This window comes from Pseudomonas sp. PB105, assembly GCF_009764655.1.
GTDB lineage: Bacteria > Pseudomonadota > Gammaproteobacteria > Pseudomonadales > Pseudomonadaceae > Aquipseudomonas > Aquipseudomonas cyclaminis.
The window spans coordinates 57672-113936 of the sequence record NZ_RWIO01000058.1 but is presented as its reverse complement, the minus strand read 5'-3'; the positions used below and the strand labels follow the sequence as shown (position 1 = coordinate 113936).

General features: G+C 59.9%; 58 protein-coding genes (2 of these 58 running past the window's edge). 23 read left to right on the top strand and 35 right to left on the bottom strand.

Translation table 11 applies throughout. The features are described from left to right. Positions 1 to 134 carry the beginning of an ATP-binding cassette domain-containing protein gene (locus EJD88_RS15640; RefSeq protein ID WP_003171811.1) on the bottom strand. Its footprint begins 676 nt before the window's first position, so only the first 134 of its 810 coding nucleotides appear in the window; the start codon lies at positions 132 to 134; its stop codon lies beyond the left edge, outside the window. Positions 135 to 445: 311 nt separating this feature from the next. Between EJD88_RS15640 and EJD88_RS15635 the strand changes: the two genes are divergently transcribed. The 10 genes from EJD88_RS15635 to EJD88_RS15590 all read left to right on the top strand — a co-directional run bounded on the left by EJD88_RS15635 (position 446) and on the right by EJD88_RS15590 (position 7469). Continuing rightward, entirely contained in the window at positions 446 to 1420 is a 975-nt protein-coding gene (locus tag EJD88_RS15635) for a KpsF/GutQ family sugar-phosphate isomerase (RefSeq protein ID WP_099587124.1), read from the top strand. Next, on the top strand, positions 1421 to 1945 hold the full coding sequence (locus EJD88_RS15630) for an HAD family hydrolase (protein ID WP_058414321.1): 525 nt from the start codon (positions 1421 to 1423) through the stop codon (positions 1943 to 1945). A gap of 8 nt (positions 1946 to 1953) precedes the next feature. Beyond that, positions 1954 to 2526, top strand: coding sequence for an LPS export ABC transporter periplasmic protein LptC (gene lptC, locus EJD88_RS15625; RefSeq protein ID WP_099587123.1), 573 nt, complete (start codon positions 1954 to 1956; stop codon positions 2524 to 2526). Next, a complete protein-coding gene (lptA, locus tag EJD88_RS15620) occupies positions 2513 to 3046 on the top strand; it encodes a lipopolysaccharide transport periplasmic protein LptA (RefSeq protein ID WP_027604809.1) in 534 nt (177 codons plus the stop codon). The genes lptC and lptA overlap by 14 nt, the downstream gene beginning before the upstream one ends. After that, on the top strand, positions 3046 to 3771 hold the full coding sequence (gene lptB / locus EJD88_RS15615) for an LPS export ABC transporter ATP-binding protein (protein WP_004372092.1): 726 nt from the start codon (positions 3046 to 3048) through the stop codon (positions 3769 to 3771). The genes lptA and lptB overlap by 1 nt, the downstream gene beginning before the upstream one ends. A gap of 197 nt (positions 3772 to 3968) precedes the next feature. Next, entirely contained in the window at positions 3969 to 5462 is a 1494-nt protein-coding gene (locus tag EJD88_RS15610; RefSeq protein ID WP_099587122.1) for an RNA polymerase factor sigma-54, read from the top strand. A 75-nt stretch (positions 5463 to 5537) separates the two neighbouring features. Then, positions 5538 to 5843 carry a ribosome hibernation-promoting factor, HPF/YfiA family gene (hpf, locus tag EJD88_RS15605; protein WP_099587121.1) on the top strand — a complete coding sequence of 102 codons (306 nt, stop codon included), beginning with the start codon at positions 5538 to 5540 and terminating at the stop codon, positions 5841 to 5843. A gap of 12 nt (positions 5844 to 5855) precedes the next feature. After that, positions 5856 to 6320 (top strand): PTS IIA-like nitrogen regulatory protein PtsN, encoded by a 465-nt coding sequence (gene ptsN, locus EJD88_RS15600; RefSeq protein WP_027604813.1) that lies wholly within the window; start codon positions 5856 to 5858, stop codon positions 6318 to 6320. A 2-nt stretch (positions 6321 to 6322) separates the two neighbouring features. After that, entirely contained in the window at positions 6323 to 7180 is an 858-nt protein-coding gene (gene rapZ, locus EJD88_RS15595) for an RNase adapter RapZ (protein ID WP_099587119.1), read from the top strand. Between the two features lie 16 nt (positions 7181 to 7196). Continuing rightward, positions 7197 to 7469, top strand: a complete 273-nt coding sequence (locus tag EJD88_RS15590; RefSeq protein WP_003216108.1) for an HPr family phosphocarrier protein — start codon at positions 7197 to 7199, stop codon at positions 7467 to 7469. Between the two features lie 21 nt (positions 7470 to 7490). Here EJD88_RS15590 and EJD88_RS15585 read toward each other — a convergent pair whose 3' ends face one another. The 6 genes from EJD88_RS15585 to pmbA form a co-directional block, all read right to left on the bottom strand. Continuing rightward, positions 7491 to 8384: a ZIP family metal transporter gene (locus tag EJD88_RS15585; protein WP_099587118.1), complete on the bottom strand. Its 894-nt coding sequence runs from the start codon at positions 8382 to 8384 to the stop codon at positions 7491 to 7493. 33 nt (positions 8385 to 8417) lie between these two features. Beyond that, a complete protein-coding gene (locus tag EJD88_RS15580; protein WP_112193483.1) occupies positions 8418 to 9029 on the bottom strand; it encodes a superoxide dismutase in 612 nt (203 codons plus the stop codon). A gap of 1 nt (position 9030) precedes the next feature. After that, positions 9031 to 9459 (bottom strand): hypothetical protein, encoded by a 429-nt coding sequence (locus tag EJD88_RS15575; RefSeq protein ID WP_099587116.1) that lies wholly within the window; start codon positions 9457 to 9459, stop codon positions 9031 to 9033. Between the two features lie 26 nt (positions 9460 to 9485). Beyond that, positions 9486 to 10868, bottom strand: a complete 1383-nt coding sequence (locus EJD88_RS15570) for an aspartate ammonia-lyase (RefSeq protein ID WP_158878408.1) — start codon at positions 10866 to 10868, stop codon at positions 9486 to 9488. Between the two features lie 183 nt (positions 10869 to 11051). Then, a complete protein-coding gene (locus EJD88_RS15565) occupies positions 11052 to 11447 on the bottom strand; it encodes a FagA protein (RefSeq protein WP_158878407.1) in 396 nt (131 codons plus the stop codon). 142 nt (positions 11448 to 11589) lie between these two features. Next, positions 11590 to 12936, bottom strand: coding sequence for a metalloprotease PmbA (gene pmbA, locus EJD88_RS15560; protein ID WP_099587113.1), 1347 nt, complete (start codon positions 12934 to 12936; stop codon positions 11590 to 11592). A 108-nt stretch (positions 12937 to 13044) separates the two neighbouring features. Between pmbA and yjgA the strand changes: the two genes are divergently transcribed. Beyond that, entirely contained in the window at positions 13045 to 13566 is a 522-nt protein-coding gene (gene yjgA, locus EJD88_RS15555; RefSeq protein WP_017138246.1) for a ribosome biogenesis factor YjgA, read from the top strand. 45 nt (positions 13567 to 13611) lie between these two features. Here yjgA and tldD read toward each other — a convergent pair whose 3' ends face one another. The 8 genes from tldD to mreB form a co-directional block, all read right to left on the bottom strand. Beyond that, on the bottom strand, positions 13612 to 15054 hold the full coding sequence (tldD, locus tag EJD88_RS15550) for a metalloprotease TldD (RefSeq protein ID WP_099587112.1): 1443 nt from the start codon (positions 15052 to 15054) through the stop codon (positions 13612 to 13614). A gap of 16 nt (positions 15055 to 15070) precedes the next feature. After that, positions 15071 to 15919, bottom strand: coding sequence for a carbon-nitrogen hydrolase family protein (locus EJD88_RS15545; RefSeq protein WP_158878406.1), 849 nt, complete (start codon positions 15917 to 15919; stop codon positions 15071 to 15073). Between the two features lie 63 nt (positions 15920 to 15982). After that, positions 15983 to 19798 (bottom strand): YhdP family protein, encoded by a 3816-nt coding sequence (locus tag EJD88_RS15540; RefSeq protein ID WP_158878405.1) that lies wholly within the window; start codon positions 19796 to 19798, stop codon positions 15983 to 15985. 76 nt (positions 19799 to 19874) lie between these two features. Next, on the bottom strand, positions 19875 to 21332 hold the full coding sequence (rng, locus tag EJD88_RS15535) for a ribonuclease G (RefSeq protein ID WP_099587109.1): 1458 nt from the start codon (positions 21330 to 21332) through the stop codon (positions 19875 to 19877). A gap of 70 nt (positions 21333 to 21402) precedes the next feature. Next, a complete protein-coding gene (locus EJD88_RS15530) occupies positions 21403 to 21999 on the bottom strand; it encodes a nucleoside triphosphate pyrophosphatase (RefSeq protein ID WP_158878404.1) in 597 nt (198 codons plus the stop codon). Positions 22000 to 22050: 51 nt separating this feature from the next. Then, positions 22051 to 22539: a rod shape-determining protein MreD gene (gene mreD, locus EJD88_RS15525; protein WP_099587107.1), complete on the bottom strand. Its 489-nt coding sequence runs from the start codon at positions 22537 to 22539 to the stop codon at positions 22051 to 22053. Then, the gene (gene mreC / locus EJD88_RS15520; protein ID WP_158878419.1) at positions 22539 to 23621 is read right to left on the bottom strand and encodes a rod shape-determining protein MreC; all 1083 of its coding nucleotides are present in this window, start codon (positions 23619 to 23621) and stop codon (positions 22539 to 22541) included. The genes mreD and mreC overlap by 1 nt, the downstream gene beginning before the upstream one ends. A 138-nt stretch (positions 23622 to 23759) precedes the next feature. Further along, positions 23760 to 24797 (bottom strand): rod shape-determining protein MreB, encoded by a 1038-nt coding sequence (gene mreB, locus EJD88_RS15515; protein WP_002555108.1) that lies wholly within the window; start codon positions 24795 to 24797, stop codon positions 23760 to 23762. Between the two features lie 210 nt (positions 24798 to 25007). Between mreB and gatC the strand changes: the two genes are divergently transcribed. The 6 genes from gatC to EJD88_RS15485 all read left to right on the top strand — a co-directional run bounded on the left by gatC (position 25008) and on the right by EJD88_RS15485 (position 30171). Then, positions 25008 to 25295, top strand: a complete 288-nt coding sequence (gatC, locus tag EJD88_RS15510; protein WP_003188556.1) for an Asp-tRNA(Asn)/Glu-tRNA(Gln) amidotransferase subunit GatC — start codon at positions 25008 to 25010, stop codon at positions 25293 to 25295. A gap of 16 nt (positions 25296 to 25311) precedes the next feature. Continuing rightward, a complete protein-coding gene (gene gatA / locus EJD88_RS15505; RefSeq protein WP_158878403.1) occupies positions 25312 to 26763 on the top strand; it encodes an Asp-tRNA(Asn)/Glu-tRNA(Gln) amidotransferase subunit GatA in 1452 nt (483 codons plus the stop codon). A gap of 10 nt (positions 26764 to 26773) precedes the next feature. After that, positions 26774 to 28219 carry an Asp-tRNA(Asn)/Glu-tRNA(Gln) amidotransferase subunit GatB gene (gatB, locus tag EJD88_RS15500; RefSeq protein WP_099587104.1) on the top strand — a complete coding sequence of 482 codons (1446 nt, stop codon included), beginning with the start codon at positions 26774 to 26776 and terminating at the stop codon, positions 28217 to 28219. A 97-nt stretch (positions 28220 to 28316) separates the two neighbouring features. Then, positions 28317 to 28688, top strand: coding sequence for a septal ring lytic transglycosylase RlpA family protein (locus tag EJD88_RS15495; protein ID WP_099587103.1), 372 nt, complete (start codon positions 28317 to 28319; stop codon positions 28686 to 28688). A gap of 59 nt (positions 28689 to 28747) precedes the next feature. Beyond that, positions 28748 to 29794 (top strand): calcium/sodium antiporter, encoded by a 1047-nt coding sequence (locus tag EJD88_RS15490; RefSeq protein WP_099587102.1) that lies wholly within the window; start codon positions 28748 to 28750, stop codon positions 29792 to 29794. Next, positions 29791 to 30171 (top strand): carboxymuconolactone decarboxylase family protein, encoded by a 381-nt coding sequence (locus tag EJD88_RS15485; RefSeq protein WP_099587101.1) that lies wholly within the window; start codon positions 29791 to 29793, stop codon positions 30169 to 30171. The genes EJD88_RS15490 and EJD88_RS15485 overlap by 4 nt, the downstream gene beginning before the upstream one ends. On the opposite strand, the gene EJD88_RS15480 is transcribed toward EJD88_RS15485, so the two are convergent. From EJD88_RS15480 to kdgD, 5 genes are all read right to left on the bottom strand, one after another. Further along, positions 30168 to 31109 (bottom strand): AEC family transporter, encoded by a 942-nt coding sequence (locus EJD88_RS15480; RefSeq protein WP_099587100.1) that lies wholly within the window; start codon positions 31107 to 31109, stop codon positions 30168 to 30170. The genes EJD88_RS15485 and EJD88_RS15480 overlap by 4 nt on opposite strands. 235 nt (positions 31110 to 31344) lie before the next feature. After that, positions 31345 to 32898: a galactarate dehydratase gene (garD, locus tag EJD88_RS15475; RefSeq protein ID WP_099587099.1), complete on the bottom strand. Its 1554-nt coding sequence runs from the start codon at positions 32896 to 32898 to the stop codon at positions 31345 to 31347. An 11-nt stretch (positions 32899 to 32909) separates the two neighbouring features. Beyond that, entirely contained in the window at positions 32910 to 34274 is a 1365-nt protein-coding gene (locus tag EJD88_RS15470) for an MFS transporter (protein ID WP_099587098.1), read from the bottom strand. Positions 34275 to 34371: 97 nt separating this feature from the next. Continuing rightward, positions 34372 to 35817 (bottom strand): aldehyde dehydrogenase family protein, encoded by a 1446-nt coding sequence (locus EJD88_RS15465; RefSeq protein WP_158878402.1) that lies wholly within the window; start codon positions 35815 to 35817, stop codon positions 34372 to 34374. 54 nt (positions 35818 to 35871) lie between these two features. Further along, the gene (gene kdgD / locus EJD88_RS15460; protein WP_032886251.1) at positions 35872 to 36783 is read right to left on the bottom strand and encodes a 5-dehydro-4-deoxyglucarate dehydratase; all 912 of its coding nucleotides are present in this window, start codon (positions 36781 to 36783) and stop codon (positions 35872 to 35874) included. Positions 36784 to 37017: 234 nt separating this feature from the next. Here kdgD and EJD88_RS15455 point away from each other — a divergent pair, with 234 nt between their 5' ends. Then, the gene (locus EJD88_RS15455; protein ID WP_158878401.1) at positions 37018 to 38172 is read left to right on the top strand and encodes a phospholipase; all 1155 of its coding nucleotides are present in this window, start codon (positions 37018 to 37020) and stop codon (positions 38170 to 38172) included. 114 nt (positions 38173 to 38286) lie between these two features. After that, positions 38287 to 38649, top strand: a complete 363-nt coding sequence (locus tag EJD88_RS15450; RefSeq protein ID WP_158878400.1) for a hypothetical protein — start codon at positions 38287 to 38289, stop codon at positions 38647 to 38649. A 6-nt stretch (positions 38650 to 38655) separates the two neighbouring features. Here the strand turns inward: EJD88_RS15450 and EJD88_RS15445 are convergent, their stop codons facing one another. The 8 genes from EJD88_RS15445 to rplM all read right to left on the bottom strand — a co-directional run bounded on the left by EJD88_RS15445 (position 38656) and on the right by rplM (position 44447). Next, on the bottom strand, positions 38656 to 39405 hold the full coding sequence (locus tag EJD88_RS15445; RefSeq protein ID WP_099587094.1) for a FadR/GntR family transcriptional regulator: 750 nt from the start codon (positions 39403 to 39405) through the stop codon (positions 38656 to 38658). 157 nt (positions 39406 to 39562) lie between these two features. After that, positions 39563 to 39982: a ClpXP protease specificity-enhancing factor gene (locus tag EJD88_RS15440; protein ID WP_099587093.1), complete on the bottom strand. Its 420-nt coding sequence runs from the start codon at positions 39980 to 39982 to the stop codon at positions 39563 to 39565. Between the two features lie 17 nt (positions 39983 to 39999). Further along, on the bottom strand, positions 40000 to 40617 hold the full coding sequence (locus EJD88_RS15435; RefSeq protein WP_099587092.1) for a glutathione S-transferase N-terminal domain-containing protein: 618 nt from the start codon (positions 40615 to 40617) through the stop codon (positions 40000 to 40002). Positions 40618 to 40764: 147 nt separating this feature from the next. Next, positions 40765 to 41541 carry a cytochrome c1 gene (locus EJD88_RS15430; protein ID WP_112193459.1) on the bottom strand — a complete coding sequence of 259 codons (777 nt, stop codon included), beginning with the start codon at positions 41539 to 41541 and terminating at the stop codon, positions 40765 to 40767. Continuing rightward, on the bottom strand, positions 41541 to 42752 hold the full coding sequence (locus tag EJD88_RS15425; protein WP_003188526.1) for a cytochrome bc complex cytochrome b subunit: 1212 nt from the start codon (positions 42750 to 42752) through the stop codon (positions 41541 to 41543). Before EJD88_RS15425 ends, EJD88_RS15430 begins: the two co-directional genes overlap by 1 nt. Next, positions 42752 to 43345 (bottom strand): ubiquinol-cytochrome c reductase iron-sulfur subunit, encoded by a 594-nt coding sequence (gene petA / locus EJD88_RS15420; RefSeq protein WP_099587089.1) that lies wholly within the window; start codon positions 43343 to 43345, stop codon positions 42752 to 42754. Before petA ends, EJD88_RS15425 begins: the two co-directional genes overlap by 1 nt. Positions 43346 to 43611: 266 nt before the next feature. After that, the gene (gene rpsI, locus EJD88_RS15415) at positions 43612 to 44004 is read right to left on the bottom strand and encodes a 30S ribosomal protein S9 (protein WP_003216038.1); all 393 of its coding nucleotides are present in this window, start codon (positions 44002 to 44004) and stop codon (positions 43612 to 43614) included. Between the two features lie 14 nt (positions 44005 to 44018). Then, on the bottom strand, positions 44019 to 44447 hold the full coding sequence (rplM, locus tag EJD88_RS15410) for a 50S ribosomal protein L13 (RefSeq protein ID WP_003171742.1): 429 nt from the start codon (positions 44445 to 44447) through the stop codon (positions 44019 to 44021). A 248-nt stretch (positions 44448 to 44695) separates the two neighbouring features. Between rplM and EJD88_RS15405 the strand changes: the two genes are divergently transcribed. Continuing rightward, entirely contained in the window at positions 44696 to 45736 is a 1041-nt protein-coding gene (locus tag EJD88_RS15405) for an NADP(H)-dependent aldo-keto reductase (RefSeq protein ID WP_064450694.1), read from the top strand. A 113-nt stretch (positions 45737 to 45849) separates the two neighbouring features. Here the strand turns inward: EJD88_RS15405 and EJD88_RS15400 are convergent, their stop codons facing one another. Continuing rightward, on the bottom strand, positions 45850 to 46986 hold the full coding sequence (locus EJD88_RS15400) for an acyl-CoA dehydrogenase family protein (protein ID WP_099587087.1): 1137 nt from the start codon (positions 46984 to 46986) through the stop codon (positions 45850 to 45852). Between the two features lie 220 nt (positions 46987 to 47206). Between EJD88_RS15400 and EJD88_RS15395 the strand changes: the two genes are divergently transcribed. After that, entirely contained in the window at positions 47207 to 48127 is a 921-nt protein-coding gene (locus EJD88_RS15395; protein WP_177411598.1) for a GlxA family transcriptional regulator, read from the top strand. Positions 48128 to 48248: 121 nt separating this feature from the next. On the opposite strand, the gene zapE is transcribed toward EJD88_RS15395, so the two are convergent. The 3 genes from zapE to EJD88_RS15380 all read right to left on the bottom strand — a co-directional run bounded on the left by zapE (position 48249) and on the right by EJD88_RS15380 (position 51432). Then, positions 48249 to 49343 (bottom strand): cell division protein ZapE, encoded by a 1095-nt coding sequence (gene zapE, locus EJD88_RS15390; RefSeq protein WP_099587085.1) that lies wholly within the window; start codon positions 49341 to 49343, stop codon positions 48249 to 48251. Positions 49344 to 49422: 79 nt separating this feature from the next. Further along, complete coding sequence (locus tag EJD88_RS15385) at positions 49423 to 50778, bottom strand: tryptophan--tRNA ligase (RefSeq protein ID WP_158878399.1); 1356 nt, start codon at positions 50776 to 50778, stop codon at positions 49423 to 49425. Positions 50779 to 50802: 24 nt separating this feature from the next. Beyond that, on the bottom strand, positions 50803 to 51432 hold the full coding sequence (locus EJD88_RS15380) for an alpha/beta hydrolase (RefSeq protein WP_112193453.1): 630 nt from the start codon (positions 51430 to 51432) through the stop codon (positions 50803 to 50805). A gap of 147 nt (positions 51433 to 51579) precedes the next feature. Between EJD88_RS15380 and EJD88_RS15375 the strand changes: the two genes are divergently transcribed. Next, positions 51580 to 52017: a YhcB family protein gene (locus tag EJD88_RS15375; protein ID WP_032886236.1), complete on the top strand. Its 438-nt coding sequence runs from the start codon at positions 51580 to 51582 to the stop codon at positions 52015 to 52017. A gap of 96 nt (positions 52018 to 52113) precedes the next feature. Here the strand turns inward: EJD88_RS15375 and EJD88_RS15370 are convergent, their stop codons facing one another. The 3 genes from EJD88_RS15370 to EJD88_RS15360 form a co-directional block, all read right to left on the bottom strand. Beyond that, the gene (locus tag EJD88_RS15370; protein WP_158878398.1) at positions 52114 to 53838 is read right to left on the bottom strand and encodes an ABC transporter ATP-binding protein/permease; all 1725 of its coding nucleotides are present in this window, start codon (positions 53836 to 53838) and stop codon (positions 52114 to 52116) included. 100 nt (positions 53839 to 53938) lie between these two features. Further along, a complete protein-coding gene (locus EJD88_RS15365; protein ID WP_003171731.1) occupies positions 53939 to 54499 on the bottom strand; it encodes a response regulator transcription factor in 561 nt (186 codons plus the stop codon). Further along, positions 54492 to 55754 carry an ATP-binding protein gene (locus EJD88_RS15360; RefSeq protein WP_099587081.1) on the bottom strand — a complete coding sequence of 421 codons (1263 nt, stop codon included), beginning with the start codon at positions 55752 to 55754 and terminating at the stop codon, positions 54492 to 54494. Before EJD88_RS15360 ends, EJD88_RS15365 begins: the two co-directional genes overlap by 8 nt. Before the next feature lie 204 nt (positions 55755 to 55958). On the opposite strand from EJD88_RS15360, the gene EJD88_RS15355 reads away from it, so the two are divergent. After that, positions 55959 to 56265 carry the beginning of an SIMPL domain-containing protein gene (locus tag EJD88_RS15355; RefSeq protein WP_099587080.1) on the top strand. 404 nt of this gene lie beyond the right edge of the window, so only the first 307 of its 711 coding nucleotides appear in the window; its start codon is at positions 55959 to 55961; the stop codon falls past the right edge of the window.

Sequence of the window (56265 nt, the reverse complement as noted above, 5' to 3'; positions counted from 1 at the left end):
CAACCGGACGGCCCCATGATGCCCGTGACCTTGCCACGGGGAATGCGAATATCGACGTTATTGAAGATGCTGCGCGTCCCGCGCTTGAAGGTCAGTCCCTTCAGCTCGACCGCGTAGGCGTTATCGGCACTCATCTAAACTCCTTGGGATGCAGCCTCTCACTCAGACACCACGCATGCGACAAACGTTTGCAACGGCGACGCATATAGATAGCCTCATGGGCTGGGCGGACCGAACTGGCGGCGAACTATATCACTGCTGGTACAACGCGCCCAAGGCCGGAACGGCGCTAGTTCAGTTTCAGGACAGGGAAAAAACGTTGCCGACTGTGTTACTGAGGATCGATCTCAGGAACCCAAAGAACAAAGCCTGACGAACTTGCGTGAGGGAATTGATCATTACCGCTATAATCGCCGACTTTTCGTCAGGCTATACGATTTCAGACATGAGCCAATCCAGCGACCTTATTCAATCCGCACAACGCACCATCCGCCTCGAAGTCGAAGCCGTAGAAGGCTTGCTGGCCCATATCGACGCGGATTTCGTACGCGCCTGCGAGATGATTCTGGCCAGCAAAGGCCGCGTTGTCGTGGTCGGCATGGGCAAATCGGGCCACGTCGGCAACAAGATCGCCGCCACCCTGGCCAGCACCGGGACCACCGCATTTTTTGTGCATCCCGCCGAGGCGAGCCACGGCGACATGGGCATGATCACCAAGGATGACGTCATCCTGGCACTGTCCAACTCTGGCACCACCAACGAAATCGTGACCCTGCTGCCGCTGATCAAGCGTCTGGGCATCCAGATGATCAGCGTCACTGGCAATCCAGAGTCGACGCTGGCCAAGGCGGCCGAAGTGAATCTGAATGTTCATGTGGCCCACGAAGCCTGCCCGCTGAATCTGGCGCCGACTTCCTCCACCACCGCAGCCCTGGTCATGGGCGACGCCCTGGCCGTTGCGCTGCTTGAAGCCCGGGGCTTCACCGCTGAAGACTTCGCATTTTCCCACCCTGGTGGCGCACTGGGCCGCCGTCTGCTGCTGAAAGTGGAAAACGTCATGCACTCGGGCGATGAATTGCCCCACGTCCAACGCGGCACGTTACTGAAGGACGCGCTGATGGAAATGACCCGCAAGGGCTTGGGCATGACCGTGATCCTGGAAGCTGACGGGCGCCTGGCCGGGGTATTCACTGACGGTGACTTGCGCCGTACCCTGGACCGCACCATCGATATCCATACGGCGACCATCGACGCCGTGATGACCCCGCACGGCAAGACCGCCCGCCCTGAAATGCTGGCAGCCGAAGCCTTGAAGATCATGGAAGACCACAAGATCGGCGCCCTGGTGGTGGTCGATAGCGACGACCACCCGGTCGGCGCCCTGAACATGCACGACTTGTTGCGTGCGGGAGTGATGTAAATGACCAGCGACCTGTTGCAACGCGGCAAGAACATCAAGCTGGCGATTTTCGACGTTGACGGCGTGCTGACCGATGGTCGCTTGTACTTCCTCGAAGATGGCAGTGAATTCAAGACATTCAACACCCTCGACGGCCAGGGCATCAAAATGCTGATGGCTGCGGGCGTGCAGACCGCGATTATCAGCGGCCGGAAAACCCCCGTTGTGGAACGCCGAGCACAAAATCTGGGGATTCCTCACCTGTATCAGGGCCGCGAGGATAAACTGGTGGTTCTGGACGAGCTTCTTGGCCAACTCAACCTAAGCTATGAGCAGGTCGCCTACTTGGGCGATGATCTGCCCGACCTGCCGGTCATTCGCCGAGTGGGCCTGGGCATGGCCGTCGCCAATGCGGCGGCGTTTGTTCGCGAGCACGCCCATGGCATCACCTCTGCCCGTGGCGGCGAAGGTGCGGCCCGCGAGTTCTGCGAACTGATCCTGCGAGCCCAGGGCAGCCTTGAAGCGGCACACGCCGCCTACCTATAGAGCGTTTTATGCTGAGTAAAAAGATTCGCAACTTCCTGCTATTCGGGGTCATCGCCGCGCTGCTGCTCGCGGTGGGCTACTGGAATATCAGCCCGGGGCGCTTCCTCGACCAGCCTGCTGCACAGGTCGACGGAGGGGCTATCGACTATTACGCCACCAACGCCTATAGCGTGCAGTTCCTGCCCGACGGCAAGTTGCAGTACGAAATGACCTCGGACAAAGTCGAACACTTGAAGGCCACCGAAGTCACCCTGCTGACCAACCCGGACCTGAACCTGTACCGCGGCACAGAATTTCCGTGGCATGTCACCAGCAAGCGTGGCGAGGTGAACCCTGACGGCACCGAGGTAGAGCTGATCGACTCGGTACGCGTTGCACGCACGGACGCAAAAGACCGCGACACGGTGATTACCAGCAGTCGCATGACCGTATTCCCGCAGAAGCAATATGCGCAGACCGAGCAAGACGTTAGAATCGACGGCGCTGGCGGTGTATCGACTGGCAAGGGAATGAAAGCGTATTTGAAAGAAAGCAGGATACACCTGCTATCGAACGTAAGAGGACAGTATGAGGCTCGTTAAAACTCTCCCTATTTTGCTCGGTTTGGGCGCAGCACTGGGAAGCGTGAGCGCCTGGGCTCTGCCGAACGATAGCCAGCAACCGATCCACATCTCGGCTGACGATGCGCAACTCGATGACAAGCAAGGTGTTGCCACCTATACCGGCGGTGTGATCATCACCCAAGGGTCGATGAAAATCACCGGCAATACCGTGACACTGACGCGCACCCAAGCCGGTGATATCGACGTCGTGACCTCGGTTGGCAACCTGGCTTACTTCGAACAGAAGCAGTCCGCGACCGACACCGGCCCGATGAAGGGCTACGGCAAGACCATCCAGTATCACGCGCAGCAGAATCGCATTGTGCTGATCGACCAGGCCAAGGTGCTCAGCCCCGATGGCAACTCCACGGAAGGTGAAAAGATCACCTATGACACCGTGAAACAGATCGCCAACGCCGGCCGCGCCAATGGCAGCAAGGTGACCGCACCGCGTCCGCGTATCGACATGGTTATCCAGCCGAAGAAGAAGGCCGAGTAATGGCAACCCTGAAAGCCCAGCATCTGGCCAAGGCCTATAAAAGCCGTCAGGTCGTGCGCGACGTCAGCCTGTCGATCGACAGCGGCCAGATCGTCGGCTTGCTCGGCCCCAACGGCGCAGGCAAGACCACATGCTTCTACATGATCGTCGGCCTGGTCCAGGCGGATCAGGGTCGCGTACTGATCGACGACCTGGATGTCAGCCACCAGCCAATGCACGGTCGTGCCCGCGCCGGTATCGGTTATCTTCCGCAAGAAGCGTCGATCTTCCGCAAACTGTCGGTTGCCGACAACATCATGGCCATCCTTGAAACCCGCAAGGAACTGGATCGTGACGGCCGCCGCCAGGAACTGGAAAGCCTGCTGCAGGAATTCCACATCAACCACATTCGCGACAACCTTGGCATGAGCCTGTCCGGTGGCGAGCGGCGTCGCGTGGAAATCGCCCGTGCCCTGGCCACTGCCCCCAAGTTCATCCTGCTGGACGAACCGTTTGCCGGCGTCGACCCTATCTCGGTTGGCGATATCAAGCAGATCATCCATCACCTCAAGGCCAAGGGCATCGGTGTACTGATCACCGACCACAACGTGCGTGAGACCCTCGATATCTGCGAAACCGCCTATATCGTCAACGATGGACAACTGATCGCCGAGGGCGACTCCGCTACCATCCTGGCCAATGAACTGGTCAAGGAAGTGTACCTGGGTCACGAGTTTCGCCTGTAAACCCGCCTGTAATAACAAGGCGGTGGCAGGTCGTTTGCCCGATGCGCGGGAGTCAATAAGAACCTCCGGTTTTTTATTGTTACCGCGCTCTAGGCAAAGCCCTCGATATCAGGCATATAATTTGCTTATGTTTGGCGCTCACGCGCCCTGTCGTGGATGGCGCATTGCGCCGGCGAATAAGGTGTTAAGCCCCTGCCATGAAACCATCGCTAGTCCTGAGAATGGGCCAGCAGCTGACGATGACACCGCAGCTGCAACAGGCCATCCGCCTGCTCCAATTGTCGACCCTGGACCTGCAACAGGAAATCCAGGAGGCCCTGGAGTCCAATCCGATGCTCGAACGCCAGGAAGAAGGCGACGACTTCGATAACGCAGACCCGTTGGCCGACAACATCGAGCAAAAACCCAACGCGGACGTGCAGGAACCGTCCTACCAGGAAACTGCCCCTACGGTGGACAACCTGGAGGAAGGCGATTGGAACGAACGCATCCCCAACGAGCTTCCAGTAGATACCGCCTGGGAAGACGTCTACCAGACCAGCGCCAGCAGCCTGCCCAGCAACGACGATGACGAGTGGGACTTCACCACCCGCACCTCCGCCGGTGAAAGCCTGCAGAGCCATCTGCTGTGGCAACTGAACCTCGCACCGATGTCTGATACCGATCGACTGATCGCCGTCACACTGATCGACTGCATCAACAACCAGGGTTACCTGGACGAGACGCTCGAAGAAATTCTTGAGGCTTTCGACCCGGAACTGGACATTGAGCTGGACGAAATTGAAGCGGTGCTGCACCGCATCCAGCAGTTCGAGCCGGCCGGCATCGGCGCCCGTACCCTGAGCGAATGCTTGCTGTTGCAACTGCGCCAGCTGCCCGCCAAGACGCCATGGCTCGCTGAGGCCCAGCGCCTGGTTACCGACTACATCGACCTGCTGGGCAGCCGCGACTACAGCCAACTGATGCGTCGCATGAAGCTCAAGGAAGACGACCTCCGCCAGGTCATCGAACTGGTGCAAAGCCTGAACCCGCGTCCGGGCTCGCAGATCGAGTCGAGCGAAGCCGAGTACGTGGTGCCCGATGTAATCGTGCGCAAAGACAACGAGCGCTGGCTGGTTGAGCTGAACCAGGAGTCTGTGCCGCGCCTGCGGGTCAACCCGCAATATGCCGGCTTTGTACGCCGGGCCGACACGAGTGCCGACAACACCTTCATGCGCAACCAGCTGCAGGAAGCCCGCTGGTTCATCAAGAGCCTGCAGAGCCGCAACGAAACCTTGATGAAAGTGGCCACCCAGATCGTCGAGCATCAGCGCGGCTTCCTGGAATACGGCGACGAAGCAATGAAGCCTCTGGTCCTGCACGACATCGCCGAGGCGGTAGGCATGCACGAATCGACAATTTCACGCGTGACCACGCAAAAATTCATGCATACCCCACGGGGTATTTATGAGTTGAAATATTTTTTCTCCAGCCATGTAAGCACCTCCGAAGGCGGCGAATGCTCGTCAACGGCGATCCGCGCGATCATCAAAAAACTGGTTGCTGCGGAAAATCAGAAAAAGCCGTTGAGTGACAGCAAGATCGCTGGTTTACTGGAGGCACAAGGCATTCAGGTCGCCCGTCGAACCGTCGCCAAGTACCGCGAATCCCTTGGGATCGCGCCTTCCAGCGAGCGCAAGCGTTTGATGTGACGGGCGGGCCACAGCGTTCCAGTGACGGGTATTCCTACCCGTCGCTTTATGCACTGGCAACGAAGGAGAAGCTGTATGCAAGTCAACATCAGTGGACACCATGTAGAAGTCACCCCTCCCCTGCGCGAGTATGTCGAGCTGAAGCTGAAACGCCTGGAGGGGCATTTTGACAAAATCACCAACGTGCAAGTCATCATGAAGGTCGACAAGCTTCAGCAGAAAGTTGAGGCGACCCTGCAGATTCCCGGTGGCGAAGTAGTCGCCAATGCCGAGCATGAGGACATGTATGCATCAATTGATGCCTTGACTGACAAGCTTGACCGCCAACTTAAAAAGCATAAGGAAAAGCAGCAGAGCCTTCTTAATGGCACTGGCCGCTAACACCCCCAACCCATGATCCGACTTGAAACCATCCTGACCCCCGGCCGTTCCCTCGTGAACGTGCCGGGCGGCAGCAAGAAGAAAGCCCTCGAACAAATTGCCAACCTGATCAGCAGCCAAGTGCCTGAGCTGGAGATGCAAGATGTCTTCGAGGCTCTGATTGCCCGTGAAAAACTCGGCTCGACCGGTTTTGGCAACGGCATCGCCATTCCTCACTGTCGCCTCAAAGGCTGCGAAACACCTGTCAGCGCCCTGCTGCACCTGGACGCCCCTATCGATTTCGACGCCATCGACGGTGCCCCGGTCGACCTGCTGTTTGTTCTGCTGGTCCCGCAGGCCGCCACCGATGCGCACCTGGAACTGCTTCGGCAGATCGCCAGCATGCTTGACCGCAAGGAAGTACGCGACAAACTGCGCAGTGCCAGCAGCAACGAGGCGCTGTACCAAGTTGTCCTGGATGAGCAAAACGGGCAGTAACCATGCGTTTGATCATCGTCAGCGGCCGCTCCGGCTCGGGTAAAAGCACCGCCCTCAACGTTCTTGAGGACAATGGCTTCTATTGCATCGACAACCTGCCTGCCGGCCTGCTGCCGGAGCTGGCGGAACGTGCTCTGATCCACACCGAGCTGGCGCAACCCCTGGTTGCCGTTTCGATCGACGCCCGCAACCTGCCGAGCCACCTCTCGCGATTCCCGGAATTGCTGGAAGAAGTGCGCGCCAAGCACATCCATTGTGATGTGCTGTACCTCGATGCCGACGAAGAGACGCTGTTAAAGCGCTTCTCCGAAACCCGACGGCGCCACCCGCTCAGCAGCCCCCACCGCTCCCTGGCCGAAGCCATCGAGGACGAAACCAAGTTGTTGGGGCCGATCATTGACCTCGCCGACCTCAAGATCAACACCACCAGCCTTAACCTGTATCAACTGCGCGATGCCATCAAGCTGCGCCTGCTGAATCAGCCGGAGCCTGGCACGGCGTTTCTTGTCGAGTCCTTTGGGTTCAAACGCGGCATGCCAGTGGATGCGGACCTCGTGTTTGACGTGCGCTGCCTGCCCAACCCTTATTGGAAACCGGAATTGCGTGACCAGTCAGGGCTGGATCTACCCGTAGCCGAGTACCTGGCCGCGCAGCCGGATGTGGAGGAGATGTTTCAGGACATCTCCAGTTACCTGCTCAAATGGCTGCCGCGCTTTGCTGCCAGCAACCGGGCCTATGTCACCATTGCCATTGGCTGCACCGGTGGTCACCACCGCTCCGTATACCTGACCGAGCGCCTGGGCCAGGTACTGCAACAAACCCTCAAGAACGTCCAGGTTCGCCACCGCGACCTCAGCTGAAAGGAACACCTTCGCGATGCCCGCTCTGGAAATTGAAATCATCAACAAGCTGGGCCTGCACGCCCGCGCCTCAGCCAAATTTGTCGGCGTTGCCGGGCAGTTTCCCTGCCAGATCAGGGCAGGGCGTACACCGGAAAGCATGGTCGATGGCAAAAGCATTATGGCAATGATGATGCTGGCGGCCGGTAAGGGCACCAAGATTCACTTGAAAACGGAAGGCGAACAGGAACAGGAAGCGATGGATGCCCTGGTGGCACTGATCAATAACTTCTTTGATGAGGGTGAGTAAACTCACCCTACAGGAGCGGGGTTAACCTAGCGCCGTATCCATCACCATCATCAAACAAAACCCGATACACAATCCCAGACTGGCGAGTTTTTCATGGCCATTGCGCCGTGACTCAGGGATGACCTCATGGGTCACCACCAACAACATCGCCCCAGCGGCCAATGCCAAACCCAACGGCAACAGCACTTCAGCCAGGCTCACCAACCAGGCGCAGAGCACGGCAAACACCGGCTCCACCAAGCCTGACGCAGCGCCAATCAGAAACGCCTTGGCCCGCGACATGCCTGCCCCGGCCAACACCAACGCAATCACAAGACCTTCGGGCACATCCTGCAAGGCAATGCCCATGGCCAGGCTATCGGCATCCGGCATGCCACCGCCCGCCGAGACGCCAACCGCCATGCCTTCGGGGATGTTGTGGGCAATGATGGCGAACACGAACAGCCAGATTCGCGGCGGGATCACCGGTTTATCCGGCGTGCCCACCAACATTTCCGGACTGGCGCCGGAGACCTTGCGGTCAACCAGATACAGTCCGAATGCCCCTGACATGATGCCGAAACTAATCAACCCGCCCGCCCCCCAGGGCGTAAGCCCCAGGCTTTCGGCAGCGGCGATGCCTGGCACCACCAGCGAAAAGGCGGTGGCGGCCAACATCACGCCCGCCCCAAAGCCCAGCAAGGTATCGCTCACGGCCACCGGCATCCGCCGAATCACCAATACAGGAACCGCGCCCAGCGCGGTGCCGAGCGCGCAGATCGCACCGCCCTGCAAGGCGCGCAAGATACGCGGTTGCAGGTCCAGCCAGGCCAGCCCGTGGGCCACCAGCAATGCAGTACCTGCCAGTAGCAGCAGCGAGCCCAGCGCGTAACGAAACATCCGCACGCTGCCGATCGCCAGTGTTTCAGTGCCCATAGTCGGCCTTAGATCTTGTTATGGAGGTCAATGTCAGGCCAAAGCAGCCTGATAGCGTGCGGCAACTTCTGGCCAGTTGATAACACTGTAGAAGGCATTGATGTATTCCGGGCGGCGGTTCTGGTAGCGCAGGTAGTAAGCGTGCTCCCACACGTCGAGGCCGAGGATCGGCGTGTTGCCGTTCATCAACGGGCTGTCCTGGTTACCGCTGCTTTCCACGACCAGGGTCTTTTGCGGGGTAACGCTCAGCCAGGCCCAACCGCTGCCGAAGCGGGTCAACGCAGCTTTGGTGAAAGCCTCCTTGAAGCTTTCAAAACCACCGACTTGCTCGTCAATTGCCTTGCCCAGCGCGCCTTCAGGCTTACCGCCCCCCTGAGGTGACATCACCGCCCAGAACAGCGAGTGGTTAGCGTGGCCGCCACCTTGATTGATCACCGCTGCGCGCAGTTTTTCCGGCAGTTGCTGCACGCTGGACACCAGTTTTTCTACCGGCCAGTCGGCGAACTCGGTGCCCTCGACCGCGGCGTTAAGATTGTTGATGTAGGTCTGGTGATGCTTGGTGTAGTGAATTTCCATGGTTTGCGCATCGATATGCGGTTCCAGGGCATCGTAGGCATAAGGCAAGGCAGGCAAGGTGTAAGTCATATCAATGTACTCCGTATTGAGGCGTGGTCGGTTGCGCCGCAGTACCGCCCAGCAAGCGATGGGTGCGCGGGTATTCGCCGTGATCGCTGATGAAATTCAACAGTTCGACGTAAGTCTTGCTGCTCTGGCGCAGGGCCGCTTCCCGCAGTTGCGGGCTCAAGCGCGCGTCCTGCATGGTCTGCAGCAAGCGCTGGTGAATGGCGCAGAGGTACTCGGCGCTTTCCTCAGGCTGATTCAGGCGCAAGTGCAGATCCGCCAGGTTGTGATGTGAAATGACGCAGGCCGCCACTGCTTCGTCGGCATCTGCCCAGCGTTCGAACAACACTTGAGCCAGGGCCAGGGCTTGCAAATAGGCCTCGCGAGCGTCGACCAGTTCGCCCTGCATAAAGCAGCGATTAGCCCGTTCGATCGTGCGTTTCCAGTGCTCCATATGAGCCTCCAAAGCAGAGTCGGTGATTACACGCCGCCGGCCGTAAGCTTTTCCGGATCCAACAGGATTTCCAGTTGGCTACGGGACAAGTCGGTGTGCTCAAGGGCGACATCAATCACTGGACGGCCTTGCTGATAGGCCTTCTTGGCGATTTCAGCAGCCTTTTGGTAACCAATGATCGGGTTGAGCGCGGTGACCAGAATCGGGTTGCGCGACAGCGCTTCCTTGAGCTTGGCCTCATTGACCTTGAAGCTGGCGATGGCTTTGTCCGCCAGCAGGCGACTGGCGTTGGCCAGCAGTTCGAGGCTGCTGAGCAGGTTCTGGGCGATGATCGGCAGCATCACGTTCAGCTCGAAGTTGCCGGATTGGCCGGCAACGGTGATCACCGTGTCATTGCCGATGACTTGGGCAGCCACCATGGCAGTCGCTTCCGGGATGACCGGGTTGACCTTGCCGGGCATGATCGAAGAACCCGGTTGCAGGCCTTCCAGCTCGATTTCACCCAGGCCGGCGAGTGGGCCGGAGTTCATCCAGCGCAGGTCATTGGCGATTTTCATCAACGATACGGCGGTGGCTTTCAGTTGGCCGGAAACAGTCACGGCCGTGTCCTGGGAGCCAATCAGCGCAAACAGGTTTTTGCCCGGGGTGAATTTCACATCCGTCAGGCTGCTGAGCTGTTGACTGAAACGCGCCGCGAATTCCGGGTGCGCGTTGATCCCCGTGCCCACCGCAGTGCCGCCTTGCGCGAGGGCCTGCAGGCTTGGCAGCAGGTCTTGCAGATGACCGATATTGGCCTTGAGTTGCTGCGCCCAACCATTGAGTACCTGACTCATACGCACTGGCATGGCGTCCATCAAATGCGTGCGGCCGGTCTTGATGAACGGGTGGACTTCTTCAGCCTTATGCTCGATCACCTGCACCAGGTGCAACAGCGCCGGCAGTGTTTGCTCGTGCAATACCAGCGCCGCACTGACGTGGATGGTTGTAGGAATGATGTCGTTGCTGCTTTGGCCGCAGTTGACGTGATCGTTCGGGTTGACCGCCTCGCCGAGCAGACGGCTGGCGAGGGTCGCAATCACTTCGTTGGCGTTCATGTTGGAACTGGTGCCGGAACCGGTCTGGAAGATATCCACCGGGAAGTGCTGCATGAAGTCGCCTTCCAGCAGACCTTGGGCAGCATCGACGATGGCCTTGCCCTGCCCTTCGCTGATTTGCTTGAGGTCGATATTAACCTTGGCGGCAGCAACCTTTGCCAGGATCAGTGCGCGAATGAACTGCGCCGGCATGCGTTGGTGGCTGATCGGAAAGTTATTCACCGCGCGCTGGGTCTGTGCGCCATACAGGGCCTCGGCAGGCACTTGCAGTTCGCCCATGCTGTCGCGTTCGATACGGGTGTTAGGGTCTGCCATCACTTATTTCCTGTGTCGCGTTGAGGTCTGAAAGCGGGCCAGGCAAGGCGCAGTCCGCTGGTAATGGTTGTTCCCTTGCCAAGGACTGCAACGCAGCCTGGCCCGCTTTCAGACACAACCCGAAGGGCCGGGCCTGCAATCGCGCAGGCCCGGCGCGGCACAGGAAATAAGTGATGGCAGACCCTAATCATCGGAGGATCCTTGCACCAGGTCAGAAACAGAAAGGGAAGGCAGCAATTGGCAGGTCGCCAATTGCCAGGCAAAGGTCTGCCAGCGCTTGAGGCGACAGGCACAGTGGGAGAGTTTTTCCAGATCGCGCAGCGGGCGCCAAGCCTGGTCCAGGCAGGTGGATCGCCAATGCCACGGCAAGGCGATATCACCGGCGGTGTCGATCAACAGGCGGAATGACGTTTCGGCAATCGTCCACGGATGGGTTGCGGTGCAACACGCCAGATATCGACCCTCATTGAGGTAATGTTCGATCAGGCGAGGTTCATTGGGATCGAGGCCGCAGCGAATCTGACGACTCATCCAGCGCCAGCTTTCCAGATACGGATCCTCATGCAGGACAGAACTCATGATCCACACTCATTCGGTAATGATATTTATTATTAAATGATATTGAGAATCAAAGCAACGCTGACACAGTAATCCGTTTTCGAGAAGGCATAAAAAAAGCGCGCTATCGACGAGATAGCACGCTTTTTTTGTAACGCGTAGATCAGCTGCCGGCGACAGTCATCCGCTCGATCAATACCGAGCCTGTGCGGATATTACTGCGCAGTTCCAAGTCATTACCCACCGCAACAATCTGCTTGAACATATCGCGCATATTGCCAGCAATGGTCACTTCCTGGACGGCGAACTGGATCTCGCCGTTTTCCACCCAGAAGCCCGCCGCGCCACGGGAATAATCCCCGGTGACCATATTCAGGCCGTGGCCCATCAACTCGGTCACCAGCAGGCCACGTCCCATCCGCCGCAACAGCGCCGCCTGGTCTTCGTCGCCATGGGTCACGAACAGGTTATGCACGCCGCCCGAATTGGCCGTGCTTGGCAGGCCGAGCTTGCGGCCTGAGTAGGTGCCCAACACGTAGGAAACCAGCTCACCGTTTTCGACGAACGGCTTGGCATACGTGGCCAGGCCATCGCCATCGAACGCCGAGCTGCCCATGGCGCGCATCAAGTGTGGGCGCTCATCGATGGTCAGCCACTCGGGAAACAGCTTCTGGCCGATTGCACCTTCCAGGAACGACGACTTGCGGTACAGATTGCCGCCGGAGATCGCCCCCAGAAAACTGCCAAACAAACCGCCCGCCAACTCCGCCGAAAACAGCACCGGTACTTCGCAGGTAGGCACCGGGCGTGCACCCAGGCGGCTCGCGGCACGCTGTGCAGCGCGCTGGCCAATGCTGACCGGGTCGGCAAGCAATTCACCCTGGCGGCTCACGTCATACCAGTAATCACGCTGCATCTGGCCATTGGCCTCGGCAATCATCACGCAGCTGAGGCTGTGGCGAGTGGACGCATATCCGCCGATAAACCCGTGGCTGTTGCCGTATACGCGACAACCCTGGTGCGTGTTCAATGTGGTGCCATCGGCGTTCTTGATGCGGGCATCAGCGTCGAACGCGGCGGCTTCACAGGTCAGAGCCAGCTCAATAGCCTGCTCAGGCGTGATGTCCCAGGCGTGGAACAGATCGAAGTCCTTCAAGTCCTTGGCCATCAGCGCTTTGTCTGCCAGACCTGAGCTCTCATCTTCAGAGGTGTGCTTGGCAATCGCCAACGCGGCTGCAACCGTCTCGCGGATCGCTTCCGGGCCACTGGCAGAGGTACTGGCCGAGCCTTTGCGCTGCCCCGAGTACAAGGTGATACCAAAGCCTTGGTCGCGGTTGAATTCGACGGTTTCCACTTCCCGCTGACGCACCGACGTCGACAACCCTTGCTCCAGCGACACCGCGACTTCACAGGCGCTGGCCCCCTGGCGCTTGGCCTCGGCAAGGATCTGCTCGACTTGTTCCTGAAGTGCCGGTAACGCTTGCGGACCGACGCTTTGGGCTGCACTCATGGTTTTCTCCACTCAAATTCTGCTTTCGGTTAAGGCCATCGAGCGACCGGGCCGGACAAGCGGCCCCCGACTGGTTATCATGGCGGCGTTTCTTTGCGGACTGCCACCATGGTTGATTCTTACGACGACTCCCTCGATGGGGAGAAAAGCAAAACCCAGGTCAAACGTGAGCTGCATGCTCTGGTTGACCTTGGCGAGCGCCTTACAACGCTCAAGAAAGACTTGATTGCAAAACTGCCATTGACCGACGAAATGCGCCGGGCGCTTGCAGACGCACCCAAGCACACCGCGAATATCGCGCGTAAACGGCACATCATGTTTATCGGCAAGCTCATGCGCGATCAGGACACTGACGCCATTCTGGCCTTGCTCGATCAAACCGATGCCTCCACTCGCCAGTACAACGAACGTTTCCATAACCTGGAACGTTGGCGTGACCGCCTGATCTCGGGCGATGACGCCGTGCTGGAGAAATTCGTGTTGGACTACCCGGATGCGGACCGCCAGCAACTGCGCTCCCTGATCCGTCAAGCCCAGCACGAGCAGGCGCATAACAAGGCGCCAGCCACCAGCCGTAAAATCTTCAAATACATCCGTGAGCTGGACGAGACTCAACGCGGACTGCGTTGATGCCCTTCCCCGGGTGGCGATCTTCGCCACCCGAAGCTCCACCCCTTACGACCCCGTGCCACCCACGGTGATCGCATCAATTTTCAGCGTTGGCTGGCCCACACCGACCGGCACCGACTGACCATCTTTCCCGCACATACCCACGCCGCTGTCCAGCGCCAGGTCGTTGCCGACCATCGATACCTTGCTCATGGCTTCCGGCCCGTTACCAATCAATGTCGCCCCTTTGACCGGCGCGGTAATCTTGCCGTCTTCGATCAGGTACGCCTCGCTGGTGGAGAACACGAACTTGCCGCTGGTGATATCCACCTGGCCGCCGCCGAGGTTGGCGCAGTAGATACCGCGTTTTACCGAGGCGATGATTTCCGCCGGGTCGCTTTCGCCACCGAGCATGTAGGTGTTGGTCATGCGCGGCATCGGCAGGTGCGCGTAGGACTCACGGCGACCGTTACCGGTGCGCGCCACACCCATCAGGCGGGCATTGAGCTTGTCCTGCATGTAGCCCTTGAGCACACCGTTTTCAATCAAGGTGGTGCATTCAGTAGGTGTGCCTTCGTCATCGACGCTCAACGAGCCACGACGACCGGCCAAAGTGCCGTCATCGACAATGGTGCAGAGCTTGGACGCAACCATCTCGCCCATGCGCCCGCTGTAGGCAGAACTGCCCTTGCGGTTGAAGTCACCTTCCAGGCCGTGGCCCACGGCTTCGTGGAGCAACACCCCGGACCAGCCCGAACCCAGTACCACCGGAAGCGTACCCGCCGGGGCCGGAATGGCTTCCAGGTTCACCAGCGCCTGGCGCAGTGCTTCGCGGGCATAGCCCATCGCACGGTCTTCGGTGAGGAAATAACGGTAGTCCGTTCGCCCGCCGCCGCCATGCCCGCCGCGTTCGCGGCGACCGTTCTGCTCGACGATCACGCTGACGTTGAAGCGCACCAACGGCCGCACATCCGCCGCCAGGCCGCCGTCAGTGGACGCGACAAGGATTCGCTCCCACACACCGGCCATGCTCACGGTGACCTGTTGGATACGTGGGTCCAGGGCACGGGTGGCTGCGTCGATACGCTTGAGCAGATCGACTTTTTCCGCCCGGCTGATCACCTCAAGTGGGTTATCCGGCGCGTATAACTGGGCCACGTCCTGGGTGCTGAACGCCTGCACCGTGCCATTCTGGCCGGCGCGGGAGATCGAACGCGCCGCACGGGCGGCGAGGCCAAGCGCCTCCAGGGTGATTGCATTGCTGTAGGCAAAACCGGTCTTTTCACCGGATTGCGCCCGCACGCCGACACCCTGGTCGAGGTTGAAACTGCCTTCCTTGACGATGCCGTCTTCGAGGGCCCAGGACTCGGAAATCTGTCCCTGGAAATACAGGTCGGCGGCGTCAATGCCAGGCCCGGCGAGATCGCCCAGCACGGTTTGCAAGCTTTCGATGGTCACGCCACCGGGTGCCAGGAGGTGTTCACTGACTGAGGACAACAACTCGCTCATAGGTTTGGCCTTAAATTCATCGTTCTGAGGCAGGTCGCTGTGCGCCCTGCGAGAAAAAGCGCCGGTGGTTGACCACCGGCATGCGCGCCCGTATCGACGCCTGTTCACTGCTATCGCGCTCGGCCAGCAACACCGCTTCGCCTTGATCCTGTTGTGTCAGCACACGCCCCCACGGGTCGACAATCGCGGCATGACCATGGGTTTCCCTTGGCCCCGGATGCACACCGCCTTGGGCGGCCGCCAGCACATAGCACTGGGTTTCAATGGCTCGCGCACGTATCAGCACATCCCAGTGCGCAGCACCGGTCACTGCGGTAAAGGCCGAGGGTGCGGTAATCAATTCAGCTCCCGCCGCACGCAGCTCGCTGTACAGCTCGGGAAAGCGCAGGTCGTAACACACCGTCAGGCCCAAACGGCCGACCGGTGTGTCCGCCACGACCACATTGCTCCCGAAAGCATAGTCGTCGGACTCCCGATAGCGACCCCGGGCATCCGCCACATCCACATCAAATAAATGCAGCTTGTCGTAACGGGCGACGATTTCGCCGCGATCGTCGATCAGCAGTGAGCAGGCATTGGATTTGGCGTGGGGTTGACCGTCAGGCGGCAACGGCAATGTGCCAGCCACTATCCATAAGGTGAGGTCGCGGGCGGCCTGTTTCAACCATGGCAGGATCGGACCTTCGCCCAGAACCTCGGCGCGACCGATGTCCGCCACGTCGCGGCGACCCATGGCGGCAAAGTTTTCCGGCAGCACCGCCAGCTTGGCCCCGCCCTCGGCGGCTTGTTCCAACAAGCGCCGAGCCTGGGCCAGATTGGCCAGCACGTCGCTCTGGCTGACCATTTGAATTACCGCGAAGGACATGGGCCGACACTCCGTATGGACATTCACCAAAAAAAAGAGAGCCCCATGCTACTCCGCAGGCTCTCAGTTTGGTTTTTCAAATGGCTTGTCGAAGGTGATTTTTGGATCCTTCCACGGCCCTTCCACCTTGTATTGGACGCTGGCAAAACGCGAGACACGGTCACCGATCAGCTTGTCGATCAGGAACAACGCCCCGCCAATGGCGGGCGCGCCGACGATCAGCGCTGCGATCGGCAGGTTGTTGGTCACCGGCAATGTCACCAACAGCTTGGCATCGACGCGATCAGCCACCAGGTCCAAAGTACCGTTGAGTTCCAGGTTGCTCGACGGCCCGGTCAGCGTGATCGGCTCACGAGTGACGAACACACCATCGCTCGCTGCCAGCAGGCCTTTGACCCGGTCGTAACTCAACCCCTTGCCGAGCAGATCGGAGAAATCCAACCGCAGGCGGCGCCCGATGGAGTTGAAGTTGAGCAGGCCGAACACGCGCAGCGCCCGGGCACCCCCTTCCACTTCAACAAACTGGCCTTTGCGAAACGCTGCATCCAGGCTACCGGAAAAGCGCTTCGGCCCGACCCAAGCCGGCGAACCCGGCCAACGTCCGTCCACATCCAGATGGAAGTCTTCGCTGGTGACCGTGGGCGCATATCCCCAGCCCTTGAGCACATCGGCGATGTTCTTGCCGTCCAGACGGCCTTTGTACCAACTGCTGCTGGTCCCCGCAGCGCCTTCCCATCCGCCGGCGCCCTTGAGCTGCATGCCCTTCAGGCCCAGGTCCAGATCGCTGAAAGCCAGGCCTTTGGTGGTTGGACGGATTTTCAGCGACCATGCACCCACCAGATCGGGCCCCTGGAACAGTTGCGCAATGGCGATATCCAGCGCCGGAATGTCTTTTGGATCAACGCTGGCCAACGGGTCCGGCGCGTTTTCATCAGCCTGCACCGTCGGGTCCACCGCGGGTAATTTTACGTATTGCAGGTTGACTGCAATCGGCGCGCCCTTGGCATCCGGCAAGCTGACGCTGCCCTTGGCCTGCTGGCTGTCGAACTGCATGCCCCAGGCGGCGGGTTTTCGGTCCAACTGCAGACTGACCTGATCGAACTGAGTGCCCAAACCGGTGAGTTTGCCTATCTTGAAGTCGGCACCGCTGAGCAGTTGCTTTGCACTGCCACCCGGGTCGTTGCCGGCATACCGGTTGACCAGTTTTTTCCATGGGTCGATGTCCAGCTCCGAGAGCACCCCACGAATACGCAAGCCCTTGGCGGCGGGCAGCACGGCGTCGCCATCGCCGAGGAACAACTCGCCACGGCCATCATTGAATTTGTCCGGCGGCGCGGCAAAGGTGAAATTGGCCAGCTCGCCGTAATCAAACCAGTAGCGGCGCTCGGCGCCCTGCAAGGTCATGCGGAACACGCTGTCACGCCCCTGGCTGGCTGGCATGCCGAACGGCGCCGGCAGGTCCACTGCAACGCCCTTGAGGTTGGAGCTGACCATTAGTTGGCTGTCGGCACCGTCCAGGTTGAGTTGCAACTGGTACGGGATATCGCCGGACACCGGCAACGGCTGGCTGATTTTCAACCAATCCGTCAACCGCTTGACCGTCACCTGCCCCCTGGCGGCGACACGGGTGCTGATATTGCCCGGTTTGCCGTCGGCAAAAATCTGCGCAGTGATCGGCCGATCAAACGCCTGGGCCGTGATTTTCTCGCCACTCAGGCCCTTGGCACTGTCGAAGCGGAAGTTGCCCTTGAGCTGGGTCAGGTCAAGGGTCGGCTCAGCCAGTTGCAGGCGCGCATTGTCGGTCTGGAAATCCACCACGATCTTGGGCTCGATGCCTTTGGCCAGCGGAACGTCCAAGTCCAATTTGCCTTGCAGGTCACCTTCGCCTTTCCAGCCCGCGAAGGTGGAACCAGTGCCAATCGGCGCTTCCTGGAGAATCTTCAGCCCATCACCCAAGCCGCCGGCAAAACCACCCGTGAGCAGCAGATGGCTTTCCTTGCCGGACGGTGCGTGGGGAATATTGACGTAGATGTCATTGACTTTGGTATCCAGCAACTGACCCTTGCTGGCCAGGATGCGCACGCCGGTCTCTTCGACAAACACCTCACCCTTGACCTTGCTCACATGGGGCCAGCCTGGCTGGAACGCCAATTCGGCGTCATGCACCTTGAAGAACAGGCTGATGTTGCGCGCAGCCGGCAACGCGTCGTGGTTCAGCGAACCCTGGTACTGGAAGAAACCTTGATCCACCGCGCCCTTGAGAATCGCCGTGCGCAACCACTCATCCAGGGCTGGGCTCAACACCGCTGGCAGGTACTTGGCAGTGAAACGCCCATCGCCGTCGACCATGCCAACCCGCAGGTCCATATAGTCTTCCTGGCTGTGGTCGAAATGCAGGCGGATCAGGAAGTCCGCAGCGATCTTGCCCTCTTCTCCCAGCACCTTGATGTACGGGGCGATCAGGGTGAAGCCTTCTTTGTCCAGCTTCCAGGTCAGGCGCGCATTGGCCTGAAGGTACTGCCAGGGCTTGGCGAAGATTGGATCGAGGTGCAGGGAAAAATCCTTGCTGTCCATGCGCAACTCGCCACCGCCAAGGTCCCCGCTGATGCTGCCGGACACGTTTCGCGCCGCCGGTGCGCCGAAATAGGCGTCGAAGCCGACCCGCTCAAGGTTGGCGGCAAAACTGACTTTTTGATCGGTGGTGTCCTCAGGGCGAAAATCCACCAGCACATTACGTAGCAGGCCGGTGGCCTTCAGATGTTCGAGGGTCTTGGCGAAACCTTCGGGCAGCGGCGCCAGGGCGTTGAGCAACGGCGTGATCGGGGTCAGGTCGAGGCGGTCCGCCTGCAGCTTCCAGACTTCCTGCGCCTTGTCGGTGGCCAGGGTCTGCTGCAATTGCAGGCGCGACTCCCAACGGGTTTCGCCCAGGCTCATCGCCAGCGAATCAAACAGCACCTTAAGGCCGGTATCACTGCGTTGCAGGTAAGCCGTGAGGGCAAGGTTTTCGATGTGCACCGGCTTGCGCTCGGCGTAGCGGCCCTTCAGCTGTGGCGAGTTGAGACGTACCACCGCATTTTGCACAGTGCCTTTGCTCCAGTTCAGCCAGAACTCACCGCCGGCCTTGAACTGCGAAAGTGTCCACTGCTGGGTCAGCCTGGCCGGGATCCACTTGGCCCAGTCGCTCTGCGGCAGGCTGAGGTAGGCCTGAATCTCAGCGTCCTTCCATTGACTGGCACGAATGCGGCTGCGCAGGCTGAGCGCCAGGGGCTGGCCGTCCGGCAAGGTCAGGCGTGCGTCCAGGCGTTGACGGGTGATGCCGGTGTGCAAGCTCAGGCCCACGTAGGTCAATGTGACCGGTGCCTGATCGAACGGTTGCAAGGTGACCTGGCTGTCGAGCAAGGACACGCGCTTGACCATCTGCATGCGCTTGAGTAACTGCTGCGGATCCAGCGGCTGATCGTCCTGCACCGGCAGGCCCTGAAGCACCCAATGGCCGTCCTTGTCTTCCTTGGCGCTCAGTTGCAGGCCACTGACCTGCAGGTGCGAAAGACGCACCTCACGCGCCATCAGGCTGTCCCAGATAGCCGGCACCACCTCGACCTGATCCAGGCGCAAGGCACTGCTGCCCTCGCCGACCATCACATCATGGGCCAGCAGCACCGGTGCGAAACCGCTCCAGCGCCCTTCAAGGCTGCCGATGTGCAGTGGCATGCCCACCGCCGCCTGGGCCTTGGCTTCGACTTCGGCGCGGTATTCAGCCACCAGCGGGGTCAATTCACGACCCAGGCTCACATACACCGCAGCCAATACCAGCAGCAAGGCACAGAGGCCCAGGCCCCAACGGGTCAAAGCGGCAAAAAAGCGTATCAGACGCTCCATGTCAGGCGACCCTCAAGGCAGTAGGCGGACGGCAGATCAAGGTCTGCCCGTCTCGAAGAAAGAAAGCGAATGGGGATCAGAGCAGCACCACGTCGTATTGTTCCTGGGAATACATGGTTTCAACCTGGAAACGGATCGTGCGGCCGATAAACCCCTCCAGCTCGGCAACGTTACCGGACTCTTCGTCCAGCAGGCGATCGACCACTTTCTGGTTGGCGAGGACTCTATAACCTTCAGCCTGATAAGCCCGTGCCTCCCGTAAGATTTCCCGGAAAATCTCGTAGCAAACCGTTTCGGGGGTCTTCAACTTACCGCGACCCTGGCAACTGCTGCACGGCTCGCACAGCACCTGCTCCAGGCTTTCGCGGGTGCGCTTGCGGGTCATCTGCACCAGGCCCAGCTCGGTTATACCGATGATGTTGGTCTTGGCGTGATCGCGCTCCAGTTGTTTTTCCAGGGTGCGCAGCACCTGGCGCTGGTGATCTTCGTCTTCCATATCGATGAAGTCGATGATGATGATGCCGCCCAGGTTGCGCAGGCGCAGTTGGCGCGCAATCGCGGTGGCCGCTTCGAGGTTGGTCTTGAAGATTGTCTCTTCGAGGTTGCGATGACCAACGAAAGCGCCCGTGTTGACGTCGATGGTGGTCATGGCTTCCGCCGGGTCTACCACCAGATAGCCGCCGGACTTGAGCGGCACCTTGCGTTCCAGGGCTTTCTGGATTTCGTCTTCGACGCCATACAGGTCGAAGATCGGCCGCTCGCCGGGGTAGTGTTCCAGGCGGTCGGCAATTTCCGGCATCAGCTCGGCCACAAATTGCGTGGTTCGCTGGAAGGTTTCCCGCGAGTCGATGCGGATTTTCTCGATCTTGGGGCTGACCAGATCGCGCAATGTGCGCAGGGCCAGGCCCAGGTCCTCATAGATGACACTTGGCGCGCCGATGGTCTTGATCTGCGCGCCGATCTGGTCCCACAGGCGCCGCAGGTAACGGATGTCCATCAGGATTTCATCAGCACCCGCGCCTTCAGCGGCAGTACGCAGGATGAAACCGCCGGCCTCCTTGATGCCTTCGGCGGCCACGCAGTCGCTGACCACCTTTTTCAGACGTTCGCGTTCCGCTTCATCTTCGATTTTCAGGGAAATGCCGACGTGGGCGGTACGCGGCATATACACCAGGTAACGCGACGGAATCGACAACTGGGTGGTCAGGCGTGCGCCTTTGGAACCGATGGGGTCCTTGGTGACTTGCACCACCAGGCTCTGCCCTTCATGCACCAGGGCGCTGATGCTTTCTACCGTCGGCCCTTCGCGCAGGGAAATTTCCGAAGCATGGATAAACGCAGCGCGGTCCAGGCCGATGTCGACGAATGCCGCCTGCATCCCCGGCAATACCCGCACGACTTTGCCTTTATAGATATTGCCCACGATCCCGCGCTTTTGGGTGCGCTCGACGTGCACTTCTTGCAGAACACCGTTCTCTACCACCGCCACGCGCGATTCCATCGGCGTGATATTGATCAGAATCTCTTCACTCATGGCTGGGTCTCGTTCAGGCGTTTTCACAATAGTGGCCGGTCGCTTAAGGCTGGGCGCTGGTGCAAGGCGTTTAGCGCACGGTAAGGTTTTGCCAACAGGGTATGCCGAATCGGGCAAGCAGTTGCGCGGTTTCGCACACCGGCAGCCCTACAACGGCGGAATAGCTGCCATTGAGACCGGCGACAAACACCGAGCCAAGCCCTTGAATAGCATAGCCGCCCGCCTTGTCCCGGGGTTCGCCGCTGTGCCAGTAGGTTGTCGCTTCTTCGACAGAAATCGCGCGAAAACGTACACGACTGCTTACACATTGGGTTTCACAGCGCTGGCCGTCGGTAAGGGCAATAGCGGTGAGCACTTCATGCTCACGTTTCGCCAAGGCCATCAACATCGCCAGGGCATCGGCCTGGTCAACCGGCTTGCCGAGGATCTGACCGTCCACGATCACTGCCGTGTCAGCGCCCAACACACAAGCGCCCGGCGAATGCTCAAGCGCAGAAAATCCCGCCGCCGCCTTGCCGCGCGCAAGACGCTCGACGTAGGCAACAGCCGATTCATTGGTAAGAGGAGTTTCATCGATAGCCGCGCTGACCACGGTAAAGGGCACACCGATCTGGGTCAGCAGTTCACGCCGTCTTGGGGAGCCCGAGGCCAGATAAAGCGAATTCATTGCAGTCTCTCCCTGTGGGGTTCGATAACCAGGCAGAGCCTCGCAATCCATTCAATTGATTTTATAGCGCCGACTCAACCCACGCAGACCGAAGCTGATCCAGGGCCACAAGAGCGCACTGACCAGGGCTGGTAATACCAGCGCCAGGGTTGGCTGACGGTTACCGGTCAAGGCGCTGAGCCACAGTTGCACCAACTGCGCCAGGCCGAAGATTACCAGGATCACCAGGCACTGCTGCCACATCGGGAACATGCGCAAACGCTGCTGCAACGACAGCACCAGGAAGGTGATCAGGGTCAGGATCAACGCGTTCTGGCCCAGCAAGGTGCCATACAGCACATCTTCCGCCAACCCCAGGAACATGGCCGTGACCATACCCACTTTATGCGGCAGGTTCAGCGACCAGAAGGCCAGCAGCAAGGCCAGCCAGAGCGGTCGCAGGATTTCCATGAATTGGGGCAGCGGGGAAACGCTGAGCAGCAGTCCGACAGCGAATGTCAGCCAGACGATCCAGCCATTGCTCGAATGAGTACCGGCCATTATTCCTCCCTCTGCCGCGTGGTGGCCGGGGCTGCGGCCGCAGGCCTCACAGCAGGCGTCGTGGTGGCGGGTGGTTTCGCCGCTGTCGGCTTCACCGGCGTTGCACTATGGGCCGCTGGTTTGGCCGGAGTGACCACCGGAGCAACAGGAGTCGCTACTGCGGGCTTGGGTACGGTCGCAGGAATCACCGGCGCAGTGCCGTTCTTCTTGTCTTCCGCTTCCTGAGCCTGGGCGGCGTCGTTGGCACGCTCTTCCGGCGTGCGGTTGTCGCTGAACACCAGCAGTAGATAGCGGCTGCGGTTCAGGGCGGCAGTGGGCACGGCGCGCACAATGGCGAAAGGCTGGCCGGAATCGTGGATCACTTCCTTGACCGTCGCCACCGGGTAACCCGCCGGGAACCGCTGACCCAGGCCGGAGCTGACCAGCAGGTCACCTTCCTTGATGTCGGCCGTGTCGGCGACGTGACGCAATTCCAGGCGCTCAGGGTTGCCGGTGCCGCTGGCAATCGCACGCAAGCCGTTACGGTTGACCTGCACCGGAATGCTGTGGGTCGTGTCCGTCAGCAGCAGCACCCGCGAGGTGTAGGGCATCAGCTCGACTACCTGCCCCATCAGGCCACGGGCATCCAGTACCGGCTGACCGAGGACCACACCGTCGCGCTCACCCTTGTTGATGATGATGCGGTGGGTAAAGGGATTCGGGTCCATGCCGATCAACTCGGCCACTTCGACCTTTTCGTTGACCAGTGCCGAAGAGTTGAGCAGCTCGCGCAGCCGAACGTTCTGCTCGGTGAGGGCCGCGAGCTTTTGCATGCGCCCCTGCAACAGCAGGTTTTCGGTCTTGAGTTTTTCGTTTTCGGCGACGAGTTCGGTGCGGCTGCCGAATTGGCTGGCCACCCCCTGGTAGAGCCGTTGCGGCAGATCGGTGACCCAGTATGTCTGCATCAACACCAGCGACATCTGGCTACGCACCGGCTTGAGCAGTGAGAAGCGGGCGTCGACCACCATCAACGCGACCGAAAGCACGACCAGCACCAGTAAGCGCACGCCCAATGAGGGGCCTTTGGCGAAAAGCGGTTTAATAAGCCGCTCCTCCCAGGCAAATGTTCTCTTTATTCATACGGCATCTAACCGGCCTGGATGCAGATTGAAGAAGATAAACGCCAACAGGCAGCACTGCAAAGTGCTGCCTGCGGGCGAAACATGGAGTAACCAACGATCTTATTCGCTGGAAAGCAGGTCCATGGTGTGTTTATCCATCATTTCCAGTGCACGACCACCGCCACGCGCAACGCAGGTCAGCGGGTCTTCGGCGACGATCACCGGCAGGCCGGTTTCCTGGGCCAGCAACTTGTCGAGGTCGCGCAGCAAGGCGCCACCACCGGTCAGTACCAGGCCACGCTCGGCGATATCGGAAGCCAGCTCCGGCGGCGATTGCTCCAGGGCGCTCTTCACAGCCTGAACGATGGTGGCCAGGGACTCTTGCAGAGCCTCCAGCACTTCATTGGAGTTCAGGGTGAAGGCACGTGGAACGCCTTCGGCCAGGTTGCGACCGCGAACATCGACTTCGCGCACTTCGCCGCCTGGGTAAGCGGTACCGATTTCCTGCTTGATGCGTTCGGCGGTGGATTCGCCGATCAGGCTGCCGTAGTTACGACGCACATACGTGATGATCGCTTCGTCGAAGCGGTCGCCGCCCACGCGCACGGATTCTGCGTACACCACACCGTTCAGGGAAATCAGGGCGATCTCGGTAGTACCACCACCGATATCCACCACCATCGAACCGCGGGCTTCTTCAACCGGCAGGCCGGCACCGATCGCAGCAGCCATTGGCTCTTCGATCAGGAACACTTCACGGGCACCGGCGCCAAGGGCCGATTCACGGATGGCACGACGCTCAACCTGGGTGGACTTGCATGGAACGCAGATCAGCACACGAGGGCTGGGCTGCAGGAAACTGTTTTCGTGAACCTTGTTGATGAAGTACTGCAGCATCTTCTCGCAGACACTGAAGTCGGCAATCACGCCGTCCTTCATCGGACGAATGGCGGCAATATTGCCTGGTGTACGGCCGAGCATGCGCTTGGCCTCGGTGCCGACGGCAACGACACTTTTCTGATTACCATGGGTCCGAATGGCCACAACCGATGGCTCATTCAGAACGATACCGCGCTCGCGCACGTAAATAAGGGTGTTGGCAGTGCCCAGGTCAATGGAAAGATCGCTGGAAAACATGCCACGCAGTTTCTTGAACATGGGGAAAGGACCCTAGGCAACGCGTGGGTAAAAAAGTGCGGCAAACTCTAACAACGACAGGGATTTTGGGCAAGGCGCCAATGTGCTAAATTGGCCGACTTTCTGTGCACCAACCCCCACAATCGCGGCCATATGACCGTAGAAATGCGGTAGTGTTCCGACAATCTAACACACGGACAGCCTCCGTTCTGTTTTCCACTGGAGATTCCCATGGCGCTTGAACGCTCCGACGTGGAAAAAATCGCGCATCTGGCCTCGCTTGGCCTCAATGACGCCGATCTTCCACAGACCACCGCAGCCCTGAACAGCATTCTCGGGCTGGTTGACCAAATGCAGGCCGTGAACACCGACGGCATCGAGCCCCTGGCTCACCCGCTGGAAGCCAGCCAGCGCCTGCGCGCAGACGTCGTGACCGAGCGCAATAATCGCGAGGCCTACCAGTCCATCGCACCAGCGGTCGAAAACGGCCTGTACCTGGTTCCGAAAGTCATCGACTAAAGGGAAAGAGCCTTTCATGCATCACATGACTCTGGCCGAGATCGCCCGCGGTCTCGCCGACAAAACGTTTTCCTCCGAAGAGCTGACCAAGACCCTGCTGGCGCGTATTACTGCGCTGGATCCCAAGGTCAACAGCTTCATCAGCCTCACCGAAGAACTGGCCCTGAGCCAGGCCAAGGCCGCCGACGTACGTCGCGCCAACGGTGAAAACGGCGCACTGCTGGGCGCTCCAATCGCCCACAAAGACCTGTTCTGCACCCTGGGCATACGCACCAGCTGCGGCTCGAAGATGCTCGACAACTTTAAAGCGCCCTACGACGCCACCGTGGTGTCCAAGCTGGCTGCCGCCGGGGCCGTGACCCTGGGCAAGACCAACATGGACGAATTCGCCATGGGTTCGGCCAACGAGTCGAGCTACTACGGCGCGGTAAAAAACCCGTGGAACCTGGAACACGTGCCAGGCGGTTCGTCCGGCGGTTCGGCTGCTGCCGTCGCCGCGCGCTTCCTGCCGGCCGCCACGGCCACCGACACCGGCGGCTCCATTCGCCAACCGGCTGCCTTCACCAACCTCACCGGGTTGAAGCCGACCTACGGTCGCGTTTCCCGCTGGGGCATGATCGCCTACGCATCCAGCCTCGATCAGGGCGGCCCGCTGGCCCGCACCGCTGAAGACTGCGCAATATTGTTACAAGGCATGGCTGGCTTTGATCCACAGGACTCAACCAGCATCGATGAGCCCGTGCCGGACTACAGCGCCAGCCTGAACACCTCGCTCAAAGGCCTGCGCATCGGCGTGCCGAAGGAATACTTCAGCGCCGGTCTCGACCCGCGCATCGCCGAGTTGGTGCACAACAGCATCAAGACGCTGGAAGGCCTGGGCGCCGTGATCAAGGAAATCAGCCTGCCGAACAACCAGCACGCGATTCCTGCCTACTACGTGATCGCGCCGGCAGAAGCCTCCTCCAACCTGTCGCGTTTCGACGGCGTGCGTTTTGGCTACCGCTGCGAAAACCCGAAAGACCTCACCGACCTCTACAAACGCTCCCGTGGCGAAGGCTTCGGTGCCGAAGTACAACGCCGGATCATGGTCGGTGCCTACGCCTTGTCGGCGGGTTATTACGACGCGTACTACCTCAAGGCGCAAAAGATCCGTCGCCTGATCAAGAACGACTTCATGGCGGCCTTTGAAGAAGTCGACGTGATCCTCGGTCCAACCACGCCGAACCCGGCCTGGAAGATCGGCGCCAAGACCGGCGACCCGATTGCCGAGTACCTGGAAGACCTCTACACCATCACCGCCAACCTCGCGGGCTTGCCGGGCTTGTCCATGCCGGCCGGTTTCGTCGATGGCCTGCCGGTGGGCGTGCAATTGCTCGCACCGTATTTCCAGGAAGGCCGCCTGCTCAATGTGGCGCACCAGTACCAGTTGAACACCGACTGGCACACTCGCACCCCTACCGGCTTCTGAGGAGAACACTATGCAATGGGAAGTTGTGATCGGGCTGGAGATTCATACCCAGCTCGCCACCCAATCGAAGATTTTCTCCGGTAGCGCCACCACGTTCGGCTCCGAGCCCAACACCCAGGCCAGCCTGGTCGACCTGGGCATGCCCGGCGTTTTGCCGGTGCTGAACCAGGAAGCGGTGCGCATGGCGGTGATGTTCGGCCTGGCGATTGACGCCGAGATCGGCCAGCACAACGTGTTTGCGCGCAAGAACTACTTCTACCCGGACCTGCCCAAGGGCTACCAGATCAGCCAGATGGAATTGCCGATCGTTGGCAAGGGCTACCTGGACATCCCGCTGGAAGACGGCACCATCAAACGTGTCGGCGTCACCCGCGCCCACCTGGAAGAAGACGCCGGCAAAAGCCTGCATGAAGAGTTCAACGGTGCCACCGGCATCGACCTGAACCGCGCCGGCACGCCGCTGCTGGAGATCGTGTCCGAGCCGGACATGCGCAGTGCCAAGGAAGCCGTGGCCTACGTCAAGACCATCCACGCACTGGTGCGCTACCTGGGCATCTGCGACGGCAACATGGCCGAAGGCTCGCTGCGTTGCGACTGCAACGTGTCGGTGCGGCCAAAAGGCCAGGCCGAGTACGGTACCCGCTGCGAGATCAAGAACGTCAACTCGTTCCGTTTCATCGAGAAGGCGATCAACACCGAAGTGCGTCGCCAGATCGAACTGATCGAAGACGGCGGCAAGGTGATCCAGCAGACCCGCCTCTACGACCCGAACAAAGACGAAACCCGCGCCATGCGCAGCAAGGAGGAAGCCAACGACTACCGTTACTTCCCCGACCCGGACCTGTTGCCGGTGGTCATCGAGGACTCGTTCCTGGATGACATCCGCGCCACCCTGCCGGAATTGCCGCCGCAAAAACGCGAGCGCTTCCAAGAGCAGTTCGGCCTATCGGTCTACGACGCCAGCGTATTGGCATCCAGCCGCGAGCAAGCCGACTACTTCGAAAAAGTCGTGAGCATTGCCGGCGACGCCAAGCTGGCGGCCAACTGGGTCATGGTTGAACTGGGCAGCCTGCTGAACAAGCAGGGCCTGGAAATCGACGAAGCCCCAGTGACCGCCGAACAGCTGGGCGGCATGCTGCTGCGCATCAAGGACAACACCATCTCCGGCAAGATTGCGAAGACTGTGTTTGAAGCGATGGCCGCGGGCGAAGGCAATGCTGACGAGATCATCGAGAAACGCGGTCTCAAGCAGGTCACCGACAGCGGCGCCATCTCGGCGGTACTGGATGAGATGCTGGCGGCCAACGCCGAGCAGGTCGAACAATACCGCGCGGCAGACGAAGCCAAGCGCGGCAAAATGTTCGGCTTCTTTGTCGGCCAGGCCATGAAAGCCTCCAAAGGCAAGGCCAACCCCCAACAGGTGAACGAACTGCTGAAAAGCAAGCTCGAAGGCTGACAGCGGTGAAGGGGCCAAGCCAGATTTCATGCTCGGCTCGGACCTCCTGTGGGAGGGGGCAAGCCCCCTCCCACATTTGATAATGGGGATACCTTGAATGACCCGTTTACTTGGCCTTTTAGCCCTGTTCTCCCTGTTGACCGGTTGCGCCAGCGGCCTCATCAATCCCAACGGCTACGACGAAACCGGCACCGCTTCCTATTACGGCGCCCGGCACCATGGCAAGAAAACCGCCAGCGGTGAACCTTTCAACCAGAACGCCCTGACCGCCGCCCACCGGCAACTGCCGTTCGGCACCCGAGTCAAGGTCACCAATCTCGACAACGACAACTCCGTCGTGGTCCGCATCAATGATCGCGGCCCGCATACCCGTGGGCGCCTGATCGATCTTTCCCGCGAAGCCGCCGAGCAACTCGGCATGCTGCGCAGCGGTACTGCGCGGGTTCGCGTGCAGGCCATGAGCAACTAACCAGGAGGGCTCTGACCATTTTTGGATTATCCACCCTGTCGCCCTGGAGCCTGCTCGAACTGGTCAGCGGCCTTGTGCTGCTGATCGTCGGCGCCGAAATTTTGGTGCGCGCGGCGGTGCGCCTTGCGGCCAGTCTCAAGGTACGGCCATTGATCATCGGCCTGACCATCGTGGCCTTCGGCAGCAGCGCGCCACAGATGACCGTCAGCCTGCAGGCGACCCTGGCCGGCAATACCGATATCGCCGTGGGCAGCGTCATCGGCAGCAGCATCTTCAACATCCTGGTGACCCTCGGCCTGTCGGCGCTGATCATCCCTTTGCGGGTCTCGCGCCAGTTGGTGCGCCTGGATATCCCGGTGATGATTCTCGCCGGCCTGTTGGTGTTTACCCTGGCGGCCAATGAAGAACTGACGCCGGTCGATGGCCTGCTACTGCTGATCGCCCTGATCGCCTATCTTGGCGTGCTGCACTACCAGACCCGCCACTCGCGTCGCCCGCGCACGCTGGACACGGTGGCCCGAGCGCCCTGGCTGAGCAGCGTATTGCTGATGCTCGGCGGCTTTCTGATCCTGGTGCTGGCCGGCCACCTGTTGCTCGGCGCGGCGGTGGACGTGGCCAGCGACCTGGGCCTGTCGGAACGCATCATTGGCCTGACGCTGATCGGCGTCGGCACCTCGCTGCCGTGCCTGGCCACTTCGCTGATTGCCGCCCTGCGCGGCGAGCGGGAAATTGCCGTGGGCAACGTGATCGGCAGCAACCTGTTCAACCTGCTGGGCGTGCTGGGGCTGACGGCACTGCTGGCGCCATCGCCGCTGTCGGTGTCGCCCAACGCCCTGGATTTCGACCTGCCGGTGATGCTCGGCGTGGTGGCGCTGTGCCTGCCGGTGTTCTATACCGGTTACCGCGTGACCCGCGCCGAAGGCCTGGTGTTACTGGGGTTGTACCTGGCGTATGGGCTGCATGTGATGGCGTTCACCACCGGCATGCCCCTGGCCACCAAACTCGAACAATTGATGCTGCATTACATCCTGCCAGCGCTGGTGGTGTTCCTGGTGCTCACCTCGCTGCGCGCCTGGCGCCGCCAACACAAGAGGGAATCGCAATGACCGATCAGAAAAAACCCGGGGTTGAGATGCGTCGCCAGGTCATGGGCGATGTATTCGTCGACCGCGCATTGGGCAATGCCACCGAGTTCAGCCAGCCGCTGCAGGATTTCGTCAATGAACATGCCTGGGGCAGTGTGTGGAACCGCGAAGGGTTGCCGCTGAAGACGCGCAGCCTGATCACCCTGGCGGCGCTGACTGCGCTCAAATGCCCACAAGAGCTGAAGGGGCACGTACGCGGTGCACTGAACAATGGCTGCACCGTGGAAGAGATTCGCGAAGCGTTGCTGCACTGTGCGGTGTACGCAGGGGTGCCGGCGGCGATCGATGCGTTTCGTGCTGCCCAGGAAGTGATCGATACCTACCAGAAAGAAGCTTAGATCCAGCCACCCGCCTGCAACACAAAAATACCGATATTCGTGGTCACCGCCGCCATCAAGGTGGTGATCACAATAATCGCCGCCGCCAGCTCGTGATTACCTTCGGCCGCCCTGGCCATCACGAAACTGGCGGCGGCCGTCGGCGCGCCGAAGTACAGGAACAGAATCCCCAATTCCGGCCCGCGAAAGCCCAGCAGCCAGGCGCCCAGGGTGGCGACCACCGGCAACCAGACCATCTTCATCAGGCTCGCGCTCAGCGCCATGTTGCCGCTTTTGCGCAACGCTGCCAGGGACAAGGTGCCGCCAATGCAGATCAAGGCCAGCGGCAAGGTGGTGTCCGCCAGGTATTGCATGGATTTTTCCAGCCAGCCAGGCAGGCCAATCTGAAAATACGCAAACGGCGCCGCCACGATCACGCTGATGATCAGCGGGTTGGCCACCACACTCTTGAAGATGCTCCAGGGGTCGGACTTGATCACCGGGCTGTACACCGCCAGCACAATGGTCGATAGGGTGTTGTAGAACAGGATCACCAGCGCCGCGAGGATTGCACCGAGAGAGATGCCGTAGTCGCCGTACATGCTGGCGGCCAAGGCCAGGCCGATCACCCCGTTATTGCCGCGAAACGCGCCTTGGGTATAGATGCCCCGGTCTTCGCGCTTGCAGCGAAAAATCGCCCAGCCCCAGGCCAACGCAAAGCTCGCCAGCGTGGCGACGGCGAAATAGATCAGCAGACCCGGCTTGAGCGCCGAGTGCAGGTCGGCATGCAGGATGCCCAGGAACAGCAGCGCCGGCATGGTGACGTTGAACACCAGGGACGAAGCCGTGTGGATAAAGTTGTCGTTGATCCAATTGATGCGCTTGAGCAGCACACCCAGAAACAGCATGGCGAATACCGGCGCGGTGATGGTGAGGGTGGTGAGGAAGATAGCCAGCATGCCGGGGAGAACCTTGGTGAGCGTCGTTAGGTGGCTAATGATAAGCCATACAAACGCGCAGTGCCCGATAGACCACTATCGGGGGCAAGCCCCTCCCACATTCGACCACATTTCAAATGTTAGAACTCGGTCAAGGTGGGAGAGGGCTTGCCCCCTGCCACATTCGACCACATTTCAAATGTTAGAACTCGGTCAAGGTGGGAGGGGGCTTGCCCCCGATGCAGGCGACTCGGTCTCAGGTAATCGGCGCCGGGTTGAACAACGTGATGTCATTGTGCAGCTTGTGATGCTCCGCCCAGGTCTGCTTCTTGCCGCTGGCCACGTCCAGGTAGAAGTGGAACAACTCCCAGCCCAACTCCTCGATGCTCGCCCGCCCAGTGGCAATGCGCCCAGCGTCGATATCGATGAGGTCCGGCCAACGCTGCGCCAATTCCGTACGGGTCGACACTTTCACCACTGGCGCCATCGCCAGCCCATAAGGCGTGCCACGGCCGGTGGTAAACACGTGCAGGTTCATCCCCGCCGCCAATTGCAGCGTACCGCAGACAAAATCACTGGCCGGCGTCGCGCAGAAGATCAGGCCCTTGCTCTTGAACCGCTCGCCAGGGCCCAGCACGCCGTTGATCGCGCTGCTGCCGGACTTGACGATCGAGCCCAAGGACTTCTCGACAATGTTCGACAACCCGCCCTTCTTGTTGCCCGGCGTGGTATTGGCGCTGCGATCTGCTTCGCCCTTGGCCAGGTAACGGTCGTACCAGTCCATTTCCCTGACCAGTTCCTCGGCCACTTCCTTCGTCTGCGCCCGAGATGTCAGCAAGTAGATGGCATCGCGTACTTCAGTGACTTCGGAAAACATCACCGTCGCCCCGGCTCGCAGCAACAAGTCCGAGGCGTAACCCAGCGCGGGGTTGGCGGTGATGCCGGAAAACGCATCACTGCCGCCGCACTGCATGCCCAGGATCAGTTCGGACGCCGGCACGGTTTCGCGGCGGCGCTGGTCGAGTTTCTTCAGGCGGATTTCGGCCAGTTCCATGATCTGCTCGATCATCTCGGTAAAGCCGTGGCTGGAATCCTGCAGCTTGTACAACCACGGCTCGCTCAGGTCGACCGAGCTGTCGTTGTCGTGCATCACCTGCCCGGCCTGCAATTTCTCGCAGCCCAGGCCGATCACCAAGGCTTCGCCCCCCAGGTTTGGGTTGCGCGCCAGGTTGCGCACGGTTCGGATCGGGATATAGGCATCCGTCGCGGTAATTGCCACGCCACAGCCGTAGCTGTGGGTCAGCGCCACCACGTCATCGACATTCGGGTACTTGGGCAGCAATTCGTCCTTGATGCGCTTGACCGCATGGTCCAGCACCCCGGTCACGCACTGCACCGTGGTGGTGATGCCAAGGATATTGCGCGTGCCCACGGTCCCGTCGGCGTTGCGATAACCCTCGAACGTAAACCCTTCCAGCGGCGCCTGGGTTTGCGGCACATCGGTGGACAACGGCAAGCTGTCCAGCGGCGGCGCGGTAGGCATGCGCAGTTGATCTTCCTGGACCCAACTGCCGCGTGGAATCGGCGCCAAGGCATAACCGATGGTCTGGCCGTAGCGAATAATCTGACCGCCTTCGGGGATATCTTCCAGGGTCACTTTATGGCTCTGGGGGATGAACTCCACGGTCACCAGGCCGTCCGGGAACTCGGTCCCGGCCGGTACGCCCTGGTCATTGACCACGATCACTACGTTGTCACGCTCGTGCAAACGAATCGAGCGCGGCGAGTCGGCATGTTCAATCAACTGCATCACGGTGCCTCTCAGGAATGCGCTTCGGTTAGGTTGGTCAACTCTGGCCCCTTGCTTGGCGGCTCTTTGAGTACTACACGCTTGATCGGGCCGACGATAACCAGGTAGCTGAACACCGCCACCAGCGCGTTGGCGCCGACGAACACCAGGGCCCATTTGAAGGAACCGGTGGTGCTGATGATGTAGCCGATCACGATGGGCGTGGTGATCGAAGCCAGGTTACCAAAGGTGTTGAACAAGCCGCCGCTGAGGCCGGCGATCTGTTTCGGCGAAGTGTCGGACACCACCGCCCAACCCAGTGCGCCAACGCCTTTGCCGAAGAAAGCCAGGGCCATAAAGCCCACCACCATCCATTCAACGTCGACGTAATTACACGCGATGATGCTGCTGGAGACCAGCAGGCCAGCGATGATCGGCGCCTTGCGGGCGAAGGTCAGGGAGTGGCCCTTGCGCAGCAGGTAGTCGGAAATCACACCGCCGAGCACACCGCCGATAAACCCGCAGATCGCCGGTAACGAGGCAATGAAACCGGCCTTGAGGATGGTCATGCCACGGTCCTGTACCAGGTACACCGGGAACCAGGTCAGGAAGAAGTATGTGATGCCGTTGATGCAGTACTGGCCCAGGTACACGCCGAGCATCATGCGATTGGTCAGCAACTGCCGGATGTAATCCCACTTCGGCCCGTCAGTTTTCTTACCTTTGCCTTTGTCCTGGTCCATATCGACCATCGCACCATTGGCGGCGATGTGATTGAACTCGGCTTCGTTGATCATCGGATGCTGGCGCGGGCTGTGGATAACTTTCAGCCAGATCAGCGAGAACACGATGCCGATCACGCCCATCACGATAAACACGTGCTGCCAGCCGAAGCGGTAGACGATCCAGCCCATCAATGGCGCGAACAACACCGTGGCGAAGTACTGCGCCGAGTTGAAGATCGCCGACGCCGTGCCGCGTTCAGCGGTCGGGAACCAAGCCGCGACAATACGCGCGTTACCGGGGAAGGACGGCGCTTCGGCCAGGCCCACCATGAAGCGCAGCATGAACAGCGCAACAACCGCAGTGGAGACGCCAAACTCACCGACGTAGCCTTGCAGCACGGTGAACAGCGACCAGGTGAAGATGCTCAGGGCATAGACTTTTTTCGAGCCGAAACGGTCCAGCAGCCAGCCACCGGGGATTTGCCCGGCCACGTAGGCCCAACCGAATGCAGAGAAGATATAACCGAGGGTGACCGCGTCGATGCCGAGGTCTTTTTGCAGGCTGGAGCCCGCGATGGCGATGGTGGCCCGGTCGGCGTAGTTGATCGTGGTCACCAGGAACAGCATGAGCAGGATCAAATAGCGGACGTGGGTCGGCTTGGTCGCTTGCATGTAGAAGTACTCCCACTAATTATTTTTTTTGCGGGTAATAGTTATGTGTGTTCAGTGTGGGAGCTGGCAGGCGTCCGGCTCCCACGGGTAGTGCGTGTTACGAGCCGATGTAGCTGGTTTTCACCACGGTGTAGAACTCTTGTGCATAGCGACCTTGCTCCCGCGAGCCATAGGATGAGCCTTTACGGCCACCGAATGGAACGTGGTAATCCACGCCTGCCGTCGGCAGGTTGACCATCACCATCCCCGCCTGGGAGTGGCGTTTGAAGTGGTTGGCGTATTTCAACGACGTGGTGGCAATGCCCGCCGACAGGCCGAACTCGGTGTCGTTGGCCATGGCCAGCGCCGCCTCGTAGTCCGCTACGCGCACCACGTTGGCCACCGGGCCGAAGATCTCTTCACGGCTGATGCGCATGGCGGCTTCGCTGTCGGCAAACAGTGTCGGCGCCAGGTAGTAGCCTTCAGTGTCGCAGGTCACCAGGCCGCCACCGCTGACCAGCCGCGCGCCTTCGCTTTGGCCGATGTCGATGTATTTCAGGTCCTGGTCCAACTGAGCCTGGGAAACCACTGGGCCAATGTCGGTACCGCTTTTCAGCGCGTGGCCGACCTTGATCGACTTCATGCGCTCGGCCATGGCCGCGACGAACTGGTCGTGAATCCCGGCAGTCACGATCAAACGGCTGGACGCGGTGCAACGCTGGCCAGTGGAGTAGAACGCGCTCTGCACCGACAGCTCGACGGCCTGCTTGAGGTCGGCGTCGTCGAGGATGATCTGCGGGTTCTTGCCGCCCATTTCCAACTGCACTTTGGCCTGGCGCGACACGCAGCTGACAGCGATCTGACGGCCCACACCCACGGAACCGGTGAAGCTGATGCCGTCGACTTTCGGGCTGTTGACCAGCACGTCGCCAACCACACGACCACTGCCCATCACCAGGTTAAACACGCCAGCCGGGAAACCGGCGCGGGAGATGATTTCGGCCAGGGCCCAGGCGCAGCCCGGAACCAGTTCCGCCGGTTTGATCACTACGCAGTTGCCGTAGGCCAGGGCCGGGGCGATCTTCCACGCAGGGATGGCGATCGGGAAGTTCCATGGGGTGATCAGGCCGACCACACCAAGGGCTTCGCGGGTGACTTCAACATTGACGCCCGGACGCACCGACGGCACGTAGTCGCCGGACAAACGCAGGCATTGACCGGCGAAGAACTTGAAGATGTTACCGGCGCGGGTCACTTCACCGATGGCTTCCGGCAGGGTCTTGCCCTCTTCACGGGCCAGCAGGGTACCGAGCTCTTCGCGGCGGGCGAGGATTTCGCTGCCGACTTTATCCAGCGCGTCATGACGCGCCTGGATGCCGGACGTGGACCAGGCCGGGAATGCAGCACGGGCGGCGTCGATGGCGGCGTTGACTTGGGCGACGTCTGCCTTGGCATATTCACCAATGACGTCAGACAACTCCGAAGGATTGAGGTTGGTGCAGTAGTCGGCGCCGGTTACCCACTCGCCATTGATGTAGTTTTCAAAACGCTTTGCTTGGGACACGAATCTTCTCCTGACGCAAAAGGCCGCTGATTACTCAGCGGCCTTGTTAATGGGTTATTGCGGACCTTGCTTGTCGATCAGCGCGGCCAGGGCTTCGTATTCTTCCGGCAGCAGGTCGGTCAGCGGCGTACGCACCGGACCTGCGTCATAGCCGGCGATTTTTGCACCGGCCTTGACGATGCTCACGGCATAACCGGATTTGCGGTTACGGATGTCCAGGTAAGGCAGAAAGAAGTCGTCGATGATCTTGGCGACGGTGGCGTGATCATCCTTGGCAATGGCGTGGTAGAAGTCCATCGCGGTTTTCGGAATGAAGTTGAACACCGCCGAGGAGTACACCGGCACGCCCAGGGCCTTGTAGGCAGCGGCGTAAACCTCTGCAGTCGGCAGGCCGCCGAGGTAACTGAAACGGTCGCCCAGACGACGGCGGATCGACACCATCAACTCGATGTCACCCAGGCCATCCTTGTAGCCGATCAGGTTCGGGCAGCGCTCGGCCAGGCGTTCCAGCAGCGGAGCGGTCAGGCGGCACACGTTACGGTTGTAGACCACCACGCCGATTTTTACCGATTTGCACACGGCTTCAACGTGGGCGGCAACGCCGTCCTGGCTGGCTTCGGTGAGGTAGTGCGGCAGCAGCAGCAGGCCTTTGGCGCCCAGGCGTTCGGCCTCTTGGGCGTATTCGATGGCCTGGCGCGTGGAACCGCCTACACCGGCGAGGATCGGCACGCTGGTGGCGCAGGTATCAACAGCGGTCTTTACCACTTGGGAATATTCGCTGGCCGCCAGGGAGAAAAACTCACCCGTGCCACCTGCGGCGAACAACGCGGTGGCGCCATAAGGGGCCAGCCATTCAAGGCGCTTGATGTAGCCCGCTTGGTGGAAGTCACCCTGGGCGTTGAAATCGGTCACCGGGAAAGACAGCAGACCGTGGGAGAGGATGGACTTCAGCTCTTGTGGATTCATTATTCGAACACCCTGGGTAAAGACTTTCTGTCGAAAGATTGTTGTTGGTTTTGGTGATGTCGTACGTCATCGTACAACTATAAAAAGATTCGTCAACTGCAATTCATCGGCCTTCTCCTGAAACCGTGTTGAGACAGCAGTTCTTGACGTAGGAAATTTATCCTCTATGCTCGCAATAGCTGTATATGCATACAGTTATTAAGGAAGATTCCTACGACATAGCAAGGAGCTAACATGTCAGGTCTTGATCTCGCAGTACCCGAAAGAACCCAACCGGCCCTGCGTTTCGAAGGCGGCGAACACACCGCCATCGGCGACGACACGCTGTTGCGCTTTACCACCGACGCCCCACCCATTCCCGCCCGGCAAGTCGAACTGCATCTGCCCAACGGGCTGGCACTGAGCTACGGCCAAGTCATTGCCCTGGGCGGTGACTTCTATGGCATTCCCGGCAAGCCGATCAGTGATGGCGCCTCCCCTGCCGAGCGCGTGCAACGGTTTACCGCCGCCTTTAACTCGCTGGCGGTGCTGCCTGCCTCGAGGCAAGAAGCCGGCAAGATCCTCGCGGTGATGCAAAAGGAAATCAGCGCGGTCAACCAAGCCATCAAAGATGGCAAACAACCCCATGAAGCCTACGACGCGTTGGGTGACACGTTGTCCGAAGAATGGAACCGCATCACCGGGGGCGGCAGTGCGGTCTCGGCACTGGTACCGCTGGGGCGTTACCTGAAACTGGCGGCGGACAACGCCGACCACTTCGGCGAATGGGCACTTTCGGCCTACCTGGCAGGGCACACGGCAGCGTTGCAACAGGCGGTGATCGCTCATCAAACCGGTACCGATCAGGCACTGGAACTGGCCTACGCAATGAACAGTTTTGCTGATCACTTCTTGACCGATCTGTTTTCCGCCGGTCATCTGCGGGTGCCGCGCAAGCAACTGGCAGCGGTGGTCACGCCGGGCGAGCTGGGCTCATTGATCAGTCGCTTCATGCACGATGAAGACAGCAAATTCGGACTCAAGGTGCGCAATGCCATGGGTGACGAGTGGCATGCCTATGGCGATAAACGCTACTTCGACGCCATCGATGCGGCCAATCGCGTACAGGTCAAACGCGCCGTCCAGGCATCCGCCGATGAGATCTTCGAGACCTTCATCAGCGGTGTGGCGCCCTCCCCGGCCAACTTCAAGGCACCGTTGTATGTGCCGGACCTGAATGCAGCACAGAACCCGGCGAATAACTTCTCGCCGCTGTTCAAGCTGGAGGGAGACAAGGTACTGCGTCGCAAGGACGTGAATGACCTGAACGACAAGCACTGGACGGATGATTGGTGGGGGTGGAGTACGTATTTGTTGCTGAAGGATTACAAGCCGAATACTCCGATTTAACCGGCACCGCTCGTCGATACTGTGATTTCTGACAGTTACGCTAAATCTCAATAAAGAGGATAACGCCGCGTAGGAGCCAGGCTCTCTGGCTTCTATGCAGAGGAGTAAACAACTATGTCTTATGAAGCCCCCAGCATGGCTGGCTCCACCTCTTCGAACAATGCCGAAGTGAGGCTGGCGAGCAACCAACTACTCGAATTTTCCATTCCTGAACCCAATGACATTCCGGCCAGCGCAAGCGTATGCCTCATTGTCAGACAGGATCCTGAATTACCGGACTTCAAAAGCGATTTCCAGCCCGCAGGAACGTTCGACGAAGACCAGGAAGACTTCGTGAAAACCAGCAACCTCAAGTTTTCCCTGTCGTCCAACGACCTGAAGGGCTATTCCAACAAGACGGTAGAGATTCGCTACCTCATACGCAGCGAGTCGGGGGATTGGGACTCGGAGCCACTCACGGTAAAAATCTTGTCGTGACACCACCTATCCGCGCTGCGCCTCCGCCTCTTCATGGGCATGGCGCAGCCGCTCGCGGCTGTTGGTCAGATGCAACCGCATCGCCGCCCGCGCCGCATCCGAATCCTGACGGGCGATCGCCTCGTAGATCTCTTCATGCTCGCGGCTCAGGCGCCCCATGTAATGTTGCTGGTCATCATGGGCCAGGCGCGCTGAATTCAAGCGGGTACGCGGAATGATGCTGGTGCCCAGGTGGGTCATGATGTCGGTGAAGTAGCGGTTACCGGTGGACAGCGCGATTTCCAGGTGGAACGCGAAGTCGGATGCGACCGCATCGCCGGCGTGCGCCGCACTTTCATTCAGGGCATCCAGCGCCGCGCGCATGGCGGCCAGTTGCTCATCGCTGCGGCGCAGGGCGGCCAGGCCAGCGGACTCCACTTCCAGACTGATGCGCAACTCCAGGATCGCCAGTACATCGCGCAATGTCACCACTGTCGCCGGGTCAATGCGGAAACCGCTTGGGCTTGGCGTGTCCAGCACAAACGTGCCGATGCCATGGCGGGTTTCCACTTGCCCTGCGGCCTGCAAACGGGAGATGGCTTCACGCACTACCGTGCGACTGACGCCATGGGCTTCCATGATCGCGGACTCGGTGGGCAGCTTGTCGCCCCGTTTGAGTTCGCCGTCACGGATCTGCTCGGACAGCACCGTGACCAATTCCTGGGCAAGGCTGCGGCGCTTGCGGGGAAGACGAGGGGCGGTGCTGGCGTTTTCCATGTGGGGTCATCTATCTCGGTTGAGTAAAGAGGCATCATAGCCCATGGTGGTTGTACGATCACTGTTCAGTCGCGACTTTCACTTATATCCTGCGCGCAAAAAAATGCCTCGATACAGATCGAGGCATTTTTCCAGCACACCCGAAGGCGAATGCCGCTTACTTCACCACTTTCAGGCTAGGCCGGCCGCTTGGACGCGGTGGCTCGGCATCCGGTGGTGGCAAATCATCGCCGTCTTCGTTTTCGATCGATTCGTCGTCCTCGAAAGGCGACTCCAGATCAAACACCATGCCTTGGCCATTCTCACGGGCGTAGATCCCGAGAATGGCGCCAATTGGCACGTAGAGCGTATGCGGCACACCGCCAAAACGCCCTTCGAAACTGACCGCTTCATTGTCCATGTGCAGGTGGCGCACGGCACTCGGCGATACGTTCAGCACAATCTGTCCGTCACTGGCAAAACCCTGCGGTACCTGAACCGCAGCAAATTCGGAATTGACCAGCATGTGCGGGGTGCAATCGTTATCCACAATCCACTCGTAGAGCGCGCGGACCAGGTAAGGTCGACTGGAGTTCATCAACGGCTCCTTAAGCCTTAGCGCATATCGCGTTCGACACCAGACAGACTCGCCTGGAAAGCCTCACGCGCAAACTGGCGCTCCATGTAATCAAGCAGCGGCTTGGCGGGCCGCGGCAGTTCAATACCGAGAATCGGCAAACGCCAGAGTATCGGTAATAGGCAGCAATCCACCAAACTTTGTTCCTCACTCAGGAAAAAAGGTTTGTCGGCGAACAGCGGCGAAACACCGGTCAGGCTCTCGCGCAATTCCTTGCGCGCCACGACACGGGCCGCCTCTTTACTGCGCGAATCCAGAATCACATCCACCAGCCCACACCAGTCGCGCTGTATCCGATGGATCAGCAGGCGGCTGTTGGCACGCGCCACCGGATACACCGGCAGCAAAGGCGGATGAGGGTAACGCTCATCCAGGTATTCCATCACCACGGTCGACTCCCACAACGCCAGGTCACGATCGACCAGGGTGGGCAAGCTGCCGTAAGGGTTCACTTCGATCAGCTTTGGCGGATGACGGCCCGCCTCCACAGTGATGATCTCGGCGCTGACACCCTTCTCTGCGAGCACGATACGTACTCGGTGGGAATAGTGGTCGGCGGGGTCGGAGTAACAGGCCAACCGATTGGTCACGCCCATGGCGGTCCTCCTCGCTTGTTGAAATTATCGAAAGCTCAAAAACGAGCGCGCCCAGAAAGCATCTCTGTAACGGCGGTTCAACCCGTCGCTACGTGTTCAGAGATGCCGCTGGGCGCGCAAGATTAACAGCAATTGCTTACGGTTGGATCAATGCACATCCTTCCAGTATTCGCGTTTGAGCAGATAGGCGAATACAAAGAAGAAAGCCAGGTAGAGCAAGACGTAAGTACCGATACGCTGGTGCTGCAGTTTGACCGGGTTGGCCGAGTAGGCCAGGAAGGTCACGAGGTTCTTGACCTTCTCGTCGAACTGTTCATCAGTCAGCGAACCGGGGGTTTCGATCTTCAGTTGATCGCACGCTTCATGAGTCAGAGGCGTGCCAGTCAGCGGATCGTATTGCTTCTTGCCGTCTTCAACGACCTGGATCTGCTTGCATCCTACCACTTGCTTGCCTTGAAGGCCGACCAGAACGTTAGGCATGCCGACGTTCGGGAATACGCGGTTGTTCACGCGGTAAGGGCGCGTCGGATCCTCGTAGAACGACTTGAGGTAGCCATATAGCCAATCGGTGCCGCGCACACGGGCCACCAGGGTCAGGTCAGGCGGTGCCGCACCGAACCAGGCCTTGGCATCCGCCGGTTGCATGCCGATGTTCATGTGGTCGCCAATCTTGGCACCGGTGAACACCAACTTATCCAGCATCAGTTCGTGGGGAATGCCCAAATCATCGGCAACCCGCTCGTAACGCTGGAACTTGGCGCTATGGCAGCCCATGCAGTAGTTGGCGAAGGTGCGTGCACCGTCCTGCATGGCGGCCTTGTCCGACACGTCGATATCGACTTTTTCCAGCTCCGCGCCGTGCTCGGCAGCGAAAGACAGTAGCGGCAGCGCCGCAAGCATCAATGCAACAAATAATTTTTTCATCAGCCAGTCACCCTTTCCGGAACCGGTTTGGTCTTCTCAAGCCGGGTGTAGAACGGCATCAGAATGAAGTAGGCGAAGTACAGGAAGGTGCAGACCTGCGACAGCAACGTACGCTCGGGAGTCGGTGCCAATACGCCCAACACACCCAGGATCACGAACGAAATACAGAACACCCACAGCCAGATCTTGCTCAGCCAGCCTTTGTAGCGCATGGATTTGACCGGGCTGCGGTCGAGCCAAGGCAACACAAACAGCACGGCGATGGCCGCGCCCATGGCGATTACGCCCATCAGCTTGTCGGGGATTGCCCGCAAGATTGCGTAGAACGGCGTGAAGTACCAGACCGGGGCAATGTGCTCGGGGGTCTTGAAGGCGTTGGCCTGTTCGAAGTTAGGCTTCTCCAGGAAATAACCGCCCATCTCCGGGAAAAAGAACACGATCGAGCAGAACACGAACAAGAACACGACTACGCCGACGATGTCTTTTACGGTGTAGTAAGGGTGGAATGGAATGCCGTCCAGCGGGATGCCGTTCTCGTCCTTGTGCTTCTTGATGTCCACGCCGTCCGGGTTGTTGGAACCCACTTCGTGCAGCGCCAGGATGTGCAGCACCACCAGGCCCAGGATCACAATCGGCAGGGCCACCACGTGCAAGGCGAAGAAGCGGTTCAGGGTGATGCCAGAGATCAGGTAGTCACCGCGAATCCACTGGGTCAGGTCGTTGCCGATGACAGGGATGGCGCCGAACAGCGAGATGATCACCTGGGCGCCCCAGTACGACATCTGGCCCCATGGCAGCAGGTATCCCATGAAGGCTTCAGCCATCAGCGCCAGGTAGATCAACATGCCGAACACCCACACCAACTCGCGGGGCTTCTGGTATGAGCCGTAGAGCAGGCCGCGGAACATGTGCAGGTAGACGACGATAAAGAACGCCGACGCACCGGTGGAGTGCAACAGGCGCAGGATGGAACCGTATTCGACGTCACGCATGATGTATTCGACGGAGGCGAACGCCTCTTCCGCCGAAGGCGTGTAGCTCATCGTCAGCCAGACGCCGGTGACAATCTGGTTGACCAGCACCAACAGCGCCAGGGAGCCAAAGAAGTAGAAGAAGTTGAAGTTTTTTGGCGCGTAATATTTGCTGAGATGGTCTTCCCACATTTTAGTGGCGGGGAAGCGCGCATCCACCCAATCCATGAACTTGCTCATCACGCGTTCTCCTTATCGAGGCCAATGACTATGAGGTCGTCAGTTTCGTAGGTATGCGGCGGCACGGGCAGGTTCAGTGGCGCAGGCTGGGACTTGTAGACGCGGCCGGCAAGGTCGTAATGGGAGCCGTGGCACGGGCAGAAATAACCGCCGACCCAGTCCTTGCCCAAGTCGACAGGCGCTACTTCCGGGCGGAAGGTGGGTGAGCAACCCAGGTGGGTACACAGACCAACCAGCAGCAGGATCTCTGGCTTGATCGAACGCGCTTCGTTCTTGGCGTAGGCGGGTTGGTCGGATTTCTCGGATTGGGGGTCAGACAACTGGCCTTCAATCTTCTTGAGATTCCCCAGGATTTCCTCGGTACGGCGAACAATGAAAACCGGCTGGCCGCGCCACTCAGCAATCATCTGCTGGCCTGGCTCGATCTTGCTGACATTCACCTTCACCGGTGCACCTGCGGCTTTCGCCTTGGCACTGGGAAACCATGACCCCACGAACGGGACCGCAGCCCCCACCGCTCCTGCAGCACCCACCACGGATGTGGCTGCTACCAAGAAGCGACGCCGGCCTGCATTCACGCCGTCATTGCTCATTCAGTCCTCTCCCATCAGCTTTTTGGCCTGTTAAATCAGGCGTCTACTAAGTGTTGAATCTTTACTTATAAAAATTTTGTCGGATGGTAATGAAAAGCCCCACGTATGACAAGGGAATTGCCCAGGACTCAGCCTCCAGGCCTTGTAGTATAGGGGGTCTACGGATGTGGCAAGTTGTCACGGCAAAAAATGTGGATAAATCGCAGGCAATAAAAAACGCCCAGCTCCGTGAGGAGGCTGGGCGTTTTTGTGGAACGTAAAGCGAATTAACGCTTCGAGTACTGCGGACGCTTACGCGCTTTACGCAGACCGACTTTCTTACGTTCAACTTCACGGGCATCGCGAGTAACGAAGCCAGCTTTGCGCAGAGCGCCACGCAGGGTTTCGTCGTACTGCATCAGAGCGCGAGTGATACCGTGGCGGATTGCGCCAGCTTGACCACTTACACCGCCACCGATAACGGTGACGTAGATGTCGAACTTCTCAACAGTCTCGGTCAGTTCCAGCGGCTGACGAACTACCATGCGGGCAGTTTCGCGACCGAAGAAATTTTCCAGAGTGCGGTTGTTGATCGAGATGTTACCAGTGCCCGGACGCAGGAAAACGCGTGCGGTTGCGGTTTTGCGACGGCCAGTGCCGTAATTTTGAGTCGCCGACATAATGAACTATTCCGTTAAAACTTCAGTTCTTGGGGCTGCTGAGCAGCATGAGGGTGTACAGCGCCCGCATAGACTTTCAGCTTGCGAAACATATCGCGACCCAGAGGGCCCTTAGGCAGCATACCTTTGACCGCGATTTCGATCGGGGCTTCAGGCTTCTTGGAGATCAGGCCTTCGAAGTTCGAAGACTTGATACCGCCTGGGAAACCGGAGTGACGGTAGTACATTTTGTCTTGCGCTTTGTTGCCGGTAACACGTACCTGCTCAGCGTTAATGATCACGATGTAGTCACCGGTATCAACGTGAGGGGTGTACTCAGGCTTGTGCTTGCCACGCAGACGGCTGGCGACTTCAGTGGCCAGACGACCCAGGGTCTGACCAGCGGCGTCGACGACAAACCAGTCGCGCTGAACTGTTTCCGGTTTTGCAGTAAAAGTTGTCATTCTTTAATAGCCTCAGGGGCCGCCCTGTAAATTAGACGGCGGATCTTACTGAATAGTGCGTACTTTGACAAGTCAAAGGCAGCCGGATACAGACGCTATCGGGGGCTCGGGTCGGCGCGTCCGTTCAACGGCAAGATTCTTCGGCAGGCGGCGCATCACTTCCACTGCAGAAAGAGGTGGGCAATTATGCAGATTGCGAAAAAAAATTCAACCTGCTTTTATGATTGTTTTCCCCGAAGGAGTACCCGATGGATTATCGACAGCTGGGCCGTACGGATCTGAACGTGAGCGCGATAGCCTTGGGCACCATGACCTGGGGTGAGCAGAACAGCGAGGCAGAGGCCTTCGCGCAGATCGAACGGGCCAAGGCCGCGGGGATCAACTTCCTCGACACGGCGGAAATGTACCCGGTGCCGCCCAAGGCCGACACCTACGCCACCACCGAACGTTACATCGGTAATTACTTCAAAAGCCGTGGTGACCGCGCCGACTGGATCCTCGCCAGCAAGATCGCCGGCCCCGGCAACACCATCGACTACATCCGCGACGGCCACCTGCGCCACAACCGCAAGCACATTGTCGATGCCCTGGACGCCAGCCTCAAGCGCCTGCAGACCGACTGGATCGACCTCTACCAACTGCACTGGCCAGAGCGCAGCACCAACTTTTTCGGCCAATTGAGCTACAAGCACAAGGACGAAGACGACCTCACTCCACTGGAAGAAACCCTCGAAGCGCTGGACGAACAGGTGAAGGCAGGCAAGATCCGCCACATCGGCCTGTCCAACGAAACCCCGTGGGGCACCATGAAATTCCTCGCCCTGGCCGAAGCCCGTGGCTGGACCCGCGCAGTGTCGATCCAGAACCCCTACAACCTGCTCAATCGCAGCTTTGAAGTGGGCCTGGCGGAAGTCGCCATTCGTGAACAGTGCGGCCTGCTCGCCTACTCGCCCCTGGCGTTCGGCATGCTCAGCGGCAAATACGAAGGCGGCGCCCGCCCGGCCAAGGCACGCCTGACCGAGTACAGCCGTTTCAGCCGCTACTTCAACCCGCAGTCGGAAGCGGCATGCAGCCGTTATGTGGCATTGGCGCGGGAACATGGTTTGGACCCGGCGCAGATGGCGCTGGCGTTTGTGACGCAGCAGCCGTTTGTGACCAGCAATATCATTGGCGCAACGTCGCTGGAGCAACTGGACAGCAACATCGCCAGTGCTGATCTGAAGCTGTCGAAGGAAGTGCTGGAAGGGATCGAGGCGATTCAGAAGGACCATCCGAATCCAGCGCCTTGATTGATCTTTGGATCGCTATCGCAGGCAAGCCCGCTCCCACATTTTGACTTGTGAATACATTCAAATGTGGGAGGGGGCTTGCCCCCGACAAGGCCTTCAGCAACACCACACAATCAAAGCGCCCGCGCAATAATCTCCTTCATGATCTCGTTGGTCCCCGCATAAATCCGCTGCACTCGCGCATCCGCCCAGGCCCGCGCGATCGGGTATTCCCACATGAAGCCGTAACCGCCGTGCAACTGCACACACTCGTCAAGCACCTTGCATTGCAGGTCGGTGGCCCAGTACTTGGCCATCGCCGCCGTAGGCACATCCAGCTTGCCCTCCAGGTGCAGCGCCATGCACTTATCGACAAATACCCGGCCGATCTGAATCTCTGTCGCCATCTCTGCCAACTTGAACCGGGTGTTCTGGAAATCGGCAATCGCCTTGCCGAACGCCTTGCGCTCGCGGGTGTAGTCCAGCGTCCACTGCAACGCCGCTTCGGCTGAGGTGATCGCACCGATGGCCACGGTCAATCGCTCTTGGGGCAGTTCCTGCATCAAGTAGGCAAAGCCCATGCCCGCCTGACCCAACAGGTTTTCCTTGGGCACCCGCACGTCCTGAAAGAACAGCTCCGAGGTGTCCTGGGCCTTCATGCCCACCTTTTCCAGGCGCTTGCCCTTGGCGAAGCCCGGCGTATCGGCCTGCACCAGAAACAGGCTGGTGCCCTTCGCGCCAGCCTTGGGATCGGTCTTGGCCACGACGATCACCAGTTCGGCCAGATAGCCGTTGGTGATGAAGGTCTTGGAGCCGTTGATTACATACTCATCGCCGTCCAGCACGGCCGTGGTCTTGACCCCTTGCAGGTCGGACCCGGCGCCCGGCTCGGTCATCGCAATGGCGGTGACCATCTCGCCGGAGATCAATTTGGGCAGGTATTTGTGCTTCAGCGCCTCGCTGCCGTAATGCAGGATGTAGGGCGCGACGATGTCCGAATGCAGGGAGAAACCAATCCCGGTCAGGCCCAGCCGACTGATCTCCTCGATCACCACCGCGCTGTAGAGAAAGTCCGCCCCCAAGCCGCCATATTCTTCCGGCAGATGGGAACACAACATGCCCGCCTCCCCCGCCTTGCTCCACAGACTGCGGTCGACATACCCCTGTTTTTCCCATTGCCCATGGAACGGCGCGGCGTCTTTTTCAAGGAAAGTGCGCACGCTGTCGCGAAAGAGTTCGTGTTCGGGGCTGAACAAAGTTCTGGGAATCATGGGTCACCTGCGGGGATTGTCGGACAAAGACCAGCCAACAGAGCCTATGCCGCGAAGACGTCACAGGACACTGGACACATGCGACAAAAAATAAGACGATCCAGCCGTCTGGTGACCACTTTCCCCTATAAGAATAAATGAAATTATGTCTAACCAAATCTCCACGCCCCTGCGGCGCGTCAGCATTTTGGCCATTGATCGGGTATTCGCTTCAACCCTCATGCAAGCCAAGGATTTCTTCCACCTCGCAAGCCTGCGTTACGGCAAACAGCAAGGCCTGGGCCTGACGCCGGCGTTCGAAACGCGCCTGGTCAGCCCCGACGGGCAATCGGTGCGCAGCTTCAGCGATGTGATCATGCCGGTAGACGGCGGCCTCGAAGACGCCGACATCATTGTGCTGCCGGCCTTCTGGGATGACTTCGACGCCCTCTGCACCCGCTACCCCCAAGTACTGCCGTGGCTGCGCGAACAACACGCACGCGGCGCCGTGCTCTGCGGCGAAGCCACCGGGGTGTTCTGGCTGGCCGAAGCCGGGCTGCTCGATGGCAAGGAGGCGACTACCTACTGGCGGTTCTTCAATGCCTTCAGCGAACGCTTTCCCAAAGTGCAGCTCAATCAGGACAAGCACCTCACCGACGCCGACAACCTGTATTGCGCCGGCGGCACTACCTCAGCGTGCGACCTTTACATCTACCTGATCGAACGCTTCTGCGGCGCCAACATCGCCCAGGCGGTGGCCCGCGACATTCTCTATGAAGTGCAGCGCAACTATTCGCCGGGACGCATTGGTTTTGGCGGGCAGAAGCTGCACCAGGACGTGATCATCCTGCAGATCCAGCACTGGCTCGAAGAGCACTTTGCCGACAAGTTCCGCTTCGAAGACGTCGCCCGCGAACATGGCATGAGCATCCGCAACTTCATGCGGCGCTTTCAGACGGCGACGGGTGACAAACCGCTGCATTACCTGCAGCGCCTGCGTATCGAGACGGCCAAGGGCCTGCTCTCGGGCAGCCGCAAGAGCATCAAGACCATCAGTTATGAGGTGGGTTACGACGATGCGAGTTTCTTTGCGCGGTTGTTCAGGCAGCACACGGAGTTGTCGCCGAACCAGTATCGCCAGCAGTTCCAGCAGGCCGCGTAAGCAAATGTGGGAGGGGGCTTGCCCCCGATGGCAGTGTGTCAGCCAGTACATCTATCACTGACACACCGCTATCGGGGGCAAGCCCCCTCCCACATTGGATCTCCAGTGCTCTGGAAATCGCTTAGGGTTTGTGTCCGCGCGACAGGAACTCGTGGGACTGCATTTCCAGCAAGCGGCTCAACGTGCGCTGGAACTCAAAGTTCAAACGGCCACCGGTATACAGGTCCTTGAGCTCGACTTCCGCCGAGATGATCAGCTTGACGTTACGGTCGTAGAATTCGTCGACCATATTGATAAAACGTCGCGCGATGTCGTCGGTGGTGACGCTCATCTGCTCCACGCCGCTCAGGATCACCGCGTGGAAGATCTTGCCCAGTTCGATGTAGTCGTTCTGGCTGCGCGGGCCGTCGCACAGTTGGCGGAATTCAAACCACGCCACGTCATCGCAGGTACGCAGCGCGATGATTTCGCGGTTCTCGATCATCAACTTATCGTTTTCCACCGCCTGGGTGCATTCCGGCGTCAGCGCGCGGAAGCTCTTGCGCAGGCTTTCGTGGGCGGCTTCGTTCAGCGGAAAGTGGAACAGCTCCGCTTGCTCCAGGTGACGCAGGCGGTAGTCGACGCCGCTGTCGACGTTGACGATTTCAGTGTTCTGCTTGATCAAGGCGATGGCCGGCAGGAAGCGCGCACGCTGCAAGCCGTCCTTGTACAGGCCGTCCGGCACGATGTTCGAGGTGGCGACCAGGGTCACGCCGTTCTTGAACAGCTCTTCCATCAGGGTGCCGAGGATCATGGCGTCGGTGATGTCGGAGACGAAGAATTCATCGAAGCAGATGACCCGCGCTTCATCGGAGAAACGCTTGGCGATGATGGTCAGCGGGTTTTTCTCACCCGGCAGGGTCTTCATCTCTTCGTGCACACGCTTCATGAAGCGGTGGAAGTGCGTGCGGACCTTTTCCTTGAACGGCAGCGCTTCGAAGAAGGTGTCGACCAGGTAGGTCTTGCCACGGCCCACGCCGCCCCAGAAGTACAAGCCTTTGACCGGCGTGCGGTCTTTCTTGCCAAACAGCTTGCCGAGCATCCCTGGCTTGCTTTGCGAGGCCGCGACCAGGTCGTCGTACAGGCGCTGCAAATGACGCACCGCCGTTTCCTGGGCCGCGTCATGGAAGAATTCAGGGCGTTTCAGATCAGCTTGATATCGTTCTAGGGGCGTCATAATTTCGTTAGCAAGGCAACAAAAACGGGCCGTCACTGTAACGACGGCCCCGGATAATGGCAATCAACCCTTGGTCGGGTTAATCCTCGATGGGGGTCAACGCAATGCGTAATGCCTGCATGGCCGCATCGCGGGTCGCGCTGTCGGCGAACTGAGCGCTGTCGGCCACGGCCGCACCGTCCAGCCAGACGCTGAAGCCCAGGGCCTCGGGGCGCACGTCCAGCATCACACCACTTTGCAATTGCTTGGTTACCGCGCCAGCGGCTTTGCCGTCGGCAAAGTTGCGCGACAGCAGCAGTTGCTCCCCATCGGCAGCCAACAGGCGGAAGCGGAAGCTGCCGTCGTCTTCGCGAAAGCTCACAAAGCGCGCAGCTTTTGCGGCTTTCTTCTTGGTGCTGACCGGCGCCGCAGCCTGCTCGACGAACGAACGCAAGCCCACCGCTTCACGCAACTCGGCGAGGAACGGCGCCGCTACGGCACGGGCCTTCTTGGCGCCGACCAGCAGCAGGTCTTCCATGTCCGACGGGCGCGACATCAGTTGATGGTAGCGCTCGCGGGCTTCGCCCAGTTGGCCGTCCAACAGTTGGAACAGACGGCTCTTGGCCTCGCCCCAGCCCAGGCCTTGCAGCAGTTCGCCGCGGAATTCTTCTTCCTGGGCCTTGGTCGCGAATGCCTGGTACAAGGTGAACAGGTGCGAGTTGTCCGGGTCCTTGGCTTCGCCCGGCGCGCGCGAGTCGGTGACGATCCGCGAGATGGCGTCTTTCATGTCCTTGGCGCTGGTGAACAACGGGATGGTGTTGTCGTAGCTCTTGGACATCTTGCGGCCGTCCAGGCCAGGCAAGGTGGCGACGCTTTCTTCGATCAACGCCTCGGGCATGGTGAAGAATTCTTTGCCATTGCCGAACAGGTGGTTGAAACGCTGGCCGATGTCGCGGGCCATTTCCACGTGCTGGATCTGGTCACGGCCGACCGGCACTTTGTGGGCGTTGAACATCAGGATGTCCGCCGCCATCAGCACCGGGTAGCTGTACAGGCCCATGGTGATGCCCGCATCCGGGTCCTCGCCGGTTTCCACGTTCTTATCCACCGAGGCTTTGTAGGCGTGGGCGCGGTTGAGCAGGCCTTTGGCGGCTACGCAGGTCAGCAGCCAGGTCAGCTCGGGGATTTCCGGGATATCGGACTGGCGATAGAAGGTCACCCGGTTTACATCCAGGCCACCGGCCAGCCAGGTCGCGGCGATTTCCATACGCGAGCGCTGGATGCGCTGCGGGTCATCGCATTTGATCAGGGCGTGGTAGTCGGCCAGGAAGTAGAAGGAATCGGCATTGGCGTCCTGGCTGGCAAGGATCGCCGGGCGGATCGCACCGGCGTAGTTGCCCAGGTGCGGCGTGCCGGTGGTGGTGATGCCGGTGAGGATACGGGTACGCGTCGTCATGGGTAATCGCTTATCAGACTGCTATCAATTCGAGAGGCGCGGCAGCACCAGATCCTTGAGATCGGTGAGCTTGCCATGAAAAAAGTGTCCGCATTCTGCCACTTTCAGAAGCGTATGGGGGCGATTCAGGGCGGCGGACCAGTCGTAGACGGTCTGTGGGTCGACCACTTCGTCGGTTTCCGGCTGGATCACGGTCAACGGGCAGCCTTGGGGCAGCACATCGGTCTCGCGCAGGCGCATCACAGCAGCGGCGACCATGAACAGATGGGCGAGTTTTTCGCCCTTGGCTTCCAGGCGACCACCGAGGCTGGCGGCCACATAACCACCGAAGGAAAAACCGAGCAACGTCATCGGCAGGTCGGGGTGTTTTTCCCGCAGCCAGGTGGCGGCCGCTTCGGCATCGTCGACTTCGCCGGTGCTCATGTCGTGGGTACCGGCACTCGCGCCGACACCACGGTAATTGAAACGCAACGTAATCAAACCAGCATCGCGGGCAGTGCGTTGCAGGGTCGAAACGACTTTATTGAGCATGGTCCCGCCCTGCACCGGGTTAGGGTGGCAGATCAGCGCCAGGCCACGTGGCTCGGGGTGATCCAGGTACAGGGCTTCCAATTGGCCTACCGGGCCATCGATCAAAACGGGGGTTTCACGCATGAGCAAGGAATGAACTCCGTGACCTCTCAAAGGGTCGACTCGTCTAGCTAAAAGTCTGTGCATGGCATCATTGCGAGCTTAATCGCGGTATACAGCGCAGGTTTGAGCCGTTAACGTAAAGCAAAGCCGTTTATAGAGGAAGGACTCGTGGAACACTCGCTCTTAGTTTGGTTGTTGCCGACTCTTGCCCTGGTTGCCGGTGTCGCCATTGGTTTCCTGGTTGCTCGCTTGCTGCCGAATGCCGCGCCTAACCGCACGCAGCGTCAGTTGGATGACATTCAGGAACGTTTTGACAGTTATCAGAACGAGGTTGTTACCCACTTCAACAGCACCGCCAACCTGGTCAAGAAGCTCACTCAGAGCTATCAGGAAGTACAGGATCACCTCGCCGATGGCGCTAACCGCCTGGCCCTCGACGACATCACCCGTCAGCGTCTGCTGGCCGCGTTGCATTCCGATGCACCGCAAACTCCACGGGAACGCCTGACCCCTCCCCGGGAAAACCAGGAGCCACCACGGGACTACGCGCCAAAAACGCCGAACGCCCCAGGCATGTTGGATGAGCATTACGGCTTGAAGAAGTAAGTCTATTCAAGCAATACAAAAAGCCCGGCTGATCAATGATCAGCCGGGCTTTTTTGTGGGAACTCACTCTCCAGATCACATTGACCGAGTCAGGTCTCAAGCCAGGGGTTGTTCCTGAAGCAGCCCACCCTCGATCCGCACATGCCGCCCGTGGAAACGCTTGAGGCTGCTGCGATGCCCCACACTAACGATGCCCAGTCCCGGCAACTGATCGATCAACGCCTGGTACAACGTCGCCTCATCCTCTTCATCCATGGCCGACGTGGCTTCGTCCATGTACAGCCACTGCGGCGCGAACAGCAACGCGCGGGCGAAGGCCAGGCGCTGCTGTTCGCCCGGCGAGAGCATGCGCTGCCAATGGTTGGCTTCGTCCAGGCGCGAGATGAGGTGCGGCAGGCGGCAGGTCTCCAGGACCTGTGCATAACGTTCTGCCGGATAGGCGCCGTCCGCCTGTGGATAACTCAACACCGCCTTCAACGTGCCAATCGGCAGATACGGCTTTTGCGGCAGGAACAGATAACGCTCGGCCGGCAATCGAATATTGCCGTGGCCGTTGGGCCACAGGTTGCCCATCGCCCGCAGCAGGGTTGACTTACCGCTGCCGGAGCGACCACTGAGCATCAGGCGCTCGCCCTCGGCCACCGTCAGGTTGGCGCCTTGCAGTAAATGACGACCGTCCGCCAGATCCAGGTTCAGATTGCTCACCTGCAAATCCCCGCCCTGCTGCTGCAACGCGATGCCCATGGCGCGGGTTTCGTTTTCTTCCATGGCCTGGCCGAAGCTCAGCAGGCGGTCACAAGTGGCACGCCAACTGGCGAGCACGGTGTAGGCGTCGACAAACCAGCTCAGGCTGCCCTGCACACTGCCAAACGCCTGGGCCACCTGCATCAGCACGCCCAGTTCGATCTTGCCGGCAAAGTAACGCGGTGCCGCGACCACAAAGGGAAAGATAATCGCGATCTGGGAATAACCGCTGGTGAAAAAACTCAGGCGCTTCTTGACCTGCATGATGCTCCAGAAGTTGCTCCACACCCGCCCGAACCGCGCACTCAATTGCTGGTGTTCATTGGGTTCGCCATTGAACAGCGCGATGCTTTCGGCATTCTCCCGCACCCGCACAAGGCTGAAACGCAAGTCGGCTTCGAAGCGTTGCTGGCGGTTGCTCAGCCCGATCAACTTTCGACCGATCAAGTGCGTCAACCAACTGCCGACCACCGCATACACCAGCGCGGCCCAGAACATGTAGCCCGGAATCGTGATGCCCCACACCTCGATGCTGCCGGACACACCCCAAAGAATCACCGAGAACGACACCAGGGTCACCAGGTTACTGACAAAACCCAACCCCAGAGTCAGCGTACCGTTGGTAAACGCGTTGAGGTCTTCGGAGATCCGCTGGTCAGGGTTATCGGTATAGCCGCCGTATTCCAGGTGGTAGTAGTTCTTGTGGCCCAGCCACCGGGCGAAATAGGTTTCCGTCAACCAGCGACGCCAGCGGATGGTGAGCATTTGCTGCAGATAAGAGGTGAACACACCGGTCACAATCGCCACCACGGCGATCACGCTGAAGTACATCAGCAGGTGGGTGAAGGCGTCGTAGTCTTTGTGTTCGAGGGCGTTGTAGAAGTCGCGGTTCCAGCTGTTGAACCACACAGAGACGGCCACGCTGAACAGCGACAGGCCCAACACGACCAACAACAGCAGCCAGGCCTGGCCCTTCTCTTCACTGCGCCAGTAAGGGGTGATCAGCCGCCACACCCTGGGTAGGAATTGCCCGCGCACAGCATCGTTGACCGCAGAGTACTCAGCGTTCTGATTCATGGTTCAGGCTCGGTAGGAAAGAGGAGACAGGTGTTTGAACCGATCATAGTTGATCGGTTCAGGGCTCCGTGCGGCCTGAAGCGGGTTGTTCAGCCTAGGTTCAGCGTCGTACCGGACGCTTCTGCAATTTGCGCTGCAGGGTGCGGCGGTGCATGCCCAACGCACGGGCAGTGGCGGAGATATTGCCTTCGTGTTCGGTCAGCACACGCTGGATGTGCTCCCACTGCAAACGGTCCACCGACATCGGGTTTTCCGGCACCAGGGTGTCGAGGTCGGCGTGTTCGGAGAGCAGCGCCGCCAGCACATCATCCGCGTCCGCCGGCTTGCACAGGTAGTTGCAGGCGCCGCGCTTGATGGCCTCAACGGCGGTGGCGATGCTGGAGTAACCGGTGAGGATCACCACGCGCATTTCCGGGTCGAGTTCCAGCAGCTTGGGCAGCAGCACCAGGCCGGAATCGCCGTCCATTTTCAGGTCGAGCGCGGCGTAGTCCGGCAGGTCGGCCTGGGCGATGGTCAGGCCTTCTTCGGCGGAGCCTGCGGTGCTCACGCGGAATCCACGACGGCTCATGGCGCGCGCCATCACGCGGGTAAAGGTGGCGTCGTCATCTACCAGCAGCAAGTGCGGCAGTTCTTCGCCTTCGACTTGGATCTCGTCACTCATCGATATCTCCTCGTGCGACACGGGGCAGGCGCAGCTCGGTGAGCGTGCCACCTTCCTCATGACTATAGAGTTTCACTGAGCCGCCCGCGCGGGTCACGCTGGCCTTGCTCAAAAACAGGCCGAGGCCGAAGCCTTTGCCCTTGGTGGTAAAAAAGGGTTTGCCGATTTGCTCGGCAATGGCCAGCGGCACGCCGGCGCCGTGGTCACGAATGCTGATGGTCACGTTTTCCGCGTCCCAGTCCAACTGCACGCCCAGGCCTTCCGGGCAGGCGTCGGCGGCGTTGTTGAGCAGGTTGAGCAGCGCCTGGGTCAGGTCCGGCGGCGGCGCCATGCGCGGCACGGTGCCCTGCCCCAGCAGGTGGAATCGGTAGCTGGCTTCAGGCCGCATCAGGTGCCAGCGGTTGAGCGCTTCGTCGAGCCACCGGGTCACGTCCTGCATGTCGACCGCCAGGCGGCGATTGGCTTCGGCGGCGCGCACCAACTGCTGCAAGGTCTGCTTGCACTGCTTGACCTGCTCGCGCAGCACGCCGAGGTCTTCTTGCAGCGCCGGATCGTGATGATCCTGGACCATTTCGTTGAGCAGCACGCTCATGGTCGCCAGCGGTGTGCCCAGCTCATGGGCGGCCCCCGCGGCCTGGGTGGCGACGGCCAGCAATTGCTGGTCGCGCAGGCCCTCTTCACGGCGTATGGCGCGCAGTTCTTCCTGGCGGCGCAGCTCTTCGGCCATGCGTGCGGCGAAAAAAGTAATGACGGCGGCCGACAGCGCAAAACTCAGCCACATCCCGTAGATCTGCAGGTTTTCCCGGGCGATGGGGAACGTTTGCAACGGGTAGAACCGCGCCAGCAGCAGGGTGTAGAGGGTCAGGGCGATACCCGAGAGCACTACCGAATAGCGCCACGGCAAGGTCACCGCCGCGATAGTCAACGGCACCAGGTAATAAGACACAAACGGGTTGGTGGAACCGCCGGAGAAGTACAGCAACACACTGTGGATAAACAGGTCGCAGGCCAGTTGCAGCGCATATTCGAGTTCGGTCACCGGCCACGTGGTACGCAAGCGAATAGCCGTGAACACGCACAACACGGTGGAGAAGCCCAGGGTCACGCCCAGTTGCAGCCACGGCAGCGGCAGCAGGTCGAACCAATAGGCAAGCCCGACCGAACCGGCCTGTGCGGCCAGTACCAGGGTACGGATGAACGTCAGGCGCCAGAGGTTCTGGCGGGTGGCGGAAGTCAGTTTTACGGCGGCGAGCATGAGCTCTCCCGATGAGCGCTGCAGGCGGATCGGCAGGAGTATAAACGAAGCCGACCTGCTGGCACGGCGCGTGTGGCTCTTTGCCGCAGGCCGGCAAACGACCGTTCGTCGGCGCCACGAACATTTGTAGGTGATGTGTAAACCCTAAGAACCCGATGCGTGCGTCTACAGTCATACCGATACGAACACCCCTAAGGAGCTTCCATGTCTCGTTTCACTCACAGTGCAGTCGTCTTCACCCTCAGCGCCGCGACCTTGGCCAGCCTTCCAGCCATGGCCGCCGACGCACTGAACTACAATCAGATTTCCTTGCGCGCCGAGGTCAGCCAGGAGGTGGCCCGCGACAAGATGATCGTTACCCTCTACACCGAATCCCAGAATGCCGACCCAGCCAAGCTCGCCGCCGAAATCACCACCACGATGAACAAGGCCCTGGGCCAGGCCCGTGAAGTGAAGGCCGTGACCCTGCGCCAGGGCAGTCGCAACAGCTACCCGATCTACGACAACAAGA

Coding starts and splice junctions, on each gene's coding strand:
- EJD88_RS15635 (WP_099587124.1), top strand. CDS start 446: ATGAGCCAATCCAGCGACCTTATTCAATCCGCACAACGCACCATCCGC.
- EJD88_RS15630 (WP_058414321.1), top strand. CDS start 1,421: ATGACCAGCGACCTGTTGCAACGCGGCAAGAACATCAAGCTGGCGATT.
- lptC (WP_099587123.1), top strand. CDS start 1,954: ATGCTGAGTAAAAAGATTCGCAACTTCCTGCTATTCGGGGTCATCGCC.
- lptA (WP_027604809.1), top strand. CDS start 2,513: ATGAGGCTCGTTAAAACTCTCCCTATTTTGCTCGGTTTGGGCGCAGCA.
- lptB (WP_004372092.1), top strand. CDS start 3,046: ATGGCAACCCTGAAAGCCCAGCATCTGGCCAAGGCCTATAAAAGCCGT.
- EJD88_RS15610 (WP_099587122.1), top strand. CDS start 3,969: ATGAAACCATCGCTAGTCCTGAGAATGGGCCAGCAGCTGACGATGACA.
- hpf (WP_099587121.1), top strand. CDS start 5,538: ATGCAAGTCAACATCAGTGGACACCATGTAGAAGTCACCCCTCCCCTG.
- ptsN (WP_027604813.1), top strand. CDS start 5,856: ATGATCCGACTTGAAACCATCCTGACCCCCGGCCGTTCCCTCGTGAAC.
- rapZ (WP_099587119.1), top strand. CDS start 6,323: ATGCGTTTGATCATCGTCAGCGGCCGCTCCGGCTCGGGTAAAAGCACC.
- EJD88_RS15590 (WP_003216108.1), top strand. CDS start 7,197: ATGCCCGCTCTGGAAATTGAAATCATCAACAAGCTGGGCCTGCACGCC.
- EJD88_RS15585 (WP_099587118.1), bottom strand. CDS start 8,384: ATGGGCACTGAAACACTGGCGATCGGCAGCGTGCGGATGTTTCGTTAC.
- EJD88_RS15580 (WP_112193483.1), bottom strand. CDS start 9,029: ATGACTTACACCTTGCCTGCCTTGCCTTATGCCTACGATGCCCTGGAA.
- EJD88_RS15575 (WP_099587116.1), bottom strand. CDS start 9,459: ATGGAGCACTGGAAACGCACGATCGAACGGGCTAATCGCTGCTTTATG.
- EJD88_RS15570 (WP_158878408.1), bottom strand. CDS start 10,868: ATGGCAGACCCTAACACCCGTATCGAACGCGACAGCATGGGCGAACTG.
- EJD88_RS15565 (WP_158878407.1), bottom strand. CDS start 11,447: ATGAGTTCTGTCCTGCATGAGGATCCGTATCTGGAAAGCTGGCGCTGG.
- pmbA (WP_099587113.1), bottom strand. CDS start 12,936: ATGAGTGCAGCCCAAAGCGTCGGTCCGCAAGCGTTACCGGCACTTCAG.
- yjgA (WP_017138246.1), top strand. CDS start 13,045: ATGGTTGATTCTTACGACGACTCCCTCGATGGGGAGAAAAGCAAAACC.
- tldD (WP_099587112.1), bottom strand. CDS start 15,054: ATGAGCGAGTTGTTGTCCTCAGTCAGTGAACACCTCCTGGCACCCGGT.
- EJD88_RS15545 (WP_158878406.1), bottom strand. CDS start 15,919: ATGTCCTTCGCGGTAATTCAAATGGTCAGCCAGAGCGACGTGCTGGCC.
- EJD88_RS15540 (WP_158878405.1), bottom strand. CDS start 19,798: ATGGAGCGTCTGATACGCTTTTTTGCCGCTTTGACCCGTTGGGGCCTG.
- rng (WP_099587109.1), bottom strand. CDS start 21,332: ATGAGTGAAGAGATTCTGATCAATATCACGCCGATGGAATCGCGCGTG.
- EJD88_RS15530 (WP_158878404.1), bottom strand. CDS start 21,999: ATGAATTCGCTTTATCTGGCCTCGGGCTCCCCAAGACGGCGTGAACTG.
- mreD (WP_099587107.1), bottom strand. CDS start 22,539: ATGGCCGGTACTCATTCGAGCAATGGCTGGATCGTCTGGCTGACATTC.
- mreB (WP_002555108.1), bottom strand. CDS start 24,797: ATGTTCAAGAAACTGCGTGGCATGTTTTCCAGCGATCTTTCCATTGAC.
- gatC (WP_003188556.1), top strand. CDS start 25,008: ATGGCGCTTGAACGCTCCGACGTGGAAAAAATCGCGCATCTGGCCTCG.
- gatA (WP_158878403.1), top strand. CDS start 25,312: ATGCATCACATGACTCTGGCCGAGATCGCCCGCGGTCTCGCCGACAAA.
- gatB (WP_099587104.1), top strand. CDS start 26,774: ATGCAATGGGAAGTTGTGATCGGGCTGGAGATTCATACCCAGCTCGCC.
- EJD88_RS15495 (WP_099587103.1), top strand. CDS start 28,317: ATGACCCGTTTACTTGGCCTTTTAGCCCTGTTCTCCCTGTTGACCGGT.
- EJD88_RS15485 (WP_099587101.1), top strand. CDS start 29,791: ATGACCGATCAGAAAAAACCCGGGGTTGAGATGCGTCGCCAGGTCATG.
- EJD88_RS15480 (WP_099587100.1), bottom strand. CDS start 31,109: ATGCTGGCTATCTTCCTCACCACCCTCACCATCACCGCGCCGGTATTC.
- garD (WP_099587099.1), bottom strand. CDS start 32,898: ATGCAGTTGATTGAACATGCCGACTCGCCGCGCTCGATTCGTTTGCAC.
- EJD88_RS15470 (WP_099587098.1), bottom strand. CDS start 34,274: ATGCAAGCGACCAAGCCGACCCACGTCCGCTATTTGATCCTGCTCATG.
- kdgD (WP_032886251.1), bottom strand. CDS start 36,783: ATGAATCCACAAGAGCTGAAGTCCATCCTCTCCCACGGTCTGCTGTCT.
- EJD88_RS15455 (WP_158878401.1), top strand. CDS start 37,018: ATGTCAGGTCTTGATCTCGCAGTACCCGAAAGAACCCAACCGGCCCTG.
- EJD88_RS15450 (WP_158878400.1), top strand. CDS start 38,287: ATGTCTTATGAAGCCCCCAGCATGGCTGGCTCCACCTCTTCGAACAAT.
- EJD88_RS15445 (WP_099587094.1), bottom strand. CDS start 39,405: ATGGAAAACGCCAGCACCGCCCCTCGTCTTCCCCGCAAGCGCCGCAGC.
- EJD88_RS15440 (WP_099587093.1), bottom strand. CDS start 39,982: ATGAACTCCAGTCGACCTTACCTGGTCCGCGCGCTCTACGAGTGGATT.
- EJD88_RS15435 (WP_099587092.1), bottom strand. CDS start 40,617: ATGGGCGTGACCAATCGGTTGGCCTGTTACTCCGACCCCGCCGACCAC.
- EJD88_RS15430 (WP_112193459.1), bottom strand. CDS start 41,541: ATGAAAAAATTATTTGTTGCATTGATGCTTGCGGCGCTGCCGCTACTG.
- EJD88_RS15425 (WP_003188526.1), bottom strand. CDS start 42,752: ATGAGCAAGTTCATGGATTGGGTGGATGCGCGCTTCCCCGCCACTAAA.
- petA (WP_099587089.1), bottom strand. CDS start 43,345: ATGAGCAATGACGGCGTGAATGCAGGCCGGCGTCGCTTCTTGGTAGCA.
- rpsI (WP_003216038.1), bottom strand. CDS start 44,004: ATGTCGGCGACTCAAAATTACGGCACTGGCCGTCGCAAAACCGCAACC.
- rplM (WP_003171742.1), bottom strand. CDS start 44,447: ATGACAACTTTTACTGCAAAACCGGAAACAGTTCAGCGCGACTGGTTT.
- EJD88_RS15405 (WP_064450694.1), top strand. CDS start 44,696: ATGGATTATCGACAGCTGGGCCGTACGGATCTGAACGTGAGCGCGATA.
- EJD88_RS15400 (WP_099587087.1), bottom strand. CDS start 46,986: ATGATTCCCAGAACTTTGTTCAGCCCCGAACACGAACTCTTTCGCGAC.
- EJD88_RS15395 (WP_177411598.1), top strand. CDS start 47,207: ATGCAAGCCAAGGATTTCTTCCACCTCGCAAGCCTGCGTTACGGCAAA.
- zapE (WP_099587085.1), bottom strand. CDS start 49,343: ATGACGCCCCTAGAACGATATCAAGCTGATCTGAAACGCCCTGAATTC.
- EJD88_RS15385 (WP_158878399.1), bottom strand. CDS start 50,778: ATGACGACGCGTACCCGTATCCTCACCGGCATCACCACCACCGGCACG.
- EJD88_RS15380 (WP_112193453.1), bottom strand. CDS start 51,432: ATGCGTGAAACCCCCGTTTTGATCGATGGCCCGGTAGGCCAATTGGAA.
- EJD88_RS15370 (WP_158878398.1), bottom strand. CDS start 53,838: ATGAATCAGAACGCTGAGTACTCTGCGGTCAACGATGCTGTGCGCGGG.
- EJD88_RS15365 (WP_003171731.1), bottom strand. CDS start 54,499: ATGAGTGACGAGATCCAAGTCGAAGGCGAAGAACTGCCGCACTTGCTG.
- EJD88_RS15360 (WP_099587081.1), bottom strand. CDS start 55,754: ATGCTCGCCGCCGTAAAACTGACTTCCGCCACCCGCCAGAACCTCTGG.